Annotated in this window: 49 protein-coding genes (2 of these 49 cut by a window edge); 22 read left to right on the top strand and 27 right to left on the bottom strand. The window is 57.3% G+C overall.

The window, feature by feature from the left end; all coding sequences use genetic code 11:
* The 4 genes in view from AC2D8V_RS13245 to AC2D8V_RS13230 are tightly spaced (at most 12 nt apart) and all read left to right on the top strand, a layout consistent with a single transcriptional unit that may run on beyond the window.
* Positions 1 to 714 carry the 3' portion of a branched-chain amino acid ABC transporter permease gene (locus AC2D8V_RS13245; protein WP_484734049.1) on the top strand. 318 nt of this gene lie to the left of the window's left edge, so 714 of the gene's 1,032 nt are visible here — the last part of the coding sequence; its start codon lies beyond the left edge, outside the window; it ends in the stop codon at positions 712 to 714.
* A 4-nt stretch (positions 715 to 718) separates the two neighbouring features.
* A complete protein-coding gene (locus tag AC2D8V_RS13240) occupies positions 719 to 1,936 on the top strand; it encodes a branched-chain amino acid ABC transporter permease (protein WP_484734048.1) in 1,218 nt (405 codons plus the stop codon).
* A 12-nt stretch (positions 1,937 to 1,948) separates the two neighbouring features.
* Positions 1,949 to 2,713, top strand: coding sequence for an ABC transporter ATP-binding protein (locus tag AC2D8V_RS13235; RefSeq protein ID WP_484734047.1), 765 nt, complete (start codon positions 1,949 to 1,951; stop codon positions 2,711 to 2,713).
* Positions 2,714 to 2,725: 12 nt separating this feature from the next.
* Positions 2,726 to 3,481 carry an ABC transporter ATP-binding protein gene (locus AC2D8V_RS13230; RefSeq protein WP_484734046.1) on the top strand — a complete coding sequence of 252 codons (756 nt, stop codon included), beginning with the start codon at positions 2,726 to 2,728 and terminating at the stop codon, positions 3,479 to 3,481.
* A 69-nt stretch (positions 3,482 to 3,550) separates the two neighbouring features.
* On the opposite strand, the gene AC2D8V_RS13225 is transcribed toward AC2D8V_RS13230, so the two are convergent.
* Positions 3,551 to 5,062, bottom strand: a complete 1,512-nt coding sequence (locus AC2D8V_RS13225) for a class I adenylate-forming enzyme family protein (protein WP_484734045.1) — start codon at positions 5,060 to 5,062, stop codon at positions 3,551 to 3,553.
* 156 nt (positions 5,063 to 5,218) lie between these two features.
* On the opposite strand from AC2D8V_RS13225, the gene accB reads away from it, so the two are divergent.
* From accB to aat, 3 genes are read left to right on the top strand one after another with little or no spacing between them, the layout of a single operon-like run.
* Entirely contained in the window at positions 5,219 to 5,719 is a 501-nt protein-coding gene (accB, locus tag AC2D8V_RS13220) for an acetyl-CoA carboxylase biotin carboxyl carrier protein (RefSeq protein WP_484734557.1), read from the top strand.
* A 10-nt stretch (positions 5,720 to 5,729) separates the two neighbouring features.
* Positions 5,730 to 7,082 (top strand): acetyl-CoA carboxylase biotin carboxylase subunit, encoded by a 1,353-nt coding sequence (gene accC, locus AC2D8V_RS13215; protein WP_484734044.1) that lies wholly within the window; start codon positions 5,730 to 5,732, stop codon positions 7,080 to 7,082.
* A gap of 12 nt (positions 7,083 to 7,094) precedes the next feature.
* Positions 7,095 to 7,727: a leucyl/phenylalanyl-tRNA--protein transferase gene (gene aat, locus AC2D8V_RS13210; RefSeq protein WP_484734043.1), complete on the top strand. Its 633-nt coding sequence runs from the start codon at positions 7,095 to 7,097 to the stop codon at positions 7,725 to 7,727.
* Here aat and AC2D8V_RS13205 read toward each other — a convergent pair.
* The 5 genes from AC2D8V_RS13205 to AC2D8V_RS13185 form a co-directional block, all read right to left on the bottom strand.
* A complete protein-coding gene (locus AC2D8V_RS13205) occupies positions 7,691 to 8,053 on the bottom strand; it encodes a DUF2155 domain-containing protein (RefSeq protein WP_484734042.1) in 363 nt (120 codons plus the stop codon). The genes aat and AC2D8V_RS13205 overlap by 37 nt on opposite strands.
* Positions 8,050 to 8,496 carry an outer membrane lipid asymmetry maintenance protein MlaD gene (gene mlaD / locus AC2D8V_RS13200; protein WP_484734556.1) on the bottom strand — a complete coding sequence of 149 codons (447 nt, stop codon included), beginning with the start codon at positions 8,494 to 8,496 and terminating at the stop codon, positions 8,050 to 8,052. The genes AC2D8V_RS13205 and mlaD overlap by 4 nt, the downstream gene beginning before the upstream one ends.
* A 5-nt stretch (positions 8,497 to 8,501) precedes the next feature.
* Positions 8,502 to 8,885, bottom strand: a complete 384-nt coding sequence (locus tag AC2D8V_RS13195) for an NADH:ubiquinone oxidoreductase subunit NDUFA12 (protein ID WP_484734041.1) — start codon at positions 8,883 to 8,885, stop codon at positions 8,502 to 8,504.
* A gap of 333 nt (positions 8,886 to 9,218) precedes the next feature.
* Entirely contained in the window at positions 9,219 to 10,484 is a 1,266-nt protein-coding gene (clpX, locus tag AC2D8V_RS13190; RefSeq protein ID WP_484734040.1) for an ATP-dependent Clp protease ATP-binding subunit ClpX, read from the bottom strand.
* Between the two features lie 144 nt (positions 10,485 to 10,628).
* Positions 10,629 to 11,255 (bottom strand): ATP-dependent Clp protease proteolytic subunit, encoded by a 627-nt coding sequence (locus tag AC2D8V_RS13185; RefSeq protein ID WP_484734039.1) that lies wholly within the window; start codon positions 11,253 to 11,255, stop codon positions 10,629 to 10,631.
* Between the two features lie 150 nt (positions 11,256 to 11,405).
* Here AC2D8V_RS13185 and AC2D8V_RS13180 point away from each other — a divergent pair, with 150 nt between their 5' ends.
* Both AC2D8V_RS13180 and AC2D8V_RS13175 read left to right on the top strand, forming a co-directional pair.
* Entirely contained in the window at positions 11,406 to 12,623 is a 1,218-nt protein-coding gene (locus AC2D8V_RS13180) for an FAD-binding domain-containing protein (RefSeq protein ID WP_484734038.1), read from the top strand.
* Between the two features lie 136 nt (positions 12,624 to 12,759).
* A complete protein-coding gene (locus AC2D8V_RS13175) occupies positions 12,760 to 14,787 on the top strand; it encodes a PhoX family protein (RefSeq protein WP_484734037.1) in 2,028 nt (675 codons plus the stop codon).
* A gap of 60 nt (positions 14,788 to 14,847) precedes the next feature.
* On the opposite strand, the gene AC2D8V_RS13170 is transcribed toward AC2D8V_RS13175, so the two are convergent.
* Positions 14,848 to 15,930, bottom strand: coding sequence for a zinc ABC transporter substrate-binding protein (locus AC2D8V_RS13170; RefSeq protein ID WP_484734036.1), 1,083 nt, complete (start codon positions 15,928 to 15,930; stop codon positions 14,848 to 14,850).
* Positions 15,931 to 16,064: 134 nt separating this feature from the next.
* Between AC2D8V_RS13170 and AC2D8V_RS13165 the strand changes: the two genes are divergently transcribed.
* From AC2D8V_RS13165 to AC2D8V_RS13155, 3 genes are read left to right on the top strand one after another with little or no spacing between them, the layout of a single operon-like run.
* On the top strand, positions 16,065 to 16,478 hold the full coding sequence (locus tag AC2D8V_RS13165) for a transcriptional repressor (RefSeq protein WP_484734035.1): 414 nt from the start codon (positions 16,065 to 16,067) through the stop codon (positions 16,476 to 16,478).
* A gap of 7 nt (positions 16,479 to 16,485) precedes the next feature.
* Positions 16,486 to 17,268, top strand: a complete 783-nt coding sequence (locus tag AC2D8V_RS13160; RefSeq protein WP_484734034.1) for a metal ABC transporter ATP-binding protein — start codon at positions 16,486 to 16,488, stop codon at positions 17,266 to 17,268.
* Positions 17,268 to 18,059 carry a metal ABC transporter permease gene (locus tag AC2D8V_RS13155; protein WP_484734033.1) on the top strand — a complete coding sequence of 264 codons (792 nt, stop codon included), beginning with the start codon at positions 17,268 to 17,270 and terminating at the stop codon, positions 18,057 to 18,059. The genes AC2D8V_RS13160 and AC2D8V_RS13155 overlap by 1 nt, the downstream gene beginning before the upstream one ends.
* An 87-nt stretch (positions 18,060 to 18,146) precedes the next feature.
* Here AC2D8V_RS13155 and kynU read toward each other — a convergent pair whose 3' ends face one another.
* The 3 genes from kynU to AC2D8V_RS13140 form a co-directional block, all read right to left on the bottom strand.
* Positions 18,147 to 19,337, bottom strand: coding sequence for a kynureninase (kynU, locus tag AC2D8V_RS13150; protein ID WP_484734032.1), 1,191 nt, complete (start codon positions 19,335 to 19,337; stop codon positions 18,147 to 18,149).
* A 182-nt stretch (positions 19,338 to 19,519) separates the two neighbouring features.
* Positions 19,520 to 20,578 (bottom strand): ABC transporter ATP-binding protein, encoded by a 1,059-nt coding sequence (locus AC2D8V_RS13145; RefSeq protein ID WP_484734031.1) that lies wholly within the window; start codon positions 20,576 to 20,578, stop codon positions 19,520 to 19,522.
* Between the two features lie 4 nt (positions 20,579 to 20,582).
* Positions 20,583 to 21,374 carry an IclR family transcriptional regulator gene (locus AC2D8V_RS13140; RefSeq protein ID WP_484734030.1) on the bottom strand — a complete coding sequence of 264 codons (792 nt, stop codon included), beginning with the start codon at positions 21,372 to 21,374 and terminating at the stop codon, positions 20,583 to 20,585.
* Positions 21,375 to 21,598: 224 nt separating this feature from the next.
* Here AC2D8V_RS13140 and AC2D8V_RS13135 point away from each other — a divergent pair, with 224 nt between their 5' ends.
* The 10 genes from AC2D8V_RS13135 to AC2D8V_RS13090 all read left to right on the top strand — a co-directional run bounded on the left by AC2D8V_RS13135 (position 21,599) and on the right by AC2D8V_RS13090 (position 32,326).
* Positions 21,599 to 22,855 carry an ABC transporter substrate-binding protein gene (locus AC2D8V_RS13135; protein ID WP_484734029.1) on the top strand — a complete coding sequence of 419 codons (1,257 nt, stop codon included), beginning with the start codon at positions 21,599 to 21,601 and terminating at the stop codon, positions 22,853 to 22,855.
* Between the two features lie 119 nt (positions 22,856 to 22,974).
* Positions 22,975 to 23,901, top strand: coding sequence for a carbohydrate ABC transporter permease (locus AC2D8V_RS13130; protein WP_484734028.1), 927 nt, complete (start codon positions 22,975 to 22,977; stop codon positions 23,899 to 23,901).
* A gap of 64 nt (positions 23,902 to 23,965) precedes the next feature.
* On the top strand, positions 23,966 to 24,313 hold the full coding sequence (locus AC2D8V_RS13125; protein WP_484734027.1) for an MmcQ/YjbR family DNA-binding protein: 348 nt from the start codon (positions 23,966 to 23,968) through the stop codon (positions 24,311 to 24,313).
* Position 24,314: 1 nt separating this feature from the next.
* Positions 24,315 to 25,163, top strand: a complete 849-nt coding sequence (locus AC2D8V_RS13120; protein WP_484734026.1) for a carbohydrate ABC transporter permease — start codon at positions 24,315 to 24,317, stop codon at positions 25,161 to 25,163.
* The gene (locus AC2D8V_RS13115; RefSeq protein WP_484734025.1) at positions 25,160 to 27,244 is read left to right on the top strand and encodes an alpha-galactosidase; all 2,085 of its coding nucleotides are present in this window, start codon (positions 25,160 to 25,162) and stop codon (positions 27,242 to 27,244) included. Before AC2D8V_RS13120 ends, AC2D8V_RS13115 begins: the two co-directional genes overlap by 4 nt.
* A 21-nt stretch (positions 27,245 to 27,265) precedes the next feature.
* Positions 27,266 to 28,039 (top strand): SDR family NAD(P)-dependent oxidoreductase, encoded by a 774-nt coding sequence (locus tag AC2D8V_RS13110; RefSeq protein WP_484734024.1) that lies wholly within the window; start codon positions 27,266 to 27,268, stop codon positions 28,037 to 28,039.
* A gap of 15 nt (positions 28,040 to 28,054) precedes the next feature.
* Entirely contained in the window at positions 28,055 to 28,966 is a 912-nt protein-coding gene (locus AC2D8V_RS13105; protein ID WP_484734023.1) for a 2-dehydro-3-deoxygalactonokinase, read from the top strand.
* Positions 28,963 to 29,568, top strand: a complete 606-nt coding sequence (locus AC2D8V_RS13100; protein ID WP_484734022.1) for a 2-dehydro-3-deoxy-6-phosphogalactonate aldolase — start codon at positions 28,963 to 28,965, stop codon at positions 29,566 to 29,568. Before AC2D8V_RS13105 ends, AC2D8V_RS13100 begins: the two co-directional genes overlap by 4 nt.
* Positions 29,565 to 30,425 (top strand): SMP-30/gluconolactonase/LRE family protein, encoded by an 861-nt coding sequence (locus AC2D8V_RS13095; RefSeq protein WP_484734021.1) that lies wholly within the window; start codon positions 29,565 to 29,567, stop codon positions 30,423 to 30,425. Before AC2D8V_RS13100 ends, AC2D8V_RS13095 begins: the two co-directional genes overlap by 4 nt.
* Complete coding sequence (locus tag AC2D8V_RS13090; RefSeq protein WP_484734020.1) at positions 30,422 to 32,326, top strand: beta-galactosidase; 1,905 nt, start codon at positions 30,422 to 30,424, stop codon at positions 32,324 to 32,326. The genes AC2D8V_RS13095 and AC2D8V_RS13090 overlap by 4 nt, the downstream gene beginning before the upstream one ends.
* Here AC2D8V_RS13090 and urtE read toward each other — a convergent pair.
* The 17 genes from urtE to AC2D8V_RS13005 all read right to left on the bottom strand — a co-directional run.
* Positions 32,318 to 33,013 carry an urea ABC transporter ATP-binding subunit UrtE gene (urtE, locus tag AC2D8V_RS13085; RefSeq protein WP_484734019.1) on the bottom strand — a complete coding sequence of 232 codons (696 nt, stop codon included), beginning with the start codon at positions 33,011 to 33,013 and terminating at the stop codon, positions 32,318 to 32,320. The two genes, AC2D8V_RS13090 and urtE, sit on opposite strands and share 9 nt — an antisense overlap.
* Before the next feature lie 3 nt (positions 33,014 to 33,016).
* Positions 33,017 to 33,763, bottom strand: coding sequence for an urea ABC transporter ATP-binding protein UrtD (urtD, locus tag AC2D8V_RS13080; RefSeq protein ID WP_484734018.1), 747 nt, complete (start codon positions 33,761 to 33,763; stop codon positions 33,017 to 33,019).
* Positions 33,760 to 34,962: an urea ABC transporter permease subunit UrtC gene (urtC, locus tag AC2D8V_RS13075; RefSeq protein WP_484734017.1), complete on the bottom strand. Its 1,203-nt coding sequence runs from the start codon at positions 34,960 to 34,962 to the stop codon at positions 33,760 to 33,762. The genes urtD and urtC overlap by 4 nt, the downstream gene beginning before the upstream one ends.
* A gap of 4 nt (positions 34,963 to 34,966) precedes the next feature.
* Positions 34,967 to 36,925: an urea ABC transporter permease subunit UrtB gene (gene urtB, locus AC2D8V_RS13070; protein WP_484734016.1), complete on the bottom strand. Its 1,959-nt coding sequence runs from the start codon at positions 36,923 to 36,925 to the stop codon at positions 34,967 to 34,969.
* 68 nt (positions 36,926 to 36,993) lie between these two features.
* Positions 36,994 to 38,274, bottom strand: a complete 1,281-nt coding sequence (gene urtA, locus AC2D8V_RS13065) for an urea ABC transporter substrate-binding protein (RefSeq protein ID WP_484734015.1) — start codon at positions 38,272 to 38,274, stop codon at positions 36,994 to 36,996.
* A gap of 369 nt (positions 38,275 to 38,643) precedes the next feature.
* Positions 38,644 to 40,275: an alpha-D-glucose phosphate-specific phosphoglucomutase gene (locus AC2D8V_RS13060; RefSeq protein WP_484734014.1), complete on the bottom strand. Its 1,632-nt coding sequence runs from the start codon at positions 40,273 to 40,275 to the stop codon at positions 38,644 to 38,646.
* Positions 40,272 to 42,278 carry a 4-alpha-glucanotransferase gene (gene malQ / locus AC2D8V_RS13055; protein ID WP_484734013.1) on the bottom strand — a complete coding sequence of 669 codons (2,007 nt, stop codon included), beginning with the start codon at positions 42,276 to 42,278 and terminating at the stop codon, positions 40,272 to 40,274. Before malQ ends, AC2D8V_RS13060 begins: the two co-directional genes overlap by 4 nt.
* Positions 42,278 to 44,371 carry a glycogen debranching protein GlgX gene (gene glgX / locus AC2D8V_RS13050; protein ID WP_484734012.1) on the bottom strand — a complete coding sequence of 698 codons (2,094 nt, stop codon included), beginning with the start codon at positions 44,369 to 44,371 and terminating at the stop codon, positions 42,278 to 42,280. Before glgX ends, malQ begins: the two co-directional genes overlap by 1 nt.
* Positions 44,372 to 44,382: 11 nt before the next feature.
* A complete protein-coding gene (gene glgA / locus AC2D8V_RS13045) occupies positions 44,383 to 45,822 on the bottom strand; it encodes a glycogen synthase GlgA (RefSeq protein WP_484734011.1) in 1,440 nt (479 codons plus the stop codon).
* A 1-nt stretch (position 45,823) separates the two neighbouring features.
* Entirely contained in the window at positions 45,824 to 47,083 is a 1,260-nt protein-coding gene (glgC, locus tag AC2D8V_RS13040) for a glucose-1-phosphate adenylyltransferase (RefSeq protein ID WP_484734010.1), read from the bottom strand.
* A gap of 44 nt (positions 47,084 to 47,127) precedes the next feature.
* A complete protein-coding gene (gene glgB / locus AC2D8V_RS13035; protein WP_484734009.1) occupies positions 47,128 to 49,329 on the bottom strand; it encodes a 1,4-alpha-glucan branching protein GlgB in 2,202 nt (733 codons plus the stop codon).
* Positions 49,330 to 49,340: 11 nt separating this feature from the next.
* Entirely contained in the window at positions 49,341 to 51,764 is a 2,424-nt protein-coding gene (locus AC2D8V_RS13030) for a glycogen/starch/alpha-glucan phosphorylase (protein WP_484734008.1), read from the bottom strand.
* A 79-nt stretch (positions 51,765 to 51,843) separates the two neighbouring features.
* Positions 51,844 to 52,788, bottom strand: a complete 945-nt coding sequence (locus AC2D8V_RS13025; protein ID WP_484734007.1) for a carbohydrate kinase family protein — start codon at positions 52,786 to 52,788, stop codon at positions 51,844 to 51,846.
* Between the two features lie 166 nt (positions 52,789 to 52,954).
* Complete coding sequence (gene eda, locus AC2D8V_RS13020) at positions 52,955 to 53,602, bottom strand: bifunctional 4-hydroxy-2-oxoglutarate aldolase/2-dehydro-3-deoxy-phosphogluconate aldolase (protein ID WP_484734006.1); 648 nt, start codon at positions 53,600 to 53,602, stop codon at positions 52,955 to 52,957.
* Between the two features lie 10 nt (positions 53,603 to 53,612).
* Positions 53,613 to 55,418 carry a phosphogluconate dehydratase gene (gene edd, locus AC2D8V_RS13015; RefSeq protein ID WP_484734005.1) on the bottom strand — a complete coding sequence of 602 codons (1,806 nt, stop codon included), beginning with the start codon at positions 55,416 to 55,418 and terminating at the stop codon, positions 53,613 to 53,615.
* Between the two features lie 34 nt (positions 55,419 to 55,452).
* Positions 55,453 to 56,463 carry a type I glyceraldehyde-3-phosphate dehydrogenase gene (gene gap / locus AC2D8V_RS13010; RefSeq protein WP_484734004.1) on the bottom strand — a complete coding sequence of 337 codons (1,011 nt, stop codon included), beginning with the start codon at positions 56,461 to 56,463 and terminating at the stop codon, positions 55,453 to 55,455.
* 224 nt (positions 56,464 to 56,687) lie between these two features.
* Positions 56,688 to 57,671 carry the 3' portion of an iron-containing alcohol dehydrogenase gene (locus AC2D8V_RS13005; RefSeq protein ID WP_484734003.1) on the bottom strand. It continues 162 nt past the right edge of the window, so the window shows 984 of its 1,146 coding nt (coding positions 163–1,146); the start codon falls outside the window, past its right edge — the gene reads right to left on this strand; the stop codon is at positions 56,688 to 56,690.

Here is a 57,671-nt window from a genome sequence, read left to right as displayed (position 1 = left end):
GCGATCCCTGTAATGGTCGGCATTGGCTTTTTGATGGAACGCGGGCTGATCAAGCACTTCTACAAGCGCCCCCATGCCGATCAGATCCTCGTGACCTTCGGCCTTGCGATCGTGCTTCAGGAAATCATCAAGTACTTCTACGGTGCTAACCCGATCCCGACACCTGCCCCGGCAGCCTTTACCGGCTCGTTCGATTTTGGCGCAATGCTGGGATTTGACCCGAACACCATCATCTACCCCTACTGGCGCCTTGTCTACTTTGCCTTTGCTGCCTTAATCGTCGGGGCCGTGTTTGCTTTCCTGCAGTTCACCACCTTTGGTATGGTTGTCCGGGCCGGCATGGCAGATCGCGAGACTGTCGGCTTGCTTGGCATCAATATCGACAAGCGCTTCACAATCATGTTCGGCATCGCGGCCGCTGTCGCGGGCCTTGCCGGCGTGATGTACACGCCCATCAACTCGCCAAACTATCACATGGGCATGGACTTCCTTGTCTTGAGCTTTGTTGTGGTTGTTGTCGGCGGCATGGGTTCCCTGCCCGGTGCTGTGCTCGCCGGCTTTCTGTTGGGCATCTTGGAGAGTTTTGCGTCAATGGGCGCTGTTCTCGAAGTACTGCCCGGGATCAATCAGATCATCATCTATCTCGTTGCAATCGTCATCCTGCTCACACGGCCACGTGGCCTGATGGGGCGCAAAGGCGTGATGGAGGAATAAGGCAATGTTCGGACTTACAAAAAAAGATACAACGCTGCTGGTTGTCGTCGCTCTTCTGACGATGCTGGCGCCCTTCATCCTCAACCCTTTCCCGGAAGGGTCTGCAATGGCCCAGTTTAACGCGGGTTATCCAGACCTTATGCAACGGCTGGTGATCTTTGGCATCTTTGCCATCGGGTTCAACATTCTGTTCGGACTGACCGGATACCTGTCCTTCGGGCACGCAGCCTTTCTGGGTGTGGGTTCTTACGCGGCGATCTGGATGATGAAGCTGCTGACAATGAATGTGATCCCGGCAATCGCAATCTCCGTTCTGGTCGCAGGTCTCTTTTCGCTACTGGTCGGCTGGATCAGCTTGCGTCGATCGGGCATCTACTTCTCGATCCTGACGCTGGCTTTTGCCCAGATGTCTTATTCACTGGCCTATTCGGTTCTGACACCGATTACTGGCGGTGAGACAGGGTTGCAGCCCAAAGTTGACGACCCACGCATTCTGGATGGCGCACTAGAAGTAGGCCAGACCCCGCGCGCCAATCTGTTTGGCCTAGAAATGGGTGCGAGCTATGAAATGACCTTCGGCAACTGGGTCTTTACCTTTAACGCGGGATACTACATCGCAGCCATCGTGATGCTGCTGGCGTTCTACATGTCGATCCGTATTTTCCGGTCGCCGTTTGGTATGATGCTTCGGGCCGTGAAATCAAACCAGCAACGGGTCAACTACACCGGCCTGAACTCCAAGCCCTACACACTTGCTGCATTCGTCATCTCCGGCATGTATGCCGGTCTGGCTGGCGGATTGCTGGTGGCCATGGATACACAGGTCGGTGCGGAGCGTATGTTCTGGACAGCCTCTGGCGAAGTGGTTCTGATGACCATCCTTGGCGGTGCCGGCACACTTATCGGACCGGTTCTGGGCGCAGGTTTCATCAAATACATGGAAAACATCGTCTCCAAGATCAACAAGTCTGTGCTGGAACAATGGTTCGCCTTCATGCCCGACGGGATCGAGGATTTCCTCATCACAATCGTTTACCCCTTCGTCGGTAAAGGGTGGCACCTCACGCTTGGTCTGCTGTTCATGCTGGTCGTAATCTTCCTGCCCGGTGGACTTGTGCAAGGTGGCCAAAAGCTTGCAGCCGTGTTCCGCCGCAAGGATCAAAAAAGCGCGGATGCTGAACTTGACGCGGCCAAGCAACGCAATACGCCGCCGGCGGAATAAGGAGAAACGACAATGGGAATTCTCGAAGTCAAAAATGTCGGCAAACGGTTTGGCGGATTGCAAGCCTTGGGGGATGTTAACCTCAGCATCAAGGAAAATTCGGTACACGCCATTATCGGCCCGAACGGCGCTGGCAAATCGACCCTGCTCAATTGCCTCGTTGGCAAGCTGATCCCCGATACCGGATCGGTCATGTTCGACGGGCAATCAGTTCTGGGGCGCAAGCCGCACCAGATCAATCAGATGGGCATCAGCCGCGTTTTCCAGACACCAGAGATTTTTGGTGATCTGACTGTTCTGGAAAACATGATGATCCCCTGCTTTGCCAAGCGGGACGGTGCTTTCGGGTTGAATGCCATCAGCTCCGTGATGTCGCAAAAGGACATCGTGGAACGCGCGGAACACGTGCTGACAGATCTCAACATGGCAGACAAGCGCCACATGACCGCCAGTTCCATGTCGCGCGGCGACAAACGGCGACTGGAGATCGGTATGTGTCTTAGCCAAGAACCGCGCCTTTTGCTGCTGGACGAGCCGACCGCAGGCATGGCGCGCGCCGACACCAACAACACGATCGACCTGCTGAAACAGATCAGTGACGAACGGGATATCACGATTGCTATTATCGAGCACGATATGCACGTGGTTTTCAGTCTTGCGCAGCGCATCACCGTGCTGGCTCAGGGCACGCCGCTGGTGGAGGACACGCCCGACAACATCAAGGGTCACCCGAAAGTACGCGAAGCCTATCTGGGCGAAACGCAGACGGCTGCATAAGGAGGCGCGCAGATGAATGTCAAACCTGATTTCTCGAAGAACTCAAACAAGGCGGCAACTGCCCCCGCTTTCCTGTCAGTATGGGATCTCGAAGCCTATTACGGGGAAAGCTACATCGTCCAAGGCATAAGCTTTAATGTGCACGAAGGCGAAATCCTCGCGCTTCTGGGCCGGAACGGTGCGGGCAAAACATCGACGCTACGCGCGATCGCCCGACTTGCCAGTCCCGAGGTACGCCACGGCGAGGTCTGGCTGGACCATCAGCCACTGCACAAGATGACCAGCTATGAGGCAAGTCAGGTTGGTCTGGGCCTCGTACCCGAGGACCGTCGCATTATCGCGGGTCTGACGGTTGAGGAAAATCTCAAGCTTGCTCAGATCGCACCACCGATCGGATGGTCTATTGATCGGGTCTATGATCTGTTTCCGCGTCTGCGTGAGCGACGCAATCAAGAGGGTGTTACCCTGTCGGGCGGCGAACAACAGATGCTGGCGATTGCCCGCGCGCTTTGTCGTGACATCAAGGTTCTTTTGCTGGACGAACCCTACGAGGGCCTCGCACCCGTGATCGTGGATGAGATCGAAAAAACACTGCGCATCATCAAAGAGCAGGGCATCACGACCATTCTGGTTGAGCAGAACGCTGTGCGTGCGCTCGAGCTTGCTGATCGCGCGGTGATCCTTGATACCGGCGGCATCGTTTTTGACGGTACGGCCGCGGAAGTGCTGGAAAACAAAGAGTTACGCGAAGAATATCTCGCCATCTGAGAGAGCGCCCCCCCTGTACGCTCTCTTTGCAAAACCATCCACTGCCACAGTGGGTGGTTTTCTTTTTGTTTAACTGTTTTTCGTGAATCGTGCCCGAAGTTCTGTTTTCAGTACTTTGCCATAATTGTTCTTTGGCAAACCGCTTACCGAAATGTAGTCTTTGGGGCGTTTGAACCGCGCAATGTTGTCGAGGCACAACTTGTCCAGCGCCGCGCGATCAAAGTCCCCCACAACAAAGGCAACAACCTCTTCGCCCCAATCGTCATGTGGTCGTCCCACGACGGACACTTCGACAACAGCAGGGTCCATCAGCAAGACCTCTTCGACCTCGCGCGGGTAAACGTTAGAACCACCTGTAATGATCATGTCTTTGGACCGGTCCTGCATGGTGACGTAACCGGCTTCATCCATGAAACCCATATCACCGGTCATCAACCAGCCGTTCACAAGTGTTTTGGCAGTTGCGGCCTCGTTTTGCCAGTAGCCGGGCATGACTATGTCCCCGCGCACCATGATCTCACCGTGCGTGCCGATCGGCTGTGGTGCGCCATCCGCGTCACCGATGGCCACTTCGACAGCAGACTGCGCGCGCCCCACCGACTGCAGGCGTGCCTGCCACCCGTCAAGTTCACGTTCGCAAACATCTTCGCGCGACAGAACCGTGATGCCCATCGGACATTCCCCCTGCCCGTAGATTTGCACGAAAATCGGACCAAAATGGTCAACAGCCGCGATAATGTCCGCGTTATACATCGGCCCCCCGGCATAGACGACTGTTCGCAGGCCTGCGCCCGTGCGACCCTCTTCACGCGCGACCTGGGTCATGCGCGTTACCATTGTGGGTGCGGCAAAAATCTGAACATTGTCAAAGTGCTCGGCCAGATCGTAAATTTCGACAGGATCAAAGCCGCCTGACGGCGGACAAACGTGGCGCGCCCCTGCCCGAACATGCAGCATGTTGTAGATGCCTGCACCATGGCTCATCGGCGCGGCATAAAGCGTCGTATCATCGCCGCTGACAGGATCAGCGTCAGACACGTAGCACAGGCTCATCGTCATCAGCATGCGATGGGTTATCATGACACCTTTGGGTTTGCCGGTGGTACCCGATGTATAAAAAAGCCACGCCAAATCATCCGGCGCCCTGTGCACGACCTCTGGCATTGGCGGGTTGGTCAGCATTTGCGAATAGGTCTTGCCTGCCAGGTCTATGATCTTTTCATCAGAAATGCCTACATCGCGCAAAGCCGCGGCCTCGGACGGCGTGGCAAAAACAACCTCTGCACCTGCGTTCTCGATAATGAACGCGGCTTCTTTTCCGTGCAACTTGGCATTGATCGGGACGACGGCCGCGCCCAAAATCCAGATACCGTAAAAGGCGACAAGGTATTCTGGGCGGTTCTTCATGAAAATGGCAACGCGGTCACCAGAGCGTACCCCGCGCGATTTCAGTGCCGTGGCGACGGCCCCCGCCTCTGCCCAGAAACGTCCATAATCCGCGACACATTCCTCTCCCAGAAACAGCGCCGGACGGGTGGGCGCTTTCTCGGCTTGCCGTTGCAGCCAAACTGCGAGGTTCAAAGCGTTTCTCCTCCAAATGTTCGCCAAGAGAGTACCGACATGAGGTGCCTGCGCAAGAGGCGGGTTTCCATGGCGTCACCCTTGGCCTATAACTGGCCCGCAGGAACAGGGGCGCATCAGAACAAAGCCCCGGCCAAGAACGGTTTGAGGACATACATGACAAAGAAGACCCATGACGCTGACGTGGCCTTTATTCAGGCCTTGGCGGAATTGCTGCGCGAAAACGATCTGACCGAATTGCAGGTCAAAAGAGATTACGGTGCCGATGACAGTTTGAACGTCCGGGTCAGCCGTCACCTGCAACAAACTGCGGCACAAACTGTTGCGGTGGCCCCCCCGGCCGCGCCCGTAGCCGCCTCTGCGGCAGCACCCGCTCCCGCTGCGCCCGCGCAGACGTCAGGCGCCGCTGATCCAGCAGACGATCCTGGCGCGGTTACTTCTCCGATGGTCGGCACCGTCTACATGCAGCCAGAACCCGGCGCAGCGGCGTTTATATCGGTCGGCGCGAAAGTCGAAGAAGGCGATACGCTGCTGATCGTCGAAGCCATGAAAACGATGAACCACATCCCTGCCCCACGCGCAGGCACCGTTAAGCGTATAGTTGTCGAAGACGGCGCAGCGGTCGAATTCGGTACGCCTCTCGTTATCCTCGAATAGGAGCGGTGTGATGTTCAAAAAAATTCTGATTGCCAACAGGGGCGAGATTGCCCTGCGGGTGGTCCGTGCCGCGCGGGAAATGGGTATTTCCACCGTCGCTGTTCACTCGACCGCAGACGCAGATGCCATGCACGTCCGCATGGCCGACGAAAGCGTGTGCATTGGTCCTCCGCCAAGCCCGTCAAGCTATCTGTCGGTTCCCGCAATCATCTCGGCGTGTGAAATCACCGGTGCCGAGGCGATACACCCCGGCTATGGGTTTTTATCTGAAAACGCGGGCTTTGTTCAGGTTGTCGAAGACCATGGCCTGACCTTTATCGGCCCCACAGCCGAACACATCCGCATCATGGGCGACAAAATTACGGCCAAGGACACGATGAAGAAACTTGGTGTCCCTTGCGTACCGGGATCAGAGGGCGGCGTTGCCAGTCTCGATGACGCCAAGCGGATCGGCGAAGAAATCGGATACCCTGTCATTATCAAGGCGACCGCAGGTGGCGGTGGACGCGGCATGAAAGTTGCGGCATCGGCCGCAGAAATGGAAAAAGCCTTCATGACCGCGCGCGCCGAGGGCAAATCAAACTTTGGCAACGACGAGGTATATATCGAGAAATACCTCACGACCCCGCGCCATATCGAAATTCAGGTCTTTGGCGATGGCAAGGGAAACGCCGTTCACCTTGGCGAGCGTGACTGTTCTTTGCAGCGGCGGCATCAGAAGGTGTTCGAAGAGGCCCCCGGTCCGGCAATTTCGCCTGAAGAGCGCGCCGCAATTGGCAAAACCTGCGCTGACGCGGTGGCGCGCATCAATTACATCGGAGCCGGTACAATCGAGTTCCTGTATGAAAACGGCGAGTTCTACTTTATCGAGATGAATACCCGTCTTCAGGTCGAACACCCTGTGACCGAGGCCATTTTTGGCGTCGATCTGGTGCGTGAACAGATCCGGGTTGCGGCGGGTATGGATATGTCATTTGGCCAAGACGACCTCGACATCAACGGCCATGCCATCGAGGTCAGGATCAATGCCGAGAAACTGCCAAAATTCTCGCCTTGCCCGGGTCGCATTACGCAGTATCACGCGCCGGGCGGGCTTGGTGTGCGGATGGATTCCGCGCTTTACGACGGCTACTCGATCCCGCCGTATTATGACAGCCTCATCGGCAAACTCATCGTGCATGGCAGAGACAGGCCTGAAGCACTGGCACGGCTCAAACGGGCACTGGGCGAGCTGATTGTGGACGGCGTCGACACAACCGTACCTCTCTTTCACGCGCTGCTCGAAGAAGATGCTGTGCTTTCAGGCGGCTATAACATCCATTGGCTAGAGCACTGGCTCGAAACCAATCTTGGCGATGGATAACGCCGCACCACGATGGAGCTGACACCGGATTTGCTGATGCGCGGCTATGCAACGGGTATTTTTCCCATGGCCGAGCATCGCGATGATCCTGAAATCTTCTGGGTGGATCCACAGCGCCGGGGCGTTATGCCGCTTTACGGGTTTCATGTCTCTCGGTCGCTGCGGCGGGCGATGCGCACAACCGCGTTCTCTGTATCGGTCAACACAGCCTTCGACGCGGTCGTTGAGGGTTGTGCTGATCGATCAGACACTTGGATCAACGACAAGATTCGCAGTCTTTACAATGCGCTACACCAAGGCGGAGCTGCGCATTCGCTCGAGATATGGGAAGGGCAGAACCTCGTCGGTGGTGTCTACGGTGTGACGCTGGGGGCGGCATATTTCGGCGAAAGCATGTTTTCCCGGCGAGACAACGCCTCCAAAATGGCGCTCGCCTGCCTCGTCGACCGTCTGCGCGAGGGGGGCTTCACCCTGTTCGACACACAGTTTCTGACACCGCATCTGGCATCATTAGGCGCGATAGAGATCGATAGGGCAGCGTTTCGAAAAGCACTGGATGACGCGACCGCACGCGCGGCGAGTTTTACGTCGCCTATCGTGCGCACCCCTCAGGAAGTGGTGCAGCGCATCACCCAAACATCATAGCGCGGATGCTCCAATGCAGACAGCGCGGGTGACGAGGCAATCATCCATCCCGAAAAGACGACGTCCTGACTGCGCGCTTCGGTAATCTCCAGAGCGGCAAAAGCATCCCCTGCAGGGTTACCGACTGGATAACGACACGAAATCAATTTGATCTTGATGAATTCCAACTGCACCTCACCGCCTTTGGGCAGGGTCACGTTGAAAATTTCGCCGTTAATCTTGTCGATCGCGCGTAGCTGAACGCCGGGTGCTTCCGAGACCTGTTGCGCACCCGCAGACCCGGCGCCCGCACAGAGTGCGGCTAGGACAGCCGCCCAACGGATCATTCCGCGGCGCCGCCCACGAATTTCATCAAAAGAGAAACCAAACTGACCGCGCCTTGGGTGTCTTCAATGGTTGCGCCAGCTTCAAAGAAGAAAGGCGAGCCCCCGGGCACAATCTCGACAAAGCTGCCGCCAAGCAGGCCTTCTGAAGAGATGATAATCGCACTGTCATCGGGTATCTCGATGCCTGACTGCACCGAAACCGTCGTATCCGCCCGGTAGGTTTCGGGGTTCAGCGTTACGTCTGACACAGTACCGATCTTGACCCCTGCGAGGCGCACGTCAGACCCGACTGCGACGCCTTCTAGGCTGCGAAAGCTGGCTTGCAGCGGGTAATCCGAACCGGTGCCCGAAAATCCGGAAACCTGCCCTGCGTAGACAACGAATGCGATAGCTGCGGCCAAAACGCCCGCGCCGACAAGAACTTCGGTGGTATTTTCTGACATCTCGGTTACTCCGGCGTCCATGCCTCGTAGTCACTGCGCGGCGCAGGTTCTGCACGGCGAATAGACCCTGTGGGCGCATAAGCGAGTGCCGTGCCGGTCAGATTTTCCAGATGCGGCTTTTCCCAAGATTTGTGCGGCAATGGATTGTCCGTTGGCGGCGCATCCCATGTATGGTGCAGCCATCCATGCCAGTCCGGGTCGACACGGCTCGCCTCCGCTTCGCCATTGTAAATGACCCAACGGCGCTTTTTGTCCTTGGTCTCATAAAAGATATTACCTTGACTGTCTTCGCCGACCTTGACCCCGTGACGCGAAGTCCAGAACTGGGTGTTGAGCGTTTGCCCGTTCCACCAAGTCACTGCGCGCAGCAATGTATTCAATATACCCATGGCCTGCATCTCCAGTCGCACTGTTGGTCAACATATGCCGTATTGCTTATCAAACGTCCAGCAGGATGCCGCGTTCCGCGACACTAAATCCGCGTGATGCACAGTTGTCGCAGGCGTTGCGTGGATGACAGGCAAAAGTGTTGCGTTGGACTTGCCAGCCAGTGGCATCCAAACCGAGCAATCCAGATGCCGGACAGCAGGTTTACTGGCGGCACAACCGCGCGCGCCGCCAGTCCTGCCAGTTTCATAAAATGACTAACTTGCCTCAGGCGCCCAGCAAAAAAGGCGGGCTCGATGCCCGCCTTTTTTGCATTTGGTCAGATGGCCGGCCTTTTACCCGGCAGATGCAGGCTCTTTTTCGGCGTCCGCATAAATCATAAGTGGCGCGGCATCGGATGTCACAGCCTCTTCGTTCACAACAACCTCGGTGACGCTGTCGAGACCTGGAAGATCGAACATGGTGTCCAACAAGATGTCTTCAAGGATCGACCGCAGACCGCGTGCCCCGGTTTTGCGTTCAATCGCCCGTTTTGCGATGGCAGACAAAGCATCATCGGTAAATGTCAGCTCAGTCTCTTCCAACTCGAACAGCCGCTGGTACTGCTTTACCAGCGCGTTTTTGGGCTGGGTGAGAATAGTTACAAGCGCATCCTCGTCCAAGTCTTCCAGCGTTGCCAAGACAGGTAAACGGCCGACAAACTCCGGGATCAGCCCGAATTTCAACAGGTCTTCGGGTTCGAGGTCTGTAAAGATTTCGCCAACGCCACGCTCGTCATTCTCGCGTACGTCCGCACCGAAACCCATCGCCGACCCTTTGCCGCGCGCCGCGATGATCTTGTCCAGACCCGCAAAGGCGCCACCACAAATGAACAGGATATTGGTTGTATCAACCTGCAAAAATTCTTGCTGCGGATGCTTGCGCCCACCTTGCGGCGGCACAGAGGCAACTGTGCCTTCCATCAGCTTCAGCAGCGCCTGCTGAACGCCTTCGCCAGACACATCACGCGTGATCGAGGGGTTCTCGGACTTTCGCGTAATCTTGTCGACTTCATCGATGTAAACAATGCCGCGTTGCGCCCGCTCTACATTGTACTCCGATGCCTGCAACAGCTTGAGAATGATATTTTCAACGTCCTCGCCCACATAACCGGCTTCGGTCAGCGTGGTCGCATCCGCCATTGTGAAGGGCACGTCGAGAATACGTGCAAGCGTCTGCGCCAAAAGTGTCTTACCGCACCCCGTCGGGCCGATGAGCAGAATGTTGGATTTGGCCAATTCAATCTCACCGCCCTTTTGCGCGTGATTGAGACGCTTGTAGTGGTTATGAACCGCGACCGACAAAACCCGCTTTGCCATCGCCTGTCCGATCACATAATCATCCAGAACCGCACAGATGTCCTTGGGGGTCGGCACACCGTCTGTTGCCTTCAGACCGGACGCTTTGGTTTCCTCTCGGATGATGTCCATGCACAGTTCAACGCACTCGTCGCAGATGAAAACCGTCGGTCCCGCGATAAGCTTGCGTACCTCGTGCTGGCTCTTGCCGCAAAAGCTGCAATATAGCGTATTCTTGCTGTCGCCGCTTGAATTCGTTGCCATAACTGGCCTTTCAAAACTTGCGTGTCACGTTTGCCGCCCGGCGGTCCGGGCAGCGTCCTAAATCCCTGTATGCCAGCTTAAGACACCTACTGCAGGTCCACAATCGCAAAATGGTAAACTCTGCAACAGGCAAAGCAGTGTGTCTTAACTTTCATCTTCCGCCTTGCCACGGTTCTCAACGATCTCATCAATCAGACCGAAATCCTTGGCTTCTTCGGGGGACATGAAGTTGTCACGCTCCAGCGCATTCTCAACCTTTTTAAGGGTTTGGCCCGTGTGCTTGACGTAAATCTCGTTCAACCGGTCCTTCAGCTTCTGAGTTTCCTGCGCGTGGATCATGATGTCAGTTGCCTGTCCCTGATAACCACCCGAAGGCTGGTGCACCATGACCCGGCTGTTAGGCAGAGAAAAGCGCATGCCCGCCTCACCTGCGGTAAGCAGCAACGACCCCATCGATGCGGCCTGACCAATCACCAGCGTGGAAACCTTCGGCTTGATGTATTGCATCGTGTCATAGATCGACAGCCCGCTGGTCACCACGCCCCCTGGCGAGTTGATATACATCGAAATTTCTTTAGAGGGATTTTCCGCCTCAAGGTGCAGCAACTGCGCGACGATCAGCGATGACATGCCGTCGTGCACCGGGCCGTTGAGAAAGATGATGCGCTCCTTCAAAAGGCGCGAGAAAATGTCATAAGCGCGCTCGCCACGGCTGGTCTGCTCAACCACCATGGGCACGAGATTCATGTATGTTTCGATAGGATCTTTCATGTGGGCTGCCTGCTTGCTGTTGTCCGGCAGGACCATACCCGCCAGACCGTTGAAGAAACATTAGTCTTGCCACAGGGGGGCTGCAAGGGGGGGCATTCAACTTTGGATTTAACGGTTGAACCGTGCCGCTTTCCGACTAGCTCGCCGGATATGAGCGAATATTTTGAACCAACCAAAGCAGCCGCACTTGAGCGCCTTGCCGGATTTGTCACCAAGGCGGGACATTCGTATGCGGCCCGAAGAAATTACGATCTCGGGCCCGGCAATCATGCATCGGTTTCCCAACTTTCTCCCTATCTGCGCAGCCGTGCCGTAACCGAAGAGGAAATCATCAAAGCTGTTCTGGAACATCATTCGTTCAGTGCTGCTGAAAAATTCATCCAAGAGGTATTCTGGCGCACATACTGGAAAGGTTGGCTAGAGCTGCGTCCTGCGGTTTGGGAACAGTACCTCTCGGCGCTTGGACGCGCTTGGGATGATGTGCAAACCCAAAGCGGTTTGCGTCAACTTTGGGAAACCGCTTGCAGGGGGGAAACCGAGATTGGCTGCTTTAACGCATGGGCAAAGGAACTCGTCGAGACGGGTTATTTGCACAACCACGCGCGGATGTGGTTTGCCTCGATCTGGATATTTACTCTGAAACTACCTTGGGAATTGGGCGCAGATTTCTTTCTGCGGCATCTGCTTGACGGTGATCCCGCATCAAACACACTGAGCTGGCGCTGGGTGGCGGGCATTCAGACGCCTGGAAAGACTTACCTCGCGCGCACCAGCAATATCTCCAAATTCACCGAAGGGCGGTTTCACCCCAAATGGCAGCTTGCTGGCGACGCACCTGCCATGGCGGGGCCCGATGCGCCATCGCCGCGCGCCCTGCCCCAACCCACCCCGGTCAACATGGACAAGCGCTCCGGCTGGTTGGTACATGAAGATGACCTCAGCATAGGCCATGTTTGCGTGACACCACCCTCCGTGGCCAATGCAATCCTCGCACCACAAACAAAGATCGGGCCGTTGCTTCCCGCTCCTGCGATTGGCGAATTTCGCCTGAACCTGATGAAAGACGCAGTTGCGCGTCACCACGGCCAGCCGGACGACGTTGTCGTGCTGCAAAACGCCGCTGATCTCGTCCAATGGAGCCGCGAGCAAGGTTTGGAACAAGTCGTCACGCCACATGCCCCCGTGGGTCCAGTAGCCCAAACGCTGCATCAGGCGTCGACACTGCAGGACATGCCACCTATTGTTGCTTTGATGAGAGACTACGACCGCATCGCGTGGCCGCACGCAACCAGAGGCTTTTTTCCGTTCAAAAAGCACATCCCCGACTTCATTCGCACGCTGGGTCTGAGCCGGACGGACACCGCATGAACGCAAATAAGAAAATTAAACATTCTCGTCACGCGTGCGTTACAATTCCCCGTCACTGATCGATCTGCTGTGCAGCGTAAAACTCATACACGCCGCAAGCTTTAAAAAATGCTGACACCAAAAAAAGGGGGCCACCATGGACCGCAAGCAGATCATCAATGATCCAGATTATGGAAACAAGGCGGAAGCCTTTGAAGCCTTTGATGATATTCCCACGAATCCTAATTTGAGCCGTACAATCGGCGACGTCATCAATGCGCGCTATGGTCGACGTGACGTACTGCGCGGTGTACTGGGCGTGACAGCGACAACTGCTCTGTTCGGAACAACAGCAATGATCGCACCCAAGCAAGCAGCCGCGGCATCCGCGAGCCGCTACAGTTTTGACGAGTTGACTTGGGGCAATGACGAAACGCACCACATCGCCGAAGGTTACAACGCTGACGTACTGTTGCGCTGGGGCGACCCGATCACTGCCGACGCACCCGAATTCGACGTCATGAACCAGACCGTTGACGCACAACTCAAACAGTTTGGTTACAATAATGATTACGTCGGCTTCACCTCGCTGAACGAAGACGGAACGCGCGGTTTGCTCTGCGTTAACCACGAATATACCAACGAAGAAGTAATGTTCCCCGGCCTTGGTCGTCAGGACCGCGACGGGTTCAAGGGCATGACGAAAGACATTGTGGATATCGAGATGGCCGCCCACGGCGGTACAGTGGTCGAGATTGCCCAAGGTGCTGACGGCAAGTGGTCTTTGGTCAAGGACAGCGCGTACAACCGACGCATTACACCTTACAACACCGAAATGGTGCTTGACGGTCCCGCTGCCGGTCACGACCGGATGAAAACAAATGACGATCCGACAGGTTTGTCAGTCATTGGCACGATCAACAACTGTGCTGGCGGTATGACCCCATGGGGCACATATCTGATGGCCGAAGAAAACTTCCACGGCTATTTCTGGACCGACGTCAGAGATTCTGACGACAAAGCAGATGTCTCGGCGCATTCCGATGCTGCCAGCAAGAAAAGATATGGCGTTCCCGGTGGCTGGTATGCCTGGGGCAAATACTATGACCGCTGGAACATCGACAAAGAACCAAACATGCCAAACAAATACGGCTGGGTGGTCGAAGTTGACCCGCGCAATCCGGATGCCAAGCCGATCAAACACACAGCTCTGGGTCGTTTCCGTCACGAAGGCGCCGAAACAACCGTCTCCAAGGACGGGCACCTCGTTGTCTATTCGGGAGACGACAACCGGTTTGACTACCAGTACAAGTATGTCTCTGGCGGTACGATCAAAGATGAAACGGCAGTCTTCGGGTCATCCCTGTTCTCGGACGGCACGTTGTATGTGGCGCGTTTTGACGAGGACGGCACCGTTGAATGGATGCCGCTGGTCTATGGCCAAGGTCCACTGACAGCCGAGAATGGCTTTAACAGTCAGGCAGATGTTCTGATCGACACACGTCTGGCAGCCGACCTGCTGGGTGCCACACCAATGGACCGGCCCGAGGATGCGCAACCTGGTCCGAACGGCACGGCATATCTGATGTTGACCAACAATACCCGTCGCAAACCCGATCAGGTCAACGCTGCCAACCCCCGCCCTGAAAGCTCCTTTGGTCACATCATTGAGATCAAAGAGGACAATCAGGACCACGCGTCTACCAAGGGCACATGGTCGATCCTTGTGAAATGTGGCGACCCCGCAATTGCCGAAGTCGGCGCACAGTGGAACCCGGAAACATCTGAAAACGGCTGGTTTGGTTCCCCTGATAACGCTGCGATGGATGCAGATGGTCGCCTGTGGATTTCTACTGACCAAGGCTCGGGCTGGGGCAAAACCGGAAAATCTGACGGTCTCTACAGCCTTGAGACTGAAGGGGATCTGCGCGGCCATTCGAAACTGTTCTTCCGTTGTCCGGTCGGGGGCGAACTTTGTGGTCCCTATTTCCACGACAGCGGCGAGACGCTGTTTCTTGCCGTACAGCACCCTGGCACCGACGGCACCAAAGATTTCAAAGGGTTCGAGCGCAATTCGACCTTTGAAGACCCGGCCACACGTTGGCCGGATTTCGACGCGGCCATGCCGCCGCGTCCGTCGGTCGTTGTTGTGACAAAGCGGGGCGGCGGAAAAATCGCGATCTGACCGCCAGCTATCCCATGTTAAAAAAGGATGTCCCCGTGCAAGCACGGGGACAATCTCACTTTAGCCTTTGGCCGCAAAGCAGTTGGTCAAAGCATCCGCAATCTGGTGCAAGAGCGCTCCATAAAGCTCTGTTCCCAAGGGCAGCTTCACCCCGATCGCGTCAGCAACTTCGATAGAAAGACTATCTGACGCGTCCACTGCGGCGACCAAACCCTGATTTGCGCCCGGTTCAGTCAGCGCGCAGGCGGCGTTGGAGTCTGTCACGACCTCGCGCACTTCCGCCAGTTGCGCCGCGCTTGCCGCAGAAGCATCGCTGAATGTGATCGCCGCACGCGCCTCAACGTTAAACCGTGCTTCGAAATAGTGATAAGAGTCGTGAAACACGATAAAAGATTTCGACGCGTATCCATCAAGTTTCGCGGAAATCTCCTTTTCAAGCGTTTCAAGTTCGGCCTGTGCCTTGCTTGCATTCGCACGGTATGTTTCGGCATTTTCCGGATCCATCGCAGAGAGGGTATCGGCAAATTCTGCGACCCAGAGCGAGGCGTTACGCGGGTCTAGCCAGACATGCGGGTCTATCTCTGCGGCCGTATCTTCGTCGGCATGTTCAGCGTGGCCGTGATCATCATGATCAGCCTCTTTCTCGTGGCCGTGGTCATCGTGATCCGCATGGTCATCGTGGCCATGGTCATCGTTATCTGCCTGCTTGACGTCGTCGTCATGCTCTTTGTGACCGTCGTCGTGATCGGCATGACCATGATCGTCGTGACCATGCGCATGATCGTGCGCCTCAAAAGCCGCGTTGCGGCGTACAGGGATGAGACCTGTACCCTCCAAGGCCATGACCGAAAGGTGCTGTGCGTCACCCGCAAGTGTCTCAAGTGGCTCGGTCAGCCAAGGCGTCAGGCCCGGGCCCACCCACACAACCAAGTCAGCCGAAGACAGCGCGCGCGCCTCTGAAGGGCGCATGGCGTAGCCGTGTGGCGACGCTCCTTGCGGGATGACAAGATCAGGCTTTCCCACACCGTCCATGACTTGGCTGACCAGACCGTGCAATGGAGCAATATCCACAGCGACTCGCGGGGCGTCTGCCTGCGCTGTGGCCGTCGTGGCCAGCAATGCGGGGATTATGAACGAACGCATACACTCTCCTTGTCATTCGCTTCAACTTGCGATAGCCTTGTATGTTATAACATATCACTGTCAAGCCCCTTATGACCCAAACTCACGCCTCAGGATTCTCTTGTCACGACCATGCGACGTGCGTTGCACAGACCATGGCGCACGCCGACTCATATTGCGCGCGCAAAGGGTTGAAACTGACACCTGTACGTCGCCGGGCGCTGGAAATACTGTTGCGAGAGCATCGTGCCCTTGGAGCGTATGAGTTACTGGCGCATCTTGCTGAGGAAGGCCTCGGCTCGCAGCCGCCCGTGGCATACAGAGCGCTTGATTTTCTCACAAAGGCTGGCTTTGCCCACAAGATTGAGGCGCTGAACGCCTATATCGCCTGCGTACATGCGGATGAAGATCATACACCGGCATTTCTCATTTGCCGTGGTTGCAAAGCAGTGGCAGAGACGCGCACAATGCCCGCCGACGGGCATTTGGGCAAAGCCGCACAGGAGATGGGTTTTGCCATCGAACGCACGGTCGTCGAAGCCCAGGGCCTGTGCCCGGAGTGTCAGTAAGTCAAAAATGACCATGTTAATTGAAACACTAGGGCTGACACTGGCCTATCGCGACCGTCGGGTTCTTACCGATGTAAACCTGCGCGTCACGCGGGGCGAGATCGTCACAATCGTCGGGCCGAACGGGTCGGGCAAATCCAGTCTTATCCGCGCGCTTATTGGTGCCGTGAAACCAGCCGGCGGGTCAGTCAAGCGTGCCCGCGGATTGAAGATCGGATATGTTCCGCAAAAACTGGCAGTGGATGGTACGCTGCCGCTGACCGTTACGCGTTTTCTGAACCTGCCACGCCGCAGGTCCGCCGCCCAAGTGGAAAGCGCGCTGGCCGACGCAGGCGTGCCTTCTTTGGCCGACCGTCAAATGACTGATCTGTCGGGAGGTCAATTCCAACGCGTGCTACTGGCGCGCGCGCTGATGGACGCGCCGGACCTGCTGATCCTCGACGAACCCACGCAAGGCCTCGACCAACCGGGGGCGGCTAGCTTTTATCACCAGATCGAAGAGGTAAAACAGAAAACCGGATGCGCGGTCATCATGGTGAGCCACGATTTGCATGTGGTCATGGCAGCCTCTGACCGTGTGCTCTGCATCAACGGACACATCTGTTGCGAAGGTACGCCAGAGATTGTGGCCAGCGCCCCGGAATACAGGGCATTGTTCGGCACCGGCACGAAAGGTGCGCTCGCGCTCTATCGCCATGAGCACAGCCACAGCCACGATCACACGGATCACAATCACCACGATCATGAGCAAAAACATGCCGCACGCGATAGCGCATCAGAGGCGCTGTAATGCTCGATGATTTTCTGGTTCGCGCGGCACTTGCCGGATTAGGCGTCGCGGTGGCAGCGGCCCCTTTGGGATGCTTTGTCGTATGGCGCAGGCTGGCTTACATCGGGGACGCAACAGCACACGCGGCGTTGCTTGGCGTGGCAGGAGCCCTCGCATTCGAGGTGCCGGTCTTTGCAGCCGTGCTTTTGGTTGCCGTGGCGTTTGCCCTGTTGCTAACTGCGCTCAGCGGGCGCGGTCTGGGCAGCGATGCCCTTTTAGGGGTTATCGCGCACTCAGCGCTGGCGATGGGACTTGTGGCCGTATCTTTTCTACCAACGGTGCGTGTAGACCTGATGAGCTACCTTGTCGGAGACATTCTTGCGGTGAGACGTGGCGATCTTGCCGTAATCTGGCTAGGGGCCACGCTGGTTTGTACGCTCGTTTATCTTCGGTGGTCTTCTCTCTTGGCCAGTACGCTGAGCCCTGATCTGGCACAAGCTGCCGGTTTGCGGCCGGAGCGCGAACAGTTGATCCTTACGCTTGGTCTGGCGGTGATCATCGCGGTCGCGATAAAAGTGGTCGGTGCCTTGCTGATTGCCTCGATGCTCATCATACCAGCTGCGGCGGCGCGACCGCTTTCGAAAACGCCGGAGGCTATGGCCCTTTGGGCGCTTGCCGTGGCCTCTTGTTCAGCCATCGGCGGATTGGTGATATCCTTTGCCATGGACACGCCAACAGGTCCGACAATCGTCTGCACGGCAGCGGCGTTTTTTGCGCTGACGCAAAGCATTGGGTCGTTTCAGCGCCGCTGACAGCTGTTTTTATGCGATATTTTTGGCGCCCATAACGCCAAATTTCACTCCAAAGTTACACATATGCGACAATTTTTGCCATCGAGGTCATGTCACTCGATTTCGAGTTTGAAACCTTGGGTCTTTCCACATTTCGTCCCGCATGACTTGGCACATTCGATCCACTGCTTCGACCACGTCGTCCGCATCAAGATAAAGCGGTGTGAAGCCAAACCGCATAATATCGGGCGCTCTGAAATCGCCGATGACATTGCTATGAATGAGTGCTTGCATCGCTGCGTAACCGTGCTCGAACCGGAACGATACCTGACTACCGCGCAACGCAGGATCGCGCGGGCTGGCAAGTGCAAGCTGAGGTATGCGATTTTCGACCTCTGAGATGAATAGTTCCTGCAAGCGAACTGATGCCGCACGCAGCTCCGCCATATCGACGTCATCCCAAAGCGCCAGTGCCGTCTCGAGAACTGACATCTGCAATACTGGGGGCGTGCCGACCCGCATCCGCTCTATCCCGCGGCCCGGCTCGTAACGCTCCAGAAAATCGAACGGGGCACGATGCCCTAACCAACCTGCCAAAGCTGGCTGTGCGTCGTCGGACAGATCAGGCCGCACATAGATGAACCCCGGGGCACCCGGCCCGCCATTCAGGTATTTGTAGGTACAGCCGACGGCAAATTCCGCACCCGATCCGGCCATATCGACAGCAAAAGCCCCTGCAGAATGCGCCAGATCCCACACCATGACACAGCCATTTTCATGCGCGACCTTGGTCAGCGCATTCATGTCGTGCATCCGCCCGGTACGGTAATCTACCTGTGTCAGCATGACCACGGCCACGCTATCGTCGATTGACTCTGCAACAGCTTCCGGCGCAACGGTTTGCAGTCTGTATCCCTGCCCCAAAAGCTCGGCCAGACCCTCGACCATATACAGATCGGAAGGAAAATTGCCTGTATCGGACAGGACAACTCGACGATCCGGGTTCATCTTCAAGCCAGCCGCAACTGCCTGAAAAACCTTGATCGACAGAGTGTCACCGACCACAACCGATGCTGACGGTGCACCGATAAGGCGCGCGATCTGATCCCCCACTCGTGACGGCTGCTCCATCCAGCCGGCGGCATTCCACCCTTTGATAAGCTGCGTGCCCCACTCTGCGTGCACCACCTCGCTTAACCGCGCGGCGGCAGTTTTGGGCAATGGCCCCAACGAATTGCCGTCGAGGTAAATCACCCCAGGGGGCAGGTCAAAGGCGTCCTTGCGCAGAACAGGTGGCATCGCGTTTCCTTTCAGCAGAGCCTTGATGGATGAGGTATCTCAACCATCCGCGTGTTCCACAACGGTTTTGTCGCATACGCTGGCCAAATTCACGTCACGGCAAAAAAACGCCCTGCAAGCTGGGAGGGCGATTGCAGGGCGGTACAGATCAAACCGTAGGGCCGAGCCCCCGATTTCAAATGTCAGCGCAGGCGCTTTTCGGTTTCCACGTCGAAGACCATGACGCGGCGCTGTTCAAAGCTGATGTCGACCGTATCGCCTTCAGAGGCGCGGTCATCGCCACGCTCTTCCACAATGATCCGTTCGCCGGTTGGGCAATCAAGGTGCAGATAAGAGACCCCGCCCAATGCTTCGGACAATTCAGCCTTGAGTGCGCCTGTCCCGGGGGTCACGTCGATATGCTCGGGGCGGATGCCTACAATGACCTTGGCCCCTGCCCCGGGCAACGCGGCGTCAACGGCCACAGTCCGGCCAAGACCTGGCACATCAACACCGCCATCCACGACCGTACCCTCGAGGAAATTCATTGCGGGCGAGCCGATGAAACCTGCGACAAACTTGTTGTCGGGATCACGATACAACTCCAGCGGCGCGCCCACCTGTTCAATGTAACCTGCCCGCAACACGACGATCTTGTCCGCGAGCGTCATGGCTTCGACCTGATCGTGCGTCACATAAATCATCGTCGCGCCGATATCCTTGTGCAGGCGGGCGATTTCAACGCGCATCTCAACGCGCAGTTCTGCATCCAGATTGGACAGCGGTTCGTCGAACAAAAACACCTCGGGACCACGGACAATCGCACGCCCGATTGCCACCCGCTGCCGTTGACCACCGGACAGCGCTTTGGGCTTGCGCTTGAGATATTGGTCAAGCTTGAGGATATCAGACGCGCCCTTCACCTTTTCCTTGATCTCGGCGGTGGGAACGCCATTCATTTTGAGGCCGAAGCCCATGTTCTCCTCGACCGTCATATGCGGATAAAGCGCATAGGTCTGGAACACCATCGCCACCCCCCGTTCGGACGGATCCATCTTGGTGACATCACGCGGCCCGATATGAATCTGCCCGTCAGATGTTTCTTCCAGACCGGCAATCATCCGCAACAACGTGGACTTGCCGCACCCAGACGGGCCCACAAACACGCAGAACTCGCCATCATCGATCTGCAGATCGATACCATGGATGACCTGAGTTTCTCCGTAGCGCTTGATTGCCTTGTTGAGCGTAACACCTGTCATTTGATCAAGTCCCTGTTCTTTGGAGTGTGTAATCGGGGAAGCGCCATGCTTCCGCCTCTGATGCGATGGCTTGCGCTGTCTCGGACAGGCGCGGCGCGAGCGCTTCAAGCTGTTCTAGTGAAATGGTTTGTTTGGAGCCTGTGATCGACAGCCCGCCCAGTACGCGCCCGCCAGATGACAAGATCGGCACAGCGATGCATATGATCTGTGGCTCGTGCTCTTCACGATCAAAAGCGTAGCCGCGCGCTCGGATAGCATCGAGTTCGGCACACAACTCCTTTGGCGTGGTATACGTATGTTCGGTAAAAACGTGAAACGACTGTTGTCCGATGGCATTATTCAGATCAGCTTCGGGCAAGAAAGCCAGCATCGCCTTTCCTACGCCTGTGCAATAGGCTGGCCCGACTTTGCCTGCATCACTGAACATCTCAACGGGCTGCGCGGCATTTCTCTTGTCCACGTAAAGCACTTGTGCGTTATCGAGTTGTGCGAGGTGCACCGTATGTCCAACCTCGGCGCTTAACTTATCAAGGTGGTTCCGCGCAATCGGGGCAAGAGAGCTTTGCGTCCACGCAGCATGCGCCAGCCGCACAAGGCGCACGCCTGGACTATAGGTTTGGCGTTCCGGATCGTAAGCCAACATGCCCTGATTACTCAGCGTTTGCAGCAAGCGGTACAGTGTTGCCTTGGGATAAGGACTGTCCGTCAGCAGCGTGCCGAATCGAACCGGGTGCCCGTAGGCGGCTACCTGATCGAGCACATCGAGCGCTTTTCCAACTGTTCCGTCGCTGGTCATGCCAGCGGCCCTCCCTATCGTTGCCCCTTTGAAAACAACACTTTGTAGAGCTGTTTCTCTCCTCGGCGGGGCCATCCTGCCGTGGTTTGCCACAACAAAGACTGTTGACAGTCTAGGCAGATTGCGCTGTAGTTTTCAATATATAAAACTTGGTTTCAAATAATGAGACCAGCTAGGCGTCCGAAAAGGCGCCCACATATCGAAAACGCTTCAGGGAGGACACCATGCGTTTTACCACCAAATCAATGCTCATGGCATTGGCAGGATCAACCATGCTTGCCGGCGCTGCATCCGCAGAACTGACAGGTGAGTTGAAAATCTTCCTCGACACATCGAACCCGGCGCCACGTGCGACCATGGAAGCGATGATCGCGGATTTTCAGGCAGAGCACCCCGATCTGGAAATCTCAACAACTGTGATCGACCGCGAAGCTTATAAAACGCAGATTCGCAACTTTCTGACGGCAGACAGCCCAGACGTGGCAACTTGGTACGCGGCAAACAGGATGACGCCCTACGTGAAAGCGGGCCTGTTCGAAGATGTCTCCGACTTGTGGCAAGAGCCTGCAATCGCTGAAAACCTCGCATCGACCAAAGGTGCGATGACCATCGATGGCAAGCAGTGGGGCGTGCCTTACACATACTACCAGTGGGGGATTTACTACCGGAAGGACATCTACGAAGAGCTGGGGCTGAACGAGCCTGCAAACTTCGACGAAATGAAGTCGAACTGCCAGGCGGTCATCGATTCCGGCCGTAAATGCTACACCATCGGCACCAAGTTCCTTTGGACCGCAGGTGGCTGGTTCGACTATCTCAACATGCGGACGCATGGCTTTGATTTCCACATGGAACTTGCGCAGGGCAACGTGAAGTGGACCGATGACCGTGTGCGCGAAACTTTCGCCAACTGGCGTGAGCTGATCGATATGGGTGCCTTCGTCGACAACCACCAGAACTACTCCTGGCAGGAATCGCTCCCCTTCATCGTAAACGGTGAAGCCGCTGCGATCCTGAAAGGCAACTTTGCCGTGGCACCGCTGCGCGAAGCAGGTCTGGACGACAGCAAATTGGATTTCTTCCAGTTCCCGGCGATCAATCCGGATGTTGAACTGGCGGAAGATGCGCCAACCGACACGTTCCACATCCCGGCAAACGCGTCCAACAAGGAAGCGGCACGCGAATTCCTGCGTTTTGTTGTCTCTGCCAACGTGCAGACTGAGATCAACAATGGTTCTAACCTCGGCCAGCTGCCGGTGAATGCCCAGTCCGCTGTTGATAACGACAAGTTCCTCAACGAAGGTTTTGAGATGCTGAGTTCCAACAGCCCGGGTGGTGTTGCACAGTTCTTTGACCGTGACTTCCCAGCAGAAATGGCTGCAGAAGCGATGCAGGGCCTGCAGGAATTCATGGTCTTCCCTGACAACCTGGACGACATCCTGAACCGCCTCGATAAGGTCCAGGAGCGGGTTTACCAATAATCTGACCTGTCTGGCCGGGCGCGTTCACGCGCCCGGCCCCCCTTTCTTTTCACAGTGACCCGTTCGCCAACACAAAGGTTTGTGTTGCCGTGCGTGCCGCGCGACGAAAGGACATTTTCATGACCAACGCCCCAGCCGTTCCCGTCACATCTGCTCCACGCAGGAGCTGGTACAAGCGCAATGAGATTGCCGTTACACCGTGGTTGTTCCTCGCGCCTGCAATCTTGTTTTTTGCTTTTTATGTGATCTGGCCGATCTACCAATCCATCGCGATCTCATTTTACGACTGGGACGGGTTGGGTGAAGCGCGCTACGTCGGTATGGCAAATTATGCCGAGTTAATGGATGACAGCGCTTTTGAAGTGTCCCTGTGGAACAACCTCAAATGGCTGTTGTTTTACTTGCTGGCGATCCCCGGCGGCTTGTTCATCGCGTTGTTCCTGAACCAGACCGTAACCGGAATTCGGATTTACAAGTCCTTGTTTTTCTTTCCATTTGTGCTGAGTCAGGTGGTTGTTGGGCTGGTTTTCTCGTGGTTCTACCTGCCAAACGAAGGCTTGCTGAATGGTGTGCTTGGGCTTGTCGGGCTGGGCCCTGTCAACGTACTGGGTGATCCGACCTGGGCCACCTACGGGATCATCGCGGCGGGCCTGTGGCCGCAGACAGCCTATTGCATGATACTATATCTGACGGGACTGAACGCTGTTGATCCCGAGCAAATCGAAGCGGGCCGCCTTGATAATGCCAAAGGGTGGAAAATGCTTTGGTACATCATCATTCCACAGCTCAAGCCAGCAACTTTCATCGCGTTCGTTGTCACGATCATCGGCGCTTTGCGCTCGTTCGACCTGATCTCGATCATGACCAACGGCGGACCGTTCGGCCAAACGCGCGTTCTGTCTTTCTACATGTTCGAGAAAGCCCTCTCCGAATACGGGTTCCGCATGGGCTACGGCGCGGCGATTGCTGTCGTACTTTTCCTTATCATGCTGGTCTTCATTGCATACTTCCTGTGGTCCATGTGGTCAGAGGAGCGCGGCCGATGACAAATTGTATAAGATTTTGTGCCTCCGGCGGGAGTTTATTCTGCAAAGTGAAAGAGCATCTATCATGACACGGCAGGAATTTGATGCCATGTGCAAAATGCACTCTGGCGCTGTGTTGTCGGGGCCCGGTGAACTGGACGCCTGGAAGGTCGGGGGAAAGATGTTCGCCTGCTTTGGTCACGAGGAAAAACGCGCGGTCAACACGGAACATGTGGCAGTCAAATGTCCGGATGTGGACACAGCCGCAATGCTTATCGACGCCGGCGCCGCACAGAAGGCCCCCTATTTTCATAAATCCTGGGTGCAACTCGATCTGGCTTCGCTGGAGACAGATGAAGCGCGCCATCGTATATCGGTTAGCTACGACGTGATCCGTCGCGGGCTGCCAAAGTCAGTCCGGGAGGCGCTTTGACATGTTTCCAACTCCTATCGAAAAAACACCCCGTAGCTGGCAACTGACGTACCAATCGCTTTTGCCGCTGGCGCTCATCATGTGGTTGTTGCCGCTCATCGCGGTTGCGATCTTTTCGATCAAACCTGCCGAGGATTTCACCCAAGGCAACTACTGGGGCCTGCCGTCTTCGTTTGAGATGTTCAACAATTACGGGCAGGTATTCTTTAACTCCGACATGCCGCGATACATGCTGAATTCAGTGATGATCACGGTACCGACGGTGGTCGGGGCTGTGGCCCTGTCATGCCTGGCTGGATTTGCGCTGGGTGTCTACAAGTTCAAATCGAACATCTGGATATTTTTCATGTTCGTGGCCGGCAACTTCGTGCCCTTCCAGATACTCATGGTGCCTGTCCGCGACCTGACGCTGGATATGGGGCTCTATAACACCAAGACGGGGCTTGTCCTGTTTCACATCGCATTCCAAACCGGCTTCTGTACGCTCTTTATGCGGAATTTCATACGGGCCCTGCCCCATGAGTTGATCGAGGCCGCGCGTGTCGAAGGCATCGCGGAGTGGAAAATTTTCTGGTATGTGGTGATCCCTCTTATGAAGCCGGCAATCGCGGCGCTGTCCGTGCTGATCTTCACCTTTATCTGGAATGACTATTTCTGGGCGGTCGTGCTGACGCAGGGTCCGGAAAGTCAACCGGTTACTGCGGGTATCACCAGCTTTAACGCACAGTTCCGGGCCGCGTATCACCTGATGAGTGCAGGCTCGATCGTTGCGGCGCTGCCGCCTGTGCTGATGTTCTTTCTGATGCAGAAACACTTCATTGCAGGTCTGACGCTCGGAGCCGTAAAGTGACAAGAAACTGGCGGTTGGACGACGGGCGTCAAACTCTGGCGCTCGCCTCCGTGAACGGGCGCTGCCCGCAGATTGTTTATTGGGGGCCTCCGCTGCCCGCATCCGAAGATCTGTCGTCGTTGGTGCAGACCGCGACGCTGGACGTCACCGGGGGCATGCTGGATGAAAACCCGGACTTGTCGATCTGCCCTGAAGCCTCAAGAAGCTTTCCGGGCCAACCGGGTATCGTCGTGCGCGATCAGGACGGCACGCCACTGTTGCCCAAGTTCAAGCTCAAGCAAGTCGAGCAAAACGACCTCCACTTGTCAGTCACCTGCGTCGATGTCGCAAACCGGCTGACCTATGTTGCGCGCTTTGATCTTGACCCTGAAAGCCACGTAATTGTGGCCACCGCAGAGTTGCAGGCGGACAGACCATTGCACCTGCACTGGCTTGCGGCGCCGGTTTTTCCAGCGCCGCAACATAGCGACGAAATGATTGATTTCGCCGGACGCTGGTGTGGCGAATTTCAACTCAACCGCACCGCGTGGTCGCCTGGAATTCGCTACCGTGAAAACCGCACCGGGCGCACGGGTCACGAACACTTCCCTGGCCTGATGATCCCTTCGCGTGGCGCGACGAACGCAACCGGCGAAACCTTTGCGTTTCACTACGGCTGGTCGGGCGGCCATCGCATGATTGCCGAGGAACTGCCAGACGGGCGACGCCAGATACAATTTGGACATGCGGCACGGATGGAAACGGCGGCGGCGACCCGTTTCGCGACAGCGCCGCTTTATGCCGTATATTCGTCCGACGGGCTCAACGGTGCCGCCGTGTCATACCAGCGCCACCTCCGAGACCGTATCATCACGTGGACGAAAGGTGGGCGCCCCCGGCCGGTCCACTACAATTGCTGGGAAGCGGTGTATTTTGACCATGATCTGCCGAAGCTAAAGGAGATTGCCACGCGCGCGGCGTCACTTGGTGCAGAGCGGTTCGTTCTTGACGATGGCTGGTTTGGCCAACGCGACGATGACACATCCAGCCTGTCGGACTGGGAAGTGGACCCTCGAAAATACCCCGACGGGTTGGGCCCGCTGATAGAACATGTCCATGCTGAGGGTATGACCTTTGGCATCTGGTTTGAGCCGGAGATGATAAACCCCAACAGCAATATTCACCGCGCGCACCCTGACTGGGCGCTCGGTGCCGAAGACCAGATCCTAGGGCGCCAGCAAAAAGCACTGAACATGGCGCTGCCTGAGGTAAGAGCGTTTTTGTACGACCGGATTGCCAGTCTCCTCGCCGCACATCCCATCGATTACATCAAATGGGACCATAATCGTGTGCTGCCCTATCCGGACGCGGCTCAAACACATGGCTCTTACGCTCTGATCGACAAACTGCGCGCTGATTTTCCGGATGTAGAAATCGAAAGCTGTGCGTCGGGCGGGGGCAGGATCGACTTTGGCATACTCAAGCGGACACAGCGGGTCTGGTTGTCGGACAGCAATGATGCGCACGAGCGCTTGCTGATGCAGCACAACGCAGCGCTGTTTCTGCCTTCCGTTGTTACCGGCAGCCATGTCGGACCTCGGCGGTGCCACACCTCCGGGCGCGTGCTGGATATCGAGTTTCGCGCGTGGGTCGCGGCGCAACGGCACATGGGTTTCGAGATGGACCCGCGGGAGTTGACCGAACATGAAACCGCCGTACTGCGTGAAGTCACGGGCTGGTGGAAGGACAACCGTGATTGGATGTATGATGCCGACATACTGCGGCTCGACAGTTCCGATCCGTGCGTTGTCGCCGAACAGCAGATGGCGCGCGATGCCAGTCGCTTTGTTGTATTTGCAGGGCGCGCGGGCACGTCTACCCAGATCGCACCGCGACCGCTGCGGCTGACACGGCTCGATCCCGCTGCGCACTACCGCGTAAACCTACGCAATCGCGATTCAGTCAGTGCGCTTTCACGTGCATCAATGGCTCTGAAAGACGGGCCGGTAAAGCTGACGGGTACGGCCCTGATGCACAATGGCATTTGCCTGCCGTGGAGCTTTCCCCACAGCATGTGGATACTGGAAGGGGAAAGACTGTGACCAGAACCGGGAGATACGGAAATGACAGTTAAAACAGCCACTTTCCACGATCTGGAAGGCAAATCCGTCTATATCACCGGCGGCGGGTCAGGCATTGGTGCGGACATCACGGACGCGTTCATGGCTCAGGGTGCAAAGGTTGCTTTCATCGGCAGGTCGGATGCGCGTGACTTCGTCGCGGAAATGGAAGCGAAACACGGGGTCGCCCCGCTGTTTTTTCAAGGTGACATTACTGACACGGCGCGCCTGAAAGAGACCATCGAGGCCGCTGCCGCTGCCCACGGCCCGGTACAGACGCTGGTGTCGAATGCTGCGAATGACAAACGCCACAATTGGCTGGAGCTGAGCCCGAATGAATGGGACAGCCTGTTGGCGGTGAACCTCAAGGCCTATTTCTTTGCCGCCCAGATGGTAGCACCCGGCATGATCGAAAAGCAGGCCGGGTCTATCATCAACTTCAGCTCTATCAGCTATATGATGGGCAACGCCGGTTACCCGGCTTATACTGCGGCGAATGGCGGGATCACAGCGATGACGCGTAGCCTTGCGCGAGAGCTTGGCCCCGATAACATTCGTGTAAACGCCTTGGCACCGGGGTGGGTCCTGACACAAAAGCAGCTGGACAAATGGGCGACGCCGGAAGGGCTTGCTGCCCATCTGGACCGGCAGTGCATGAAAACCCACCTTGAGCCTCGGGACATCGCGGATGCAGTGCTGTTTCTGGCGTCAGACACCAGCCGGATGATGACGGGTCAGTGCATGGTAGTGGATGGTGGTGTTGTCACCACCGGTTAGTGAAACGGACGTAGCATGGTAGATCAGACCAAACTGGATTGGATCGCACTCGACTGGGGCACATCAAACCTGCGCGCTTATGCCATGCAGGGTGCGACAGTTTTGGAGCGCGCCGCGTCCGATGATGGCATGGCAAAGCTGAGCCCGGAGGCGTTCGAGCCGGCAATGCGCCGTTTGATTGATCCCTGGCTTGATGGTTCAGACACGATCCCCGTCGTGGCTTGTGGTATGGTCGGATCACGGCAAGGCTGGGTGGAGGCGCCATACCGCACTGTGCCCTGCACGCCGCTTTCCGAAGATTTGACCCGCGCGCCTACGCAAACGGGGCTGCGGGTATTTGTCGTCTCAGGCCTGTCTCAGGCCGACCCCGCCGATGTCATGCGTGGCGAAGAAACCCAGATCGCAGGCTTTCTCAGCTTGAACCCCGGATGGGACGGCGTTTTGTGCTTGCCCGGAACACATACCAAATGGGTACATTTAAGTGCCGGAGAGGTCGTTAGCTTCCAGACTTTCATGACCGGTGAGCTGTTCAACCTGCTTGGCACCGCGTCTGTGTTGCGACACTCCGTGACTTTGACGAGCACATGGGAAGACGCCGCCTTTGCAGAAGCCGTTTCCGATGCCATGGCAAGACCGGAAAAGCTCGCCGCGCGCCTTTTCGGTCTGCGCGCGGGCGACCTTTTGCACAATAAAAACAAAGCCGACACATCGGCGGCCTTGTCAGGGTATCTGATCGGTGCAGAACTGGCTGCTGCCCGTCCGTATTGGCTGGGTCAGAACCTCGCAATACTGGGAACCGGAACACAGGCAAAAGCCTATCAATCCGCCCTCTTCCAACAGGGTGTTCCGGCGATGCTGGTAGACACCGAACGCGCAACACTCGCCGGGTTGACCGCGGCGCACCGCTCTTTGAAAGAACGCATATGACACTTCCCCTGATTGCTATCCTGCGCGGCATCAGCCCCGCCGAAGCGGTGCCAATGGCCGATGTCCTGATGGACGCCGGGATCACACAATTCGAAGTCCCGATGAATTCGCCAGACCCGCTGGATAGTATCGGGCAAATGGTGCGCGCCTATGGAGACGCAGCCCTGATCGGTGCGGGCACAGTGCTGAGCACTGCCGAGGTCGCAGCGGTTGCCGATGTCGGCGGGCGGTTGATCGTATCGCCCAACTGCAACCCCGAGGTCATTCAGGCGACCAAGGCTCTGGATATGCAAAGTTGGCCCGGTGTTTTCACACCGACAGAAGCTTTCGCCGCGCTCGACGCAGGTGCTGACGGGCTCAAACTTTTTCCCGGCTCGATGGCAGGGCCTGCAGGGCTCGCCGCGATGCGCGCCATTCTTCCAAAGGACACACGTGTTTTTGCCGTTGGCGGGGCGGGGCCCGAAAACTTTTCGGAATGGATCGCTGCAAGCGCAGATGGCTTTGGCATCGGTTCAGCGATCTACAAGCCCGGCATGTCACCTGAGGATGTCGCCGCGCGTGCCGCTGATATCGTTGCTGCATACAAGTCCGCAATCGCATGACTGCAACCGTTTTCGATGCACGGGTCTGCGCCTTGGGCGAAGGAGCGTTGTGGCATCCGCAGCGACAACAACTCTTCTGGTTCGACATCATCGAACAAAAACTGATGACACAAGAAGAAAGTGGCCAGGTCGAGTGGACATTCGACGAGCCTGTCAGTGCCGCTGGATGGGTCAGCGACACCGAGTTGCTCATTGCTTCCGCAACAGGGTTGTGGCGGTTCGATCTGGGTGATGGCAGCCGCACAATCCTGTGCCCGGTAGAAGCAAAAAACAGTGTAACTCGTTCCAATGACGGGCGCGCTGACCCGTGGGGCGGCTTTTGGATCGGCACAATGGGACGCCAAGCGCAACCCGAAGCTGGCGCAATCTACCGCTACTATCAGGGCACGCTAAAGACGCTTTTTACGGATATTTCTATATCAAATGCGATCTGTTTTGCGCCGGACCGGTCAGTGGCCTATTACACCGATACAAGTACCAGTCGGATCATGTCGGTCGCGCTGGACCGCAACGGCTGGCCGGCGGGCACGCCGCAAGTCTTTGTTGATCTGATGCCGCTCGGTCTGAACCCGGATGGCGCAGTAACGGACGCCAGCGGAACACTATGGGTGGCCCTGTGGGGCGCATCGAAAGTGGCAGCTTTTGATCGCAACGGCGCGGCGGCAGGTGACGTGGCGATGCCCGCTTCGCAGGTGACCTGCCCGGCGTTTGGTGGCCCGGATCTTGAAACGCTCTTTGTCACCTCGGCAGCATCGGGGCTCAGCGCCGGCGAAACTGCATATCCGTCAGAACATGGCAAGGTTTTTGCCAGCGCAGGCGTGGCACGCGGCCTGCCTGAACCACGGGTTCTGCTATGAAACGAACACTCGGCGTTTGCTACTATCCGGAACACTGGCCCGAAGAGCAATGGCCCCGCGATGCCGCGAAAATGGTTGCTGCCGGCATCACTTGGGTGCGGATCGGTGAGTTCGCATGGAGCCGGCTGGAGGCATCGCCCGGTCAATTTACGTTCGAATGGTTGGATCGCGCGATCGCCGTGCTGGCCGGTGCAGGACTCAGGGTCATTCTCGGCACGCCCACGTGTACACCGCCCCGCTGGATGATTTCGCGCTACCCCGACATGCTCGCGGTTGATGCTGATGGAAAGCCGCGCAAGTTCGGATCACGACGCCACTATTGTTTCAGTCACACAGGTTACCGCGAAGCCTCCGGACGCATCGCCACTGTTCTTGCCGAGCGCTACGGCGCGGACAGCCGCATTCATGCGTGGCAAATCGACAATGAATATGGTTGCCATGACACAACCCATTCCTATTCCAACGCCGCGCGCGATGCCTTTCGCGTCTGGCTTGCCGCGCGCTACGAGAGCATTCATGCGCTGAATTCGGCATGGGGTAACGTCTTCTGGTCCATGGAGTATGCCAGTTTTGACGAGATTGATCTGCCAAACCTGACCGTCACTCAGCCCAATCCCAGCCACGAATTGGCATTCCGCAGATTTAGCTCGGATCAGGTGGTTGCATACCACGAAGTGCAGGTGAGCGCGCTGCGGGAGCACACCGGTGCACCTTTGATACATAACTACATGGGCCGCGTGCTGGATTTTGACCACTTCGAAGTTGGACGCAGCATCGATATCGCCAGTTGGGACAGTTACCCGATCGGGTTTTTGTCAGATCGGCTCGAAGCCTCAACCGCGCGAAAGGCACGGTATCTGCAGCAGGGCGATCCCGATATGCAGGCGTTTCACCACGACCTTTATCGCGCCGTCGGCCAAAACGGGCGCTGGTGGGTGATGGAACAGCAACCGGGACCGGTAAACTGGGCACCTTATAATACCGCCCCCCTACCTGGCATGGTCCGCCTCTGGACCTGGGAGGCGTTTGCCCATGGCGCCGAGGTGGTAAGCTATTTTCGCTGGCGGCAAGCGCCTTTCGCACAGGAGCAAATGCACGCCGGATTGCGTCGCCCCGACGATGCCCCGGCGCCTGGACTGGCGGAAGCGCGCACCGTGGCCGCCGAACTTGCCGAGATGCCAGATGTCGAACTTGCTCAAGCGCGCGTGGCAATGGTTTTCGACTACCCTTCTGAATGGGCGTGGAACGTCTTGCCGCAAGGGGCCGATTTTAGCTATTTCCGCTTGATGCTGGACGCCTATCGCGCTTTGCGGCGCCGGGGTCTGTCGATCGATATTGTACCCTCTGATACCGAGGATTTGTCAGGCTATGATCTTGTACTCGCGCCGGGGCTCGCATGTATCCCGGACGGTCTGCAGCGCGCCGCATCGCAGGCGGTTTCACTCTATGGCCCGCGTGCGGGTGCTGTCACGGAGGAGTTAACGATACCCGTGCCGATGGGGCCTGCGCTCGACGGGCTCGATACCACAGTAACGCGCGTCGAAAGCCTGCCACCCGGGACCGAAAGGCCCGCGGCAGGCGGTGGCGTTGTGCGTCATTGGTTCGAAACTTTGGAAGGGACAGCAGATACGCTGATCCAAACCACGGATGACAGTCCGGTTTTGGTGGCTTCGGACACGACACATTACCTCGGTGGCTGGCCGGATGACATGCTGTGGGACCGTATCGTCGTCATGCTGGCCGACAAGGCCGGGATTGACGTTCTCGATCTGCCGCCAGGCGTGCGGGTCCGAGACACCGGAACACATCGCTTCTATTTCAATTACGGACCTGAAGCCGTTGAGGTAGAGGGAAATACACTCGCCCCTGCGGGCGTCAGGTGGGCGCCCCGGTCAGACTGACAAAACTTCCATCAACCTGTCTTTGGTCAGCGTTGATTTCGCGCCATGCAGGTCAATCTTGCCACGCTTCATCACGTATATGCTGTCCGCAAGATCAAAACCAAAGTCGAAGTACTGCTCGACCAACAGGATCGCCATGTCCCCCTGATCCCTGAGGTACGAGATGACCCTACCAATCTGCTGGATGATGTTGGGCTGGATACCCTCTGTGGGCTCGTCCAGCAAAAGCAGTTTCGGCTGTGTCACCAATGCACGACCGATTGCAAGTTGTTGCTGCTGCCCCCCGGACAAATCTCCGCCTCGTCGGTTCTTCATCTCTTTGAGCACGGGAAACAGTTCGAAGATTTCATCAGGTACATGATGCTCGGACGTCGGCAGGCACGCAAAACCGGTCTCAAGGTTTTCCTGAACTGTCATCAACGGAAATATCTCGCGCCCCTGAGGAACATACGCGATGCCTTTCTGTGCCAGCGCATGCGCAGGTAAGACACCTAGTGCCTCATCGCGAAACACAACCTCACCGCCTGCGCGTGGATGCGTACCCGCAATCGCATTGAGCAAAGAGGTCTTGCCAACACCGTTCGTGCCCATCAGGCAGCTAACCTCACCGGCGCGCGCCTCCAGATCAACACCGTTCAGAATCTGGCTCTGACCATACTTCAACGTCAGATTATTCACCGCCAGCATTGCTTACCGCCCCAAATAGACATCAATAACTTCCTGATTGCTCGTGACGTGATCCAGGCTGCCTTCGGCAAGGACCGCGCCCTCATGCAGAACCGTGACCTTGCAGTCCAGCCGCCGCACAAACTCCATGTCATGTTCGACCACCACCACGGCGCGGGTCTTGGCCGCCTCTACCAAAATCGCGGTTGTGTGGTCGCGCTCGGCTGCGGTCATGCCAGCGGCCGGTTCGTCGACAAGAAGCAAACGCGGGTCTTGCGCCAGCAACATTCCTATCTCCAGCCATTGCTTTTGCCCGTGGCTCAACTCTCCTGCAACCCGCGGCAACTGCTGCGTCAATCCGATTTCTTCGGCGAGTTCTTCGATCTTTGTCGCGCCCGCCACTGTCTTTTTGTAAAACAACACGTCAAAGGGGCCGCGGCGGTTACTCAGCGCCATTGCGAGATTCTCGCGCACGGTCTGCGCCTCGAACACCGTGGGGCGCTGGAACTTCCGACCGATGCCGGCGCGGGCGATCTGGCTTTCAGACATTTTCAGCAGACTGCGGTTGCGTTCGCCCCAGATGACCCTGCCCTCATCGGGCCGTGTTTTGCCGGTGACGATGTCCATAAAGGTCGTTTTGCCCGCGCCATTCGGGCCAATGATGGCACGAAGTTCGGCCGGGCCGATCTGAAAGCTCAGGTTGTTTATTGCCTTGAAACCGTCAAAGGAAACAGAGACGCCGGACACTTCAAGTAAGGTCGTGCTGTTCATTGTTTTCGCACCACATAGTCAACCAGCCCGCCGATGCCTTTCGGCGCAAAAAGCGTCACCGCCACAAAGGAAAGCCCAAGCAGAACAAGCCACCAGTCGGTCCACTGGACAACATAAAAGCCAAGGTTCACATCCGGCGCGCCACCGCCTGTGAACCAACTCGACAGCAGGGAAACAAAGGCTGCACCGATGACCGCGCCGTAAAGTCTTCCACGCCCCCCGATTGCCACCCAAACCGCAAGGTAGATCGACGCAATCGGCGCAATTTCTGCCGGATTGATTATGCCCGCCTGCGGGTAGTAGAGCGCGCCCGCAATGGCCGCGATAATTGCAGTGCCTGTAAAGACGGTCAGCTTGTATGCCTCGACATCATATCCCAAAAACCGCACGCGCGCCTCGTCGTCCCGGATGCCGCGTAGCACCGAGCCGAATTTCCCTGAAACCACCCAAGCGCACAGCAGATACCCCACACCAAGCGCGAAGGCGGATGCCCAGAAGAACCAGATCGAAATCGTGGCTTGAGGCAATTCGGTCAAACCCGGTATGTTTTGCAGGCCCGAAAGGCCATTGTTGCCGCGCAGGCCGCTGTCGTTCTGGAAAAGGTACAACGCCAGTGCCAACGTCATCGCTTGTGTCAGGATCGACAAGTAGACACCTGTCACACGGCTTCTGAAAGCGAGCCAGCCGAAGATCAAAGCCAGTAGACCGGGAACAAGAACGACCAGCGCAAGTTGCGCCAGCAAGCTGTCGGCAAACATCCAGATTGCCGGAATTTCAGACCCGCCAACAACGCCGAATATCTGCACGCCGATAGCATCCTGCACCTCTTGTGGCGTAGGTGGCAATGCCGCGTTTGCCAGTGATCCGGTCACAATGTCTTTGGTGCGCTCATACATCAGCCACATGCCAATCATGTAGCCGCCAAGCCCGAAGAACGCGAAATGGCCCAAAGAAAGGATGCCGCAATATCCCCAGACCAGATCCATCGCGAGCGCGATCAGGCACAGGCATAGCGTCTTGCCCAGCGTCTTTACAAAGGATGTCGAGATCACCCCTGTACCTGTTGCTTCGGACAACAAGGTCACAGCAAGCGTAAACAGGGCCAGACACGCCATGAACACAAGCACAGACGGATGGCGCATAATGAACGGTTTGCGACGCGGCGACGAAGACGTTGGGGTGTCAGTGAGTACGGACATCGTATCAGTCTCCTGCCGCGCGGCCCTTGAGCGCAATAATGCCGCGCGGCCTGAATTGGATGAAGAGGATGATGAAAAGGATCATGTAGGTTTGCGCGGCGAGCGTATTGGACGGGTTGAACCACTCGATTGCCTTTTGCAGATTACCGATCATTGTCGCGCCCAGCAAAGCGCCCCAGATGTTGCCAACGCCGCCCACCACAACGGTCATAAAGCTTTGGACAATATAGTCAGACCCCAGTTCTGACGTGACCTTGGCATAAAGACCAATGGCCACGCCCGCGATGCCCGCAATTCCCGATCCTAGTCCAAAGGTCAGCATGTTGATCCGCGCCGGGTTGATGCCCATTGACGCGGCCATCTTGGGGTTTTGCGTCACCGCGCGCACCTCCAGACCAAGCCGGGTCCGGTTGAGAATGAAGAGCAGCAACAGCAAAAAAGCGACGCCCAGCACGAAAATGGCGATACGGATGTAGCTGATAGAAACCACGTCATTCATGACCCATGCACCATCCAACCAACCGGGCGCGGTTAGCGGTCGCGCCTGGGTGCCAAAGATGTTTTTAGCCAACTGCTGCAGCGCGATAGAAATGCCAAAGGTTGCTAGCAGTGTCTCTAGCGGCCGTTTGTATAGGTGTCTGATCACCAGTCGTTCCATCGCGACGCCCGCGGCAAAGGTCACTGCAAACGCCAAAGGCAGGGCCACGATCAGCGACACGGTGTAATCGGTAATGAACAGTTGCACGACATAGCCGGTATAAGCGCCCATCATGATGAACTCGCCATGTGCCATGTTGATCACGCGCATCACCCCGAACGTGATGGCGAGGCCGATGGCCGCGAGAAAATAAATCGACGCCAGCGAGATGCCGTCCAGCAAGAGATCGGCGGTCTGATAAAAACCCACACGGTTTTCGATCTCGTCAAGCGTTTCGCGTGCGGCATTGGTGACCTCTGCACTCGGCTCTTGGTAGACCGCAAAGAAAAGATGGTCGGCGACGACCGCTGCAGCAGTCAGTCCAGGTGACCAGTCTGGGATGTCAGCAACCGCTGCGAGCGCGACGTAGGCAGCATCTCGGGCTTCTTGAGTATCCAGTTCTGCCACTGGCACATCAGCCACCTGCCCCGCGTCGATATTTTCGATCAGGATATCGCGCCGCGCGTCGGCATTGGGAAAGTCAGGCGCAGCACCGGCGCGGACCAGCATCTGAAATGCATCTTCAATCGAAAGCTCAGGGCCTCCGGGTTCCACTTCACCGGCGATATTCGCGTTTTCGCTCAGATCATCTTCAACCAGAATGCGTGTCGTCAAAATCGGGTTCAAGGCGGCGCGGGTTTCGACGCTCAAACTTCCTGACAGCTCTCTGATCGCCTCGACACGCTTGGAAGTGTCTTCGTCGAAACGGGCAAGTAATAATCGGGCCAATGTCTGCTTTCGCGCCTTTAGCGCTTCATCCGGCTCCGCTTCGATTGATTTCATCAAGGGTTCCAACTGCGATGCTTCCGGGTCGCGTTCAATGGCTTGCAGGGCAGCGGTACGCCGCTCTGGATCTGGATCGGACAGTTGGAATTGGACAAGCGCGACAGCCATGACTGACCGCACGCCAGAATTTGGTTTGAGCTGCTTGATCGCCTTCTTTTCAACCGTGCCGACAATCTCGCCGGTATCGATGTCAGTAAGGGTAAAGGACTTGTCTGCGCCTTCTTCGGCGTAAAAAAACGTCTTGTCGTCCTTGAGCATCCAGACGTTTTTATTCTGCCAGTTTTCTATGAATTCAGGCACTTGGGGCAAACCGCTCGCCACAAGGTCGGCAATGACCGGGTCAATCGTCTTGCGCGAGGCCCGCTCCACTTCTTTTTGGTGAACGCTCAGCACGTCTTGCAGCGTCTGTGCCCCCGCTGGCGCGCCAAACATAAGTAACGCCGCGACGAGCGCGCGCAAAATGGCAGCAAAAACCGGCATTTGGATAAGCCCCACCCCAAGGTTTGGCAGCGCCCGGTTCTTATGCCAGGCGCCGCCGATTTCAGGTCTTAGTAGTTGGATTTGATCTGAACGCAGCTTTCGGTTTCGGTGTTGTACATACCGCAACCCAGTTCTTTCCAGTCAGAGACCAGCACGGCGCTGTCTGGCAGAAAGTCTGTCCAAGCATCACCAGGGACCTCTTCAGTTTGGCTAATGATGTCAAACTGACCGTCATCCTGAATTTCACCGATCAGGACTGGTTTGGCGAGGTGATGGTTCGGCAGCATGATAGCCGTACCGCCTGTAAGGTTCGGGAATTCCTGACCGTACATAGCTTCGCGCACTGCATCCACATCAGTGGTGCCGGCCTGCTCAACCGCGTTCACCCACATGTTGAAGCCGATGTAATGCGCTTCCATTGGGTCGTTGGTGACACGCTCGTCACCCATTTTTGCTTTCCAAGCGTCGATGAAGTCGGTGTTGGCGTCAGATTCTGCGGATTGGAAGTAGTTCCACGCTGCCAAATGCCCAACAAGGTTAGATGTGTCGAGACCAGACAGTTCCTCTTCACCAACTGAGAAAGCAACAACCGGAATGTCGTCGGCAGAAATACCTGCTGCGGCCAGTTCCTTGTAAAAGCCGATGTTCGCGTCGCCGTTGATTGTCGAGATGACACCAACCTTTTTGCCGTCGGCCCCCAAGGCCACCACGTCGGCAACGATTTTGGACCAGTCAGAGTGGCCAAACGGCGTGTAGTTTACAAAGATATCCTCTTCCGCGATGCCTTTGTCCTTGAGGTAGCTCTCAAGAATGTTGTTTGTGGTCCGCGGGTAGACATAGTCAGTGCCCAGCAGCGCAAACTTTTCAACTTCGAGCTCTTCAAGAAAATAATCCGTTGCAGGGATCGCCTGCTGGTTCGGAGCAGCACCGGTATAGAATACGTTTTTCGAGCTTTCTTCGCCTTCGTACTGCACCGGATAGAACATCAGACCGTTCAGTTCTTCCAGCACGGGCAGCGCTGATTTCCGGCTTACAGATGTCCAAGAGCCAAAGATCACGTCGACTTCGCTGACGGTCAGCAATTCGCGCGCCTTTTCGGCAAAGAGCGGCCAGTCAGAGGCTGGGTCGACCACGACGGCTTCGATCTGCTTGCCCAGAAGGCCGCCTTTGGCATTCTGCTCTTCGATGAGAAGAAGCATTGTGTCTTTCAGCGTTGTTTCAGAGATTGCCATCGTTCCCGACAGCGAGTGCAGCACCCCGACCTTGATCGTTTCGTCATCGGCCCAAGAAGCCGTAACAAGTGCGCATGTGGCCACGGATGCGGCAAGAGTGGATTTGAGAATGTTCATGTGGATCAGTTCCCCCGCGAGACGCACGTCTTGTCCTGCAGAGCACGAGACATTACGTTGCATCCCGCAACTTAGTTGAGTTGCGTTGAGTGCGGTGGCTAAAGTGACGTCCAATCCTGATGCCGCCGCACGCTTCGCTCCAGCCCCGTTTGGGGCCGGCGCACGGGTAGCTTGGCTATTCAGAGAAACCAGTAAAGGGCTGCCGGAAAAACAGCTGCAACACCCCTAGCAGTGCTGCAGAAATAGGCAGAACAATTCACCACTGCCAAAAAATTAGACGGCGGAATAAGTGTGCCGCGGCCGCGAGGCGCCCCGCAGCCAGCCATTTGGTCTCAATAATTCAACCACTGGCAGCACTATTCGACATGTTCAGGTTTTCACGTCGGGATCGGTCCGGCCAATATGGTGCGCCATGTCAGTCAGTTCGATAACGGCATTGCGTACTTCGGCCAGCGCCTCTTCTACGGGCGTGTCGTGGCTGGCATCCGCCGGGGCGTATTGCTCAAGATAGACACGCAAGGTTGCCCCTTCTGTTCCAGTGCCCGACAGGCGCAACACACCGCGCGCTCCACCCTCAAATGACAGCCGGAGGCCCTGATTTTCGCTGACGGACCCGTCGATCGGGTCATGATAAGAAAAACTATCCGCTTCGGTGACCTGCAAACCACCCACTGTTGTACCTGGCAGATCAGGCAAACGCGCACGCAACCCTTCCATCAGGGCGTTCGCCTGTTCCGTCGGCACCGCCTCATAGTCATGCCGCGAATAGTAGTTGCGCCCGAACTGTTGCCAATGGTCCGACAATATCTCTGCCACCGGCTGTGCACGCTCGGCCAGAATGTTGAGCCAAAGCAAAACCGCCCAAAGCCCGTCTTTTTCGCGCACGTGGTCCGACCCGGTACCAGCACTCTCTTCACCGCATAGCGTTACTTTGCCGGCATCCAGAAGGTTGCCAAAGAATTTCCACCCGGTCGGTGTCTCATAGCAGCCGATCCCAAGCTTTTCCGCGACGCGGTCACAAGCGGCACTGGTGGGCATAGAGCGAGCGACCCCAGCCAGACCTTTCTTGTACCCCGGCGCGAGATGCGCATTTGCAGCGAGCACCGCCAGACTATCGGATGGGGTGACATAGGTGCCACGTCCGACGATCATGTTGCGATCCCCATCGCCATCAGAAGCAGCACCAAAGTCCGGCGCAGTGTCAGACATCATCTCGTCCATCAGCGTTTTGGCCCAAACCGGGTTCGGATCAGGGTGACCGCCACCAAAGTCTTCGCTGGGCTCTGCATTTATGACAGTCCCTTCAGGAGCGCCCAGCCGGTTTTCCAGTATCGCTTTTGCATAGGGGCCTGTGACCGCATGCATTGCGTCAAACCGCAAGGTGAACCCGTCCTTGATCATCGCTGCGATCTTGTCGAAGTCGAAAAGCGTTTCCATCAGTGCCTGATAGTCTTCCACCGGATCGACTACCTCTACCGTCATATCGCCGACCTTGTGCGCGCCTAGGCTCGACAGGTCCGTGTCCGAGGCATCTGCAATCATGTGACTGGTGATCGTCTTGGTCTGGTCGAACATGGCAGCGGTGATGTGCTCTGGGGCGGGGCCGCCATTGGACACGTTATACTTGATGCCAAAGTCTTCATCGATCCCGCCCGGATTATGGCTGGCAGACAAAACAAGCCCACCATCGGTGCCGCGTTGCCGGATCAAATTGGACACGGCTGGCGTGGACATAAGGCCATTTTGGCCCACGATGGCGCGCGCAGCGCCATTGGCAGCCGCCATTTTCAGAATTGTCTGAATCGCCTCACGATTAAAATATCGCCCATCTCCACCGACAACAAAGGTCTTGCCAGCGGCACCCCCAATCGCATTGAAGGTCGATTGCACAAAGCATTCCAGATACCCGGGCTGCATAAAGACGCGGGTTTTCTTGCGCAGACCCGATGTGCCCGGTTTCTGGCCCTCGAACGGGCCCTTCTTCACGATCAAATGGGTCATGTGCTTTCCTTTATGATGTCTGTGGCTCGGGCTGAGCGGCCGGCGTCGGCCATGATGCGCGCAGTCTGTTGCAGTGCCGCGCCCTGTCCAATTTCGTCTATCGTCTGGGGGTATCGTCGTTGCCAGTTGGGGTGACTATCGATGGTGCCCGGCAGGTTTTGTGCCTCGGTCAGGGTCAAAACATCATCAAGTTGCACCGCAACAATAGCCGCCGGAGATACCGCCAGTTTTTCGTGTACCACGTCGCGCAACACATCTGGCTCAATCGAACCGATGGAGGACGAAGTACCGCCGCCTACCAGCTGGCGCTTTTCTTGCGCCCTCTCACTCTGAACATTGCGTCGTTGCACGTCGTCGATCCAGTCAAGCTTGCGCCACCACTCGATATCGCGCCCTTCCCAATAGCCGCGCAGTGTGGGGGTGTCATGCGTGCCAAAGCAGGCAAGTGACCGGGGCCGAATACTGCTTGTGGGTTTCAACACACCCGGTCCCTTTTTTTCGTATTGCATGACAGTGTAGCCGTAGAGCCCTGATCGCGCCATCTGTTCGCGAAAGCCTTTGGGTACAAGTCCGAGGTCCTCGCCGACAATCAGCGCCTGAGCGCGTGTTGCCTCGATGGCGATAATCGCCAGCAAGACGTCGAATGGCTGGCGGATATATCCTCCGGGACTGCCATCTTCGGGGATCCAGTAGCTCCGGTTGAGGCCAAGTGCATGGTCAATCCTGAGCAGACTGCAGTGTTGCAGGTTGCTGGCAATAATCTGGCGAAAGGCGCGGTATCCGGATTTTTGCAGTTTTCGCGGCGACAGTGCCGCCAGTTGCCAGTTCTGCCCAGCAGGGCTGAGCTGATCAGGTGGCGCGCCCAAGGATACGCCAGAGGCGTCCGCGGCTTTCGCGCCCCAGCTTTCGGCGCCGCCCAGACGCGCGCCCACGGCCAAATCCAGATAAAGTCCTAGATCCATACCGCTGGACCGGGCCTTGCCCTGCGCCGCCGCAAGCTGTTCCGCTGCGCGCCACTGGAGCCACTTGTGAAACCGGACCCGCTTCGGCGGCTCTAATCCGTCTGGGCCGTTTTGCAGTTCGCGTGGCCAGTCTCGCCAATCAGGCCCATGAGTTTCGCTGAGTGTCTCGAACCGGCCGAAAGTATCGAGTGCTTCGCCACCTGATGCGCAAAATGCGTTGAAACGGGCAAATTCTGAAGTCGCCTTGCTACCGGCGTCAAAGGCTTCGAACTCCGCCTCTAGCGCCGGTCGCAGCATTGAGTTGTGTCTGTTGTAATCAAGGAAACTCGCGTTGGTTGCAGATGCCAGAGCCCTGTCTCTCGGGGCAATATGAGACGTATTAAGAAACCCTCGATGCGTCGGAGAATACGGGCTGATGGTGTCGGGTGCGGCCCAACCAATCGCATGTACCGGGTTGAACCCCAAAAAAGACGCCCCCTGTCGCCCGACCAGCTCGGATAGTTGCGCCAGATCTGTGTAATCTCCGATCTCGTTATCGCGGCTGCCGACGAGCCCATAAAGCGAAATAATCATGCCCCAGATCAGCGACCGCCCGGTCAGCGCCTTGAGATCCGGCGCACTTTCAGGTGCGACAATCAAATTTGTCACCTGAACACCGTGCGCCGTCTGCACCGCCAATTTGTGTACACCCATGGGCAGTGGCGGCAAATCAAGCTTACCTGTTGCTTTGCCCTCGGCGAAGGTGACGGCGCTGTCTTCGGCCTCGACATGCCACTGGGCTGTGCCATCAATCGGACAGGAGAATGCCATTTGGGGTGCGATTATCAGATCGGCAGGAACGACCCTTTGTGCCTTTTTCGCCTTCAGTTCAGACAGCGTTTCGGACACGGCAGCAGGTGTGGTCACGTCCATACCGTTTGCGCGCAGCAGCGCACGCATTGTGTCAGGTGACGTGGTTCTGCGCTGCCGGTCCATATCGGTGAATTCGGCGAAAACACCAACCTGTTCGGCAAGTGCTGCAAGGCGTGCGTCTGCTGACATCACGCCTCGCCTTTGCGGGATTTGTAAAACGCCACGACGGTCTCTGCGCCAATACTGGCCGCGCCAGTACGCAGGGGCGTGCCGTTCAGGACCTCTCCGCTGGTGTCGATCCCGCGCACCCACACGTAATCTCGCGGCAGGTCAGGCAGGGTTACGGTTGCTGGCGCATTTGCGCGGTTAAAAACGGAAAAGACGGCGTCATCGCTGTCGGCGGCCGCCGGAGCCTCTGCCGAACAGCGGAAAAGGACCGCAACGCGCGACAAGCCCGGATCACGCCAGTTAAGCGCATTGCCATTGAACGCCCGCCACTCAACGTCTGGCAACCCATCAGCCGGACGCTCCGCTGCGTGCAGAAACAGTGTCTGGCGCAAAGCCGCATGCGCCCGACGAAACGCCGAAAGCTGCGCCACAAAATCGGCCATCTCTGTGTCGGCTTGCGACCAGTCAAGCCAGGAAATCTCGTTGTCCTGACAATAAGCGTTGTTATTGCCCGATTGCGTATTGCCGATCTCGTCACCAGCAAGCAGCATCGGCGTTCCTTGCGACAAAAACAACGTGGCCAGCATGTTGCGTTGGCGCCGCTTGCGTTTCGCATTGATTTTTGCACTGCGTGTGGAGCCTTCGGCACCGCAGTTGTCCGAATAGTTGCTGTTGTGACCGTCCTGATTGTTTTCTTGGTTCGCTTCGTTGTGGCGCTGGTTATAACTGGTGATGTCCGCCAGCGTGAAACCGTCGTGTGCCGCCAGAAAGTTGACCGATGACCACGCGCGTCGTCCTTTGCGATCGAACTCGCCCGCTGACCCCAAAAGCCGCGTACCGAGTTCCTGCGCGGCATGGGTTTCGCCCTTCCAAAACCGGCGCACAGTATCACGATAAGCGTCGTTCCATTCGGCAAACTCTGGTGTGAATTCGCCCAATCGGTAGCCGCCCGGGCCAATGTCCCACGGCTCGGCAATAAGCTTTACACCAGCAAGCACCGGATCTTGCCGCAGCGCATCAAAGAACCCGCCACGGGTATCAAAACCGTGCTCCTCGCGCCCCAAAGTGGTCGCCAAATCAAAACGAAATCCGTCAACACCCATGCAGGTGACCCAGAACCGCAAACTGTCCAGTACAAGACGCAGTACCTGCGGATGTGACACATTCACCGTATTTCCGGTGCCCGTGTCGTTTACGTAGTAGCGCGGCTGTCCATGCACCAAACGGTAATAAGAGGCATTGTCCAAACCGCGAAAACTCAGTGTCGGGCCCCTCTGGTCGCCTTCGGCAGTGTGATTGTAGACAACATCCAGAATGACTTCGATCCCGGCAGCGTGGAACTTTCGCACCATGTCACGAAAGCCGAGTATCCCCGCAGGCCCGAAGTAGCGCGGCTCGGGTGCGAAAAACCCTATGGTGTTATAACCCCAGTAGTTGGTCAGCTTTTTGTCGAGCAGGAACCCGTCGTTGATAAAGGCATGAACAGGCAGCAACTCGACCGCAGTGACACCGAGATTTTGCAAATGATCAAGGATCGGGTCCGCGGCCATCGCCTCGTAAGTGCCCCGTATCGCTGCAGGAATTTCGGGATGCCGCTGTGTCAGCCCTTTGACATGTGCCTCATAGATAAGCGTTTCGTCCCACGCGCGGGACAGGCGTGGCTCGTTGTTTGCAAACAACGATGGTGCGCTTATGACAGACTTGGCCACATAAGGCGCGCTGTCGGTCTTGGAAAATGACAGATCGGCCTCGGTCGCCGTCTTGTCATACCCCAGAACCGCCTTGTGATTGGCGAAATTGCCGCGCACCTCGCGCGTGTAGGGGTCCAAGAGCAGCTTGTTGGCATTAAATCTGTGACCTTGCTCAGGCGCGTAGGTGCCATGCGCTCTGAACCCGTAAAGCGCCCCGACCGGCAAATCAGGCACATACCCGTGCCAGACATCGCCAGTGCGTTCCGGCAGAACAAGACGTTGAACTTCGGTGTTTCCGTCCTCCGAAAAGAGGCAAAGCTCGATCTTGTCGGCATGCGCTGAAAAGACGGCGAAATTCACACCGTCTCCGTCATGGTGCGCCCCCATTTGATGAGGCGTTCCGGACAGGATTTGGAAACTCATAGTGGCAGCCCTCAGCCCTGCGAAAGCGTATTGTAAATCGCGGCGTAAGCAGATGCTGATGTCTCCCATCCCACCGGATGACGCATCGCCCGCCGCATCATGCCAGACCATTGTTTCGGTTCGGCAAACAGATCACAGGTATGTGCTATCGCATGGGTAAGTGCCTGCGCCGTGACCGGCGCAAACTGCACACCGGTGGCGCAGTCTGCTACCAGTGCCGCCTCGTTTGCATCGATCACCGTGTCAGCAAGCCCGCCTGTGCGCGCAACGACTGGCAACGTGCCATACCGCAGACCATATAGCTGGGTCAGCCCACAAGGTTCAAATCGCGACGGGATCAGAATGGCATCGCTGCCGCCCTGCATCAGATGCGACAGAGGCTCGTCATAGCCGATGATCACTCCCACCGCACCGGGATAGCGGTGGGCCGCAGCCACATATTCGCTTTCCATTCCCTTGTCGCCGCTGCCCAGAACGGCCAGTCGCGCGCCGCGCTCGACCAGCGTGGGCAGCGCTTCAAGCAGCAGGTCGAGGCCCTTTTGCGTGGTCAACCGACTGATCACACAAAACAACGGTGCATGCTGGGGCGCATCGAGCCCGAACCGCGTCAGCAACCGGTCGCGGTTCTTGGCCTTGGCTGCAAGCCGTTTGGCCGAATAGCCACTGACAAGCGCCGGGTCATTCTCCGGATCCCACACGTCCAGATCAATTCCGTTGAGAATGCCGCTCACGTCTGCGCGACGCGCAGTCAACAGCCCCTCCAAACCCATTCCGAACTCAGGCTGCATAATCTCGCGGGCATAGGTCGGGCTCACGGTTGTGATTTTGTCAGCATACACGAGCCCTGCCTTGAGAAACCCCAAACGACCGTAAAACTCAAGCCCTTCAGGGGCATAGAGCGCATTGCTCAACTCAAGAACACCCATCAGTTCGGGTGCGAAAAGCCCCTGAAACGCAATATTGTGAATCGTCATGACGCAGGGCGGCGTTTGGCGGTCCATCTGATGCAAATATGCCGGCACCAGCCCTGCCTGCCAATCATGCGCGTGCACAACATCAGGTTTCCATCCGCCGATGCCGTCGGCAGCCACCAGTGCCGCGACGCGCGAGAGCGCGCCAAACCTCAGTGCGTTGTCTTTCCAGTCTATGCCGTCTGCATCCAGATAAATGTTGCCGGGACGGTCAAACAGATGCGACGCCTCCAACAGCAGCAGGTCGATCCCTTGCGCACGGGCCGCTATCAGACGCGCCGGACCACCGTGCAGGCTTTCTATTGACCAGATCTCTTCGCCGGTTTCGGAAATCTCCTGCAGAGCGGGGTAGCAGGGCAGCATAACCCGCGCTTCGATGCCCAGCGGCCGCAATGATTTTGGCACCGCCCCGATAACGTCCGCCAAACCGCCTGTCTTGATGAAGGGCGCGCATTCCGAGGCGACAAAGAGTACTTTCACGTTAGCCGCCCAACTTGTCGATCATTGGTTGTGTAATCAGGCAAATGCCATTGTCTGTCCGCCGGAAGCGTTGCGCATCCAGTTCCGCGTCTTCACCGACGACCAGCCCCTGCGGGATGACAACGCCTCGGTCAATCACCACATTGGTCAGACGGGCGTTGCGGTTGATTTCAACATACGGCATTGCGACAACGCCCCTCAGCTCGGAATAGGAGTGAGTGCGAACACCGGTAAACAGAAAGCACTTGTCCAGTTGCGAACCGGAAATGATGCAGCCCCCCGAAACCATCGAAGACACCGCATGGCCGCGTCGTCCTTCCTCGTTGTGAATGAACTTTGCAGGCGGGACCAGTTCGGAATACGTCCAGATCGGCCACTCGGTATCGTAAAGATCGAGATCGGGGTCAAAATCGGTCAGGTCGATGTTCGCCTGCCAGAATGCGTCCACCGTCCCCACATCCCGCCAGTAAGACCCCTCTTCGTTTTCCGTACGCACGCACGAGCGGCTGAACGGATGGGCAACTGCCTTGCCATCGCGCACGATCGCAGGGATCACATCCCCGCCGAAGTCATGGTTGTAATCGGGGTTGGAGGCGCATTCCTCCATGACTTTGAACAGATATTCCGTCTCAAAAACATAAATCCCCATGCTTGCCAACGCATGGTCGGGATCGTTGGGCATGGCAGGCGGGTCAGCCGGTTTTTCCACAAATTCGAGGATATTGTCCTCTGTGTCTACGTGCATCACACCAAAGGCACTCGCCTCGTGACGCGGCACTTCGATACACCCTACCGTAACATCGGCACCGCTTTCGACGTGGTGCTTGATCATCAACGAATAGTCCTGCTTGTAGATGTGATCTCCGGCAAGGATCACGATGTATTTCGGGCCGTACCCAAGGATGATGTCCTTGTTCTGCGCTACCGCGTCAGCGGTGCCCTTGTACCAGTTTTCATCATCCATCTGCTGGGATGCCGGCAGGATGTCGAGGCTCTCGTTGCGCTCGGCGCGAAAAAAGCTCCACCCGCGTTGCAAGTGGCGGATCAGCGAATGCGCCTTGTATTGCGTTGCCACACCGATGCGGCGGATGCCCGAGTTGACCGCGTTGGACAGGGGAAAGTCGATAATGCGGCTCTTGCCGCCAAAGTACATGGCCGGTTTTGCGCGCCTGTCCGTAAGCTCATAGAGGCGACTACCGCGTCCGCCCGCCAGAACGAAAGCCATTGTTTGCGCTGCTAGGCGCTGAGATTCTGTATTCATTGGTCGTCCTCCCCTTGGTATTTCCGGCAGTCAGAGTCCTGACCCTACTCCACCCTGTCTAATTCAAAGAACAGTGTTGTCAGTGGCGGTACTGTAATCATGATGGATTGTGCCCGGCCGTGCGACGCGATCTCTTCGCTTTTGACACCGCCCAGATTTCCGCGCCCCCCACCGTCATATTCTTGTGCATCGGTGTTCAAACGTTCCACCCAGTGTCCTTGTTCCGAAACACCAATACGGCGGTTTGTCCGCTCTACAGGTGTGAAATTGGAAACCACAAGGACAGGTGCCGATCCGCTGCTACCGTGGCGTATCCACGCAAATATGGATTCGTCACCGTTGTTCTCTTCCACCCACTCAAAGCCGTCAGGTGACGCATCCTTTTCGAAAAGAGCCGGGGCGCTTGTGTAAAAGGCGTTGAGGTCGGCAATGAGGCGTTGCATGCCCTTGTGCTGCGGGTGATCCAACAGGTGCCAGTCAAGGCTTTGGTTGTGGTTCCATTCCGCCCCTTGCGCGAACTCGCCCCCCATGAACAGCAGTTTCTTTCCCGGATGCCCCCACATAAAGCCGAAGTATGCGCGCAGGTTGGCGAATTTCTCACTGCCCTGCCCCGGCATCTTGTCCAGCAGAGACCCCTTGCCATGCACCACCTCATCGTGGCTCAGCGGCAGTATAAAATTTTCAGTGAAGGCGTAATGAAGCCCGAACGTCATTTTGGAATGATGATACTTTCGATGTACCGGGTCTTCTTCCATGTAGCTGAGCGTGTCGTTCATCCAGCCCATGTTCCACTTAAAGCCGAACCCCAGTCCACCACTGTCGACAGGAGCGCTCACACCCGGGAAAGCTGTCGACTCTTCGGCAACGGTTACGATGCCAGGGACTTCGCCATAGGCATCCACGTTCATCTGCTGAAGAAATCCAATTGCTTCGTAGTTTTCTCTGCCACCGTCGCGATTGGGTATCCATTCGCCATCTTTGCGGCTGTAATCCCTGTAAAGCATGGACGCGACCGCGTCGACGCGCAGGCCGTCTATGTGATGCTCCTGCAGCCAGTACAACGCGTTGGCCACGAGGTAATTGGATACTTCCGCACGCCCATAGTTGTACACCAGCGTGTTCCAGTCGGGGTGAAACCCTTCGCGCCGGTCCGCGTGCTCGTAGAGTGCTGTGCCGTCAAACCGGCCGAGGCCGTGCGCGTCTTCGGGAAAGTGACCGGGAACCCAATCGAGGATCAGCCCGATGTCTTCGCCGTGACAGGCCTCGACAAAAGCGCGAAATTCTTCTGGCGTGCCGTGGCGGATGGTGGGTGCATATAGGCCCACCGGCTGATACCCCCAAGACCCGTCAAAGGGGAATTCGGAAATCGGCATGAGTTCAATATGGGTAAAGCCCAATTCCTTGACGTAGCGCACCAGATCACGTGCCAGTTCCGTATAACTTAATGGACGGTTGGCTTCGTCAGGGACACGGCGCCAAGATCCCAGATGCACCTCGTAGATGGACATCGGCTTGTCGAACCGTTGCTTGTCCGCACGGCGTCCCATCCAATCTGCGTCTTTCCAGTCAAATCCGGAGAGGTCGCGCACAACCGACCCCGTTGCAGGCGGATGTTCCGCGCCGAACCCGACCGGATCAGCCTTTTGCGGCAATAAGACACCTGAACCGTCCAGTATTTCGTATTTGTAGACTTCGCCCGCGCCAATACCGGGTACGAAAATCTCCCACACTCCGGTTTGACCACGCCGTCGCATTATGGTGCGGCGGCCGTCCCACGCGTTAAAGCTCCCAACCACAGAGACACGCGACGCATTCGGGGCCCAAACCGCAAAATGGGTGCCCGGCACGCCCTGATGCTGCATGACATGCGCACCAAGAACCTGCCACAGTTGCCTGTGCGCGCCCTCACCGATGAGATGTTCGTCAAGATCGCCCATCACCGGGCCAAACCGGTACGGATCATCCGCGACCCAGTTGTGATCGGCCGTCTTTATGTCGAGCCGATAGGCAAAAGGCTTTTTGCGGCGCGCCGCAGTGCCGGCAAAGAGGCCCTTGTGCCCTTCTACAGGTGCAAGTTCGACGATCTTCCGCCCGTTTTCCGGATCGACCGCGACGATGGACACGGCCTCCGGAACAAAGGCCCGGACAACCAGTTTGCCCGCAACTTCGTGCAATCCCAAAACCGAAAAAGGGTCACCGTGACGACCACCAACGATCGCCTCTGCCTCCTGTGCATTCAGGGTCAAGCGGTTCCTCCCTAAGCCACGTCGCGGCTTGTTTTTGTGCCACGCGTCAGGCTTTTCACATTCCAAATCTCATTCGCATAGCCGCTAATCGTGCGGTCTGAAGAGAACCAACCCACCCGTGCCGTGTTCAACGCGGCCATACGTGTCCAGCTTCGCGTATCGAGGAAGGCTGCGTCAACCTCGCGCTGTTTTGCGAAGTAGCTGTCAAAATCACAGGACACGAGGAAATAGTCGTGGTTGAACAACCCATCGACAAGTCCGACGTACCGGTCTTTGTCCTTAGCGGAAAACGCGCCCGACCTAATTTGTTGCAGCACACGCTGCAATCGCGGGCTCGCCATGATGGCGGTGCGCGCGTAATCAGGCTCTGCCCGGCGTGCGGTCACCTCGGCGGCCGTGAGGCCAAACAAAAAGAAGTTCTCCGCCCCGACGCAATCTCTGATTTCGACATTTGCACCATCCAGCGTGCCAATAGTCGGCGCACCGTTAAGTGCAAATTTCATGTTGCCCGTGCCTGACGCCTCTTTGCCAGCGGTCGAAATCTGCTCTGACAGATCGGCCGCGGGGATTAGCACTTCTGCCATAGAGACATTGTAGTTCTCAGGGTAAACGATCTGTAACCAATCACGCGTCACCGGATCTTTGTTGATCGTTTTTGCGACGTCATTGATCAGGTGAATAATCTCCTTCGCAACGACGTAACCCGGCGCGGCCTTACCACCGAATATCTTGACGCGCGGCGTCCAATCTGCCTGAGGGTTGTCGCGCATGTCGTTCCACAGCGCCACCGTCTCCAGCAGATTCATCAACTGGCGTTTGTACTCGTGGATGCGTTTGATCTGCACGTCGAACATGGCCTTTGGGTCAATGCTCACGTCGTCCCGCGCGGCCAGCCAGTTCGACAGCGCCACCTTGTTTGCGTCCTTCGCGGCTTGGAATTTGTCAAGAAAGCCCGCGTCTTCGGTATAGGGCACCAGACCGGACAACTGATCCAGATTGTCAGGCCAGTTGCTGCCAATCGTTTCATTTATCAAAGAGCGCAGAGGGCGGTTGCAGGAATACAGCCAGCGCCGAGGCGTAATGCCATTGGTCTGATTAACGATCCGCTCGGGATACGCCGCGTGCAAATCGGCAAATACAGTTTGCTTTACCAGATCAGAGTGCAGCGCAGAGACACCGTTGACGTGATGCGCCATGATAAAGGCCAGCTCGCCCATCTTGATTTCACCGTTTTCGAGGATGCGGACATCCTCACCTGCGGTCGCAAAATGTGCCGCTTCGATCAGTTGTACGATGCGGTGATGGCGCGGCAGAATGCGCGCAAAAAGGTCTTCGGGCCAGCGTTCAAGCGCCTCGGGCAGCAGTGTGTGATTGGTATAGGCCAGACATCCCCGCGCGGTTTTGATCGCTTCGGCAACTTCAAAACCATGGTCGTCAATCAGCAGACGCACAAGTTCCGGACCGGCAATCGCCGGGTGCGTGTCGTTAAGCTGGATCGCAACGTGGTCAGGCAACTCGCGCAGGTCGCCGCCTTCGCTCAGGAAACGCCGCAGCAGGTCCTGCAAAGAGGCCGACGTAAAAAAATACTCCTGCTTGAGACGCAATTCCTTACCGACATCCGTTGTGTCATCGGGATAAAGAACGCGGCTGATCGTCCGGGCGAGCGCTTCGGGCGCAGAGGCCGCGATGTAATCGCCGCGATTAAAGCTCTCAAGATCGAAATTCGTGGTCGGCTTGGCCGCCCACAGCCGCAAGGTGTTCGCCCAGCGCCCTTTCCATCCGACCACAGGCGTGTCGTAGGCAGACGCCATAACCGTCTCTCCGGCGTGCCAGACAGATTTGCCGCCTTCGTCGGCAACATGACCGCCAAAATGGATAGGGTAGCACACTTCGGGGCGTTCAAACTCCCACACGTGGTTCTGCGCCAGCCACGTTTCTGCCGTTTCGATCTGTGCACCGTCCTCAAAGTGTTGCTGAAAAAGACCGTGCTCGTAGCGAATGCCGTACCCGTAGGCCGGAATACCAAGGGTCGAAAGCGAATCCATAAAGCAGGCCGCCAAACGCCCCAGCCCGCCGTTGCCCAGCGCTGCATCCGGTTCATCCGCAACGACTGCTGCGTATTCCTGCCCCAACGCGGTGATCGCCTGTTCCGCGATCTCTTCCAGCCCCAGATTGACCGCAACATCCTCAACCAGACGGCCGATCAGAAACTCCATCGACAAGTAGTACACGCGTTTGCCGCGCGCCTCGTATGTTTTGCGCGTGCTCTCGAACCACGGGTCCACCACGTGATCGCGCAGGCTCAGCGCCAGAGACATCCGCCAGTCATAAAGCGATGCATGCTGCGGGTCCTTGCCCAGAGACAGCTTGAGATGACGCAGGATCGCGTCTTGGAAATCGGTCGTAGTGATAGTCGAAATGCTCTGATCAGGCATGATATCTTTTCACTCTTCGGGGCGCTTGGGTGGCGCCGGTAGCAGTCGTCTTATTTGGTTCAATCACCTCTGCAGACACTCAAGGCCTGCTGTCAGTTTGAAGTTCGTCACGCCATGGCGGGTTGGCCCCGGCGCGCGACACTGTCACGGCAGCCACGGATGCCCCAAGCGACAGAGCCGCTGCAAGCGCGTCTTGCGACATAGACAGAACAGCCGATTTGTCGAGCAGATTAGCGTCGCTTAGTGATGCCAGAACGCCCGCATTGAATGTGTCGCCCGCTCCAACCGTATCGACCACTTCGACTTTGGGCGCGCGGGCCTCTGCCACGGTACCATTTGCGCAGTAGGCGACTGCACCGTCGCTGCCGCGTGTAACAATCACAACAGAAAGATGCCCGGACAACAGCGCCTTTGCCTGTTCTTCGTAGCCCAGATCATTGCCGGCGATCCAAGCAAGATCCTCGTCAGAGACTTTAAGGATATCGGCATTTGCCATCATCCGATCCAGCCGCGCGCGGTAGCGCGCCTCGTCACGGATAAAACCGGGCCGGATATTGGGATCAAGCATAATAACCCGATGTGGCGCTTCACGCTCTGCCAATGCGGCGTAAAACTCCGCGCAAGGCTCAGAAATAAGGCTGATGCCGCCGAAATAGAGCGCGCGTGTTTCATCAGGAACCTGCGGCAACCAGTCTGGCGTCAAACTGCGGCCAGCCGTGTTCTCATCGTAAAACGTGTAGGTTGCATGGCCATTGTCAAGCTTCACAAATGCAAGCGTCGTCGGCAGGTCCGAACGCACCGCGTGGCTGGCATCCACATTGCTTTTCGCCAGATCCTCTACCAGTTGCTGCCCGAACAGATCATTGGACAGGCCACTCACAAAACCAGTCGGGACAGACAGCCGCCCCAAGGCAATCGCGGTATTGAAAATCGCACCGCCGGAATGGGGTACAAACCCGCTTTCGCCAGTATCAACCGGGCGGGGGATCATATCGATCAGTGCTTCTCCGCAACAAAGGATCATCTCATTTACTCCCGGTCGATATACGGCCAAATCCGCGAAGGGTTACGGCGCGCAGGCAGGCCAGTCAAAGGCATCACGCTCTCGGGGCATTCTGCCCGTGCCATCGTGGGCCTCACGGCAGCCTCGCAGCAAAGCCGACTGGCGTATCTGCTCACAAAATAACACATCAGACAGCAAGCTTGCGCGCGTCTTTGGCAAGCGCCTCGATACCAGCCCAGTCGCCTTGTTCCACCAGATCAGCCGGCGCAACCCAACTGCCGCCAGCGCAAACCACATTCGGCAGTGACAGATAGCTGTGCGCGTTCTGCGGGCTGACGCCTCCGGTTGGGCAAAAGGATATCTGTGGCAGCGGAGCACCGATGGCTTTCAGCGCAGGTGCCCCCCCCGACGCCTCGGCCGGAAAGAACTTTAACATGTCATAGCCGCGTGCCAGCAGGCGCATCGCCTCCGTCGCGGTCGCGGCACCGGCCAAAAGGGGCAAACCTTCGGCTTCGCAGGCGGCGATCAATTCGTCTGTCGCGCCGGGCGAAACCCCAAAAGTCGCCCCCGCGGCTTTCGCAGCCTTGACGTCATTGGGCGTCACGAGTGTCCCTGCCCCAACGACCCCGCCGGGCACCTTGGCCATCTCTGCGATCGCGTCCAGTGCAGCGGGTGTGCGCAAGGTGACTTCCAATGCCGGCAGACCCCCCGCAACCAAGGCTTCGGCCAAGGGACGCGCAGCGGCGGCATCCTTGACCACCAGCACAGGCACGATGGGCGCCATTTCGCATATCTCTCTGGCGCGTTTGCTTGCGTCTTGTGGTGTCATAGTCATATCCCCTTCGTCAAAAGAGCGCACAGGCCCCGGTGTCGGCGCTACCGACATCGCGACGGAAACCGGCGAACAACTCGCGCCCCAGCCCAAACGCGCTCACGCTCGTATCGGCTTCTGCGTTTGGCCTGTCGAGAACGCCCTCTGTCACGATTTCAAGCGTGCCGTTATTGGCATCAACCCGCATGACGTCGCCATCACGAAGCTTGGCGATCGCGCCACCATCCAGCGCCTCGGGACTGACATGGATCGCAGCAGGTACCGACCCCGATGCCCCGGACATGCGCCCATCGGTTACAAGGGCCACATTGATCCCCTTGGCCTGAATGTTTTTGAGCAACGGCGTCAGGCTGTGCAACTCCGGCATCCCGTTGGCCTTTGGCCCCTGAAAACGGACAACCACAACAGTGTCCTGCGTGATTTCCTGCGCACGACACGCTGCTTTGACGGATTCCTGATCGTGGAAGACGCGCACGGGCGCTTCGATATACTGATGCTCCGGCTTGACCGCAGAGACCTTCATGACCGCATTGCCCAGCGAACCGCCCAACCGTTTCAGGCCGCCGGTCGTCTGGAACGGCTCGCTTGCAGGGCGCACAATCTTTTCGTTCAGGCTCTTGGTAGTGCCTGCTTCCCACACAACCTCGCCGTCCTTCAGCTTTGGCTCTTGCGTGTAAAGCCCAAGCCCGCCGCCCGCGACTGTCATCGTGTCGTCGTGCAACAGACCGGCTCCCAGCAATTCATGGATCATGTAGCCCAGTCCGCCAGCCGCATGGAAATGATTCACATCTGCAAGCCCGTTGGGATAGACCCGAGCCAGCAGCGGAGTCACCTCGGAGATATCCGAGAAGTCCTGCCAGTCGAGAATAATGCCCCCGGCGCGCGCCATCGCAACAAGGTGAATGAGAAGGTTCGTCGAACCGCCGGTGGCATTCAGCCCAACGATCCCGTTCACAAAGGCCTTTTCTGTCAGGATATCGCAGACCGGTGTGTAGTGGTTGCCTAGATCAGACAATTCAAGCGCCCGTTTTGCGCCCGCCTTGGTCAGCGCATCGCGCAAGCCGGTATTCGGCGTCACAAAACTTGTGCCGGGCAGGTGAAGCCCCATGAACTCCATCAGCATCTGATTGGTGTTCGCAGTGCCATAGAACGTGCAGGTACCGGGGCCGTGATAAGCCCCCATCTCTGCTGCCATCAACTCTTCGCGCCCGACTTCGCCTGCGGCAAACTTCTGACGGACTTGGCTTTTTTCTTCGTTGCCGAGGCCCGAAGTCATCGGGCCGGCCGGCAGAAAGACGGTGGGCACATGGCCAAAGGTCTGCGCCGCGATCACCAATCCGGGGACGATTTTGTCGCACACACCGAGATAGACAGCGGCGTCAAAGGTATTGTGGCTCATCGCAACCGCTGTCGCCATCGCGATGACATCGCGCGAAAACAGGCTCAACTCCATGCCCGGCTCGCCTTGCGTGACCCCGTCACACATCGCCGGCACCCCGCCTGCAACTTGCGCGGTACCACCCGCATCGCGCGCGGCCTCCTTGATCAGTTCGGGGAACCGTTCGAACGGCTGGTGCGCCGAAAGCATGTCGTTGTAGGTTGTAATGATGCCAAGATTGCCCGCACTTTCGCGGGCCATCTTCATCTGGTCCTGTCCGGCGCCTGCATAGGCATGTGCCTGCCCCGAGCAGCTAAGATGCGCGCGCGCAGGGCCTTTGACCCGCGCCGCCTGCATCCGGTCGAGGTAATCACGCCGAGGTCCTGCACTGCGTTCGATAATGCGCTGCGTGACCCGATCAATGGTTTCATTCAGTGACATATCATTTCTCCAATGCAGGGCGGCACGCGCCCGTTCAGCTTTTCGAAAGTTCGGCCAGTTTCCGGCCTGTGTCGATCATCCGGTTGGCAAAGCCCCATTCGTTATCGTACCAGCTGACCACACGGATCATGCCTTCTGCGGTCACCGCTGTTTGCGCCGGGGCGAATGTGGATGAATGCGGATCGTGGTTGAAATCCATCGACACCAGCGGCTCTGGCGCGTAGCCCAAAATACCTTTGAGCGGCCCGCTCTCAGACGCGGCCTTCATCGCGCTGTTGATCTCTTCTTTTGTTGCCGGCTTTTCCGGCATGATCTTGAGATCGACCAACGAGACATTCGGCGTTGGCACCCGCACCGCAGACCCCTCCAGCCGCCCTTCCAGATGCGGCAGCACAAGCGAGATCGCCTTTGCCGCGCCCGTGGATGTAGGTACCATCGAAAGCGCAGCGGCACGACCGCGATACGGGTCCTTGTGCGGACTGTCGTGGCTAGGCTGGTCACCGGTATAGGCGTGGATCGTCGTCATGTAGCCGGTCTTGATGCCAACAAGCTCGTCCAGCACATGCGCCACCGGCGCAAGGCAGTTTGTTGTGCACGAGGCATTTGAAATTACGATGTCGTCCTTCGTCATTTCGCCGTCATTCACCCCGAACACGATGGTACGGTCCGCCCCGGCGCCAGGCGCCGAAATCAGGACGCGGCTCGATCCGTTCTTGAGATGCTTTGCGGCATCCTCGCGCTTGGTGAAAAAGCCGGTACATTCCATGGCAACATCAACATCGCTCCATGGCAGTTCTTCGGGGTTGCGGATCGCCGTGATCCGGATTTCCTTGCCGTTAACCACCATCGTTTCGCCGCTGACCGACACCTCACCGGGGAACCGGCCATGCACGGAATCATATTTCAATAGATGTGCGAGCGTCTCTGGCGACGTCAGATCGTTGATGGCAACGACTTCGACATCATCGACCTTGTTCTCGACGATGGCGCGCAGCACCCCGCGGCCAATACGGCCAAATCCGTTGATTGCAACTGTATGAGACATTTCCATCCTCCTTCAAGAGACGCCGCAACGCGGCAATTTCGGGTTCTGCTAAGATCGCCACGCCTTCGTTAGCGCTAACGATCACATTTTGGTGCGAGTTTCAATGACGTTTTTGAAAATGCGGCAATGCGTCCTGCGCATATCTGACTGAAACCGGTTCGGATCATGGGCACATCTGCCTTCTTTGCTGCAAAGCTAGGGCACACTGTTCACTTTTGCAGGGTTTACGCCGCCGCGCGCATGATCCGCACAAGCGCGGCTTGCGAAAGCACGCACGGATTGGCTTTCATTGACGAGGCAGCAGCGGCCTCTTCTGCAATAGCCGCAAGATCAGTCTGCTGCGTCATCCATTGTGACAGGCGCGGAACCTCCCAGCGGTCCAAGAGCACAGAGAGGTCGCCAAACGGCGCCGCCTGCGACACCTCCCATGCTGCGGACATCCAGCCGCCAAGCTCGGCAAACCTGTGCACCGGCGCGCCTTCGTCCAAAAGCGCTTGGTGATTTTCGACAAGCACCGGCCCCAGCAGCCGACCGCATATCAACCCGTGGGGCGCTCCCAGGCGCCCGCCGATAACGCCTGCCAATCCATGCACCGCCCCCAATCCGGCATTTGCCAGCGCCATGCCCCCACACAGGCTGACAAAGCACATGTCATCGCGCGCAGAGGCATCTTCGCCTGCGGCCAGACGTTGTAACGCACGCAAGGCCATCGGGATCGCGGCCTGACATAAGGCATCGGTCAGCGGGTTTGCTCTTGGTGTCAGGTAAGGCTCAACCACCTGCGTGAGCGCATCCAGACCGGATGCGAGGGTTACCTCGCGAGGCGCGTTATCTGTAAGTGCAGGGTCAACGATAGCCAGATCAGGCAACATGCGCTGATCTCTCAGGCTGACCTTACGGCCCGCGTCAGGAACGGCAATCACCGCGTTCTTGGTCACCTCTGCACCCGTGCCTGCCGTGGTCGGGATGGCCACGAAGGGCAACGGATCGGCAACAAGCGGTCGACCGTCGCCAACGCCTTCCAGATGGGTCAGCGCGGCCCATTCGCTTGGCACCAAAGCGGCAATCGCTTTGCCAAGGTCAATTGCAGCACCACCCCCGACGGCAACCACGACCTCAACGCCCGCGTCACGTGCCACGATGCGCCCTTGCTCCACCGCACCCAATGTGGGCTCGCCAATGGACAGATGCTCTTGTACGTCGCAGCC

Source organism: Roseobacter sp. YIN89, from assembly GCF_057219365.1.
The sequence above is the reverse complement of the archived record's forward strand: the minus strand, read 5'-3'. Positions and strand labels throughout refer to the sequence as shown.

Excerpts from the sequence above, each read along its gene's own strand:
- AC2D8V_RS13120 (WP_484734026.1), top strand. The coding sequence starts at position 24,315 with ATGTTTCCAACTCCTATCGAAAAAACACCCCGTAGCTGGCAACTGACG.
- eda (WP_484734006.1), bottom strand. The coding sequence starts at position 53,602 with ATGACTATGACACCACAAGACGCAAGCAAACGCGCCAGAGAGATATGC.
- kynU (WP_484734032.1), bottom strand. The coding sequence starts at position 19,337 with ATGCCACCTGTTCTGCGCAAGGACGCCTTTGACCTGCCCCCTGGGGTG.
- AC2D8V_RS13235 (WP_484734047.1), top strand. The coding sequence starts at position 1,949 with ATGGGAATTCTCGAAGTCAAAAATGTCGGCAAACGGTTTGGCGGATTG.
- AC2D8V_RS13130 (WP_484734028.1), top strand. The coding sequence starts at position 22,975 with ATGACCAACGCCCCAGCCGTTCCCGTCACATCTGCTCCACGCAGGAGC.
- AC2D8V_RS13135 (WP_484734029.1), top strand. The coding sequence starts at position 21,599 with ATGCGTTTTACCACCAAATCAATGCTCATGGCATTGGCAGGATCAACC.
- urtC (WP_484734017.1), bottom strand. The coding sequence starts at position 34,962 with ATGTCCGTACTCACTGACACCCCAACGTCTTCGTCGCCGCGTCGCAAA.
- AC2D8V_RS13165 (WP_484734035.1), top strand. The coding sequence starts at position 16,065 with ATGGCGCACGCCGACTCATATTGCGCGCGCAAAGGGTTGAAACTGACA.
- AC2D8V_RS13145 (WP_484734031.1), bottom strand. The coding sequence starts at position 20,578 with ATGACAGGTGTTACGCTCAACAAGGCAATCAAGCGCTACGGAGAAACT.
- AC2D8V_RS13185 (WP_484734039.1), bottom strand. The coding sequence starts at position 11,255 with ATGAAAGATCCTATCGAAACATACATGAATCTCGTGCCCATGGTGGTT.
- gap (WP_484734004.1), bottom strand. The coding sequence starts at position 56,463 with ATGTCTCATACAGTTGCAATCAACGGATTTGGCCGTATTGGCCGCGGG.
- AC2D8V_RS13195 (WP_484734041.1), bottom strand. The coding sequence starts at position 8,885 with ATGGGTATATTGAATACATTGCTGCGCGCAGTGACTTGGTGGAACGGG.
- glgC (WP_484734010.1), bottom strand. The coding sequence starts at position 47,083 with ATGAATACAGAATCTCAGCGCCTAGCAGCGCAAACAATGGCTTTCGTT.
- edd (WP_484734005.1), bottom strand. The coding sequence starts at position 55,418 with ATGTCACTGAATGAAACCATTGATCGGGTCACGCAGCGCATTATCGAA.
- AC2D8V_RS13155 (WP_484734033.1), top strand. The coding sequence starts at position 17,268 with ATGCTCGATGATTTTCTGGTTCGCGCGGCACTTGCCGGATTAGGCGTC.
- AC2D8V_RS13170 (WP_484734036.1), bottom strand. The coding sequence starts at position 15,930 with ATGCGTTCGTTCATAATCCCCGCATTGCTGGCCACGACGGCCACAGCG.
- AC2D8V_RS13180 (WP_484734038.1), top strand. The coding sequence starts at position 11,406 with ATGAGCGAATATTTTGAACCAACCAAAGCAGCCGCACTTGAGCGCCTT.
- AC2D8V_RS13100 (WP_484734022.1), top strand. The coding sequence starts at position 28,963 with ATGACACTTCCCCTGATTGCTATCCTGCGCGGCATCAGCCCCGCCGAA.
- mlaD (WP_484734556.1), bottom strand. The coding sequence starts at position 8,496 with ATGTCAGAAAATACCACCGAAGTTCTTGTCGGCGCGGGCGTTTTGGCC.
- accB (WP_484734557.1), top strand. The coding sequence starts at position 5,219 with ATGACAAAGAAGACCCATGACGCTGACGTGGCCTTTATTCAGGCCTTG.
- AC2D8V_RS13090 (WP_484734020.1), top strand. The coding sequence starts at position 30,422 with ATGAAACGAACACTCGGCGTTTGCTACTATCCGGAACACTGGCCCGAA.
- AC2D8V_RS13095 (WP_484734021.1), top strand. The coding sequence starts at position 29,565 with ATGACTGCAACCGTTTTCGATGCACGGGTCTGCGCCTTGGGCGAAGGA.
- glgX (WP_484734012.1), bottom strand. The coding sequence starts at position 44,371 with ATGAGTTTCCAAATCCTGTCCGGAACGCCTCATCAAATGGGGGCGCAC.
- urtE (WP_484734019.1), bottom strand. The coding sequence starts at position 33,013 with ATGCTGGCGGTGAATAATCTGACGTTGAAGTATGGTCAGAGCCAGATT.
- urtD (WP_484734018.1), bottom strand. The coding sequence starts at position 33,763 with ATGAACAGCACGACCTTACTTGAAGTGTCCGGCGTCTCTGTTTCCTTT.
- AC2D8V_RS13030 (WP_484734008.1), bottom strand. The coding sequence starts at position 51,764 with ATGCCTGATCAGAGCATTTCGACTATCACTACGACCGATTTCCAAGAC.
- urtA (WP_484734015.1), bottom strand. The coding sequence starts at position 38,274 with ATGAACATTCTCAAATCCACTCTTGCCGCATCCGTGGCCACATGCGCA.
- aat (WP_484734043.1), top strand. The coding sequence starts at position 7,095 with ATGGAGCTGACACCGGATTTGCTGATGCGCGGCTATGCAACGGGTATT.
- AC2D8V_RS13060 (WP_484734014.1), bottom strand. The coding sequence starts at position 40,275 with ATGACCCATTTGATCGTGAAGAAGGGCCCGTTCGAGGGCCAGAAACCG.
- AC2D8V_RS13175 (WP_484734037.1), top strand. The coding sequence starts at position 12,760 with ATGGACCGCAAGCAGATCATCAATGATCCAGATTATGGAAACAAGGCG.
- AC2D8V_RS13105 (WP_484734023.1), top strand. The coding sequence starts at position 28,055 with ATGGTAGATCAGACCAAACTGGATTGGATCGCACTCGACTGGGGCACA.
- AC2D8V_RS13240 (WP_484734048.1), top strand. The coding sequence starts at position 719 with ATGTTCGGACTTACAAAAAAAGATACAACGCTGCTGGTTGTCGTCGCT.
- accC (WP_484734044.1), top strand. The coding sequence starts at position 5,730 with ATGTTCAAAAAAATTCTGATTGCCAACAGGGGCGAGATTGCCCTGCGG.
- AC2D8V_RS13160 (WP_484734034.1), top strand. The coding sequence starts at position 16,486 with ATGACCATGTTAATTGAAACACTAGGGCTGACACTGGCCTATCGCGAC.
- AC2D8V_RS13025 (WP_484734007.1), bottom strand. The coding sequence starts at position 52,788 with ATGATCCTTTGTTGCGGAGAAGCACTGATCGATATGATCCCCCGCCCG.
- AC2D8V_RS13110 (WP_484734024.1), top strand. The coding sequence starts at position 27,266 with ATGACAGTTAAAACAGCCACTTTCCACGATCTGGAAGGCAAATCCGTC.
- AC2D8V_RS13205 (WP_484734042.1), bottom strand. The coding sequence starts at position 8,053 with ATGATCCGTTGGGCGGCTGTCCTAGCCGCACTCTGTGCGGGCGCCGGG.
- AC2D8V_RS13230 (WP_484734046.1), top strand. The coding sequence starts at position 2,726 with ATGAATGTCAAACCTGATTTCTCGAAGAACTCAAACAAGGCGGCAACT.
- AC2D8V_RS13125 (WP_484734027.1), top strand. The coding sequence starts at position 23,966 with ATGACACGGCAGGAATTTGATGCCATGTGCAAAATGCACTCTGGCGCT.
- clpX (WP_484734040.1), bottom strand. The coding sequence starts at position 10,484 with ATGGCAACGAATTCAAGCGGCGACAGCAAGAATACGCTATATTGCAGC.
- malQ (WP_484734013.1), bottom strand. The coding sequence starts at position 42,278 with ATGTCAGCAGACGCACGCCTTGCAGCACTTGCCGAACAGGTTGGTGTT.
- AC2D8V_RS13140 (WP_484734030.1), bottom strand. The coding sequence starts at position 21,374 with ATGACCAGCGACGGAACAGTTGGAAAAGCGCTCGATGTGCTCGATCAG.
- urtB (WP_484734016.1), bottom strand. The coding sequence starts at position 36,925 with ATGCCGGTTTTTGCTGCCATTTTGCGCGCGCTCGTCGCGGCGTTACTT.